The organism is Caulobacter sp. GW821-FHT10E02, from assembly GCF_059415225.1.
Genome location: NZ_JBWKMV010000004.1, coordinates 222,392 through 279,907, shown reverse-complemented (window position 1 = coordinate 279,907; position 57,516 = coordinate 222,392). Strand labels below are relative to the sequence as shown.

Annotated in this window: 49 protein-coding genes and 1 tRNA gene (2 of these 50 only partly in view); 26 read left to right on the top strand and 24 right to left on the bottom strand. The window is 68.5% G+C overall.

Annotated elements, in window-relative coordinates; translation table 11 throughout:
* The 6 genes from AC07NI_RS21085 to AC07NI_RS21060 all read right to left on the bottom strand — a co-directional run.
* Positions 1–1,600: the 5' portion of an outer membrane protein assembly factor BamB family protein gene (locus tag AC07NI_RS21085; protein WP_494622745.1), read on the bottom strand. It extends 869 nt beyond the left edge of the window; only the first 1,600 of its 2,469 coding nucleotides appear in the window; it begins with the start codon at positions 1,598–1,600; the stop codon falls past the left edge of the window.
* Complete coding sequence (locus AC07NI_RS21080; RefSeq protein WP_494622743.1) at positions 1,597–2,649, bottom strand: lactonase family protein; 1,053 nt, start codon at positions 2,647–2,649, stop codon at positions 1,597–1,599. The genes AC07NI_RS21085 and AC07NI_RS21080 overlap by 4 nt, the downstream gene beginning before the upstream one ends.
* 2 nt (positions 2,650–2,651) lie before the next feature.
* Positions 2,652–3,884, bottom strand: coding sequence for an MFS transporter (locus AC07NI_RS21075; protein ID WP_494622741.1), 1,233 nt, complete (start codon positions 3,882–3,884; stop codon positions 2,652–2,654).
* Positions 3,884–5,179, bottom strand: coding sequence for a mandelate racemase/muconate lactonizing enzyme family protein (locus AC07NI_RS21070; protein ID WP_494622739.1), 1,296 nt, complete (start codon positions 5,177–5,179; stop codon positions 3,884–3,886). The genes AC07NI_RS21075 and AC07NI_RS21070 overlap by 1 nt, the downstream gene beginning before the upstream one ends.
* 82 nt (positions 5,180–5,261) lie before the next feature.
* Complete coding sequence (locus AC07NI_RS21065; RefSeq protein ID WP_494622737.1) at positions 5,262–8,108, bottom strand: TonB-dependent receptor plug domain-containing protein; 2,847 nt, start codon at positions 8,106–8,108, stop codon at positions 5,262–5,264.
* Between the two features lie 47 nt (positions 8,109–8,155).
* Complete coding sequence (locus AC07NI_RS21060) at positions 8,156–8,878, bottom strand: ribonuclease activity regulator RraA (protein ID WP_494622735.1); 723 nt, start codon at positions 8,876–8,878, stop codon at positions 8,156–8,158.
* Positions 8,879–9,152: 274 nt separating this feature from the next.
* Here AC07NI_RS21060 and AC07NI_RS21055 point away from each other — a divergent pair, with 274 nt between their 5' ends.
* Positions 9,153–10,064, top strand: coding sequence for a LysR family transcriptional regulator (locus AC07NI_RS21055; protein ID WP_494622733.1), 912 nt, complete (start codon positions 9,153–9,155; stop codon positions 10,062–10,064).
* Between the two features lie 102 nt (positions 10,065–10,166).
* Here the strand turns inward: AC07NI_RS21055 and AC07NI_RS21050 are convergent, their stop codons facing one another.
* Positions 10,167–10,457 (bottom strand): c-type cytochrome, encoded by a 291-nt coding sequence (locus AC07NI_RS21050; RefSeq protein WP_494622731.1) that lies wholly within the window; start codon positions 10,455–10,457, stop codon positions 10,167–10,169.
* A 117-nt stretch (positions 10,458–10,574) separates the two neighbouring features.
* Positions 10,575–11,207 (bottom strand): DUF2306 domain-containing protein, encoded by a 633-nt coding sequence (locus AC07NI_RS21045; RefSeq protein ID WP_494622729.1) that lies wholly within the window; start codon positions 11,205–11,207, stop codon positions 10,575–10,577.
* Positions 11,208–11,282: 75 nt separating this feature from the next.
* Between AC07NI_RS21045 and AC07NI_RS21040 the strand changes: the two genes are divergently transcribed.
* Entirely contained in the window at positions 11,283–12,074 is a 792-nt protein-coding gene (locus AC07NI_RS21040; protein WP_494622727.1) for a LytTR family DNA-binding domain-containing protein, read from the top strand.
* 52 nt (positions 12,075–12,126) lie between these two features.
* On the opposite strand, the gene AC07NI_RS21035 is transcribed toward AC07NI_RS21040, so the two are convergent.
* Complete coding sequence (locus AC07NI_RS21035) at positions 12,127–13,140, bottom strand: LacI family DNA-binding transcriptional regulator (RefSeq protein WP_494622726.1); 1,014 nt, start codon at positions 13,138–13,140, stop codon at positions 12,127–12,129.
* Positions 13,141–13,276: 136 nt separating this feature from the next.
* Between AC07NI_RS21035 and AC07NI_RS21030 the strand changes: the two genes are divergently transcribed.
* The 14 genes from AC07NI_RS21030 (at position 13,277) to AC07NI_RS20965 (ending at position 33,913) form a co-directional block, all read left to right on the top strand.
* A complete protein-coding gene (locus AC07NI_RS21030; protein ID WP_494622724.1) occupies positions 13,277–14,725 on the top strand; it encodes an MFS transporter in 1,449 nt (482 codons plus the stop codon).
* Between the two features lie 452 nt (positions 14,726–15,177).
* Positions 15,178–18,558 carry a TonB-dependent receptor gene (locus tag AC07NI_RS21025; protein ID WP_494622722.1) on the top strand — a complete coding sequence of 1,127 codons (3,381 nt, stop codon included), beginning with the start codon at positions 15,178–15,180 and terminating at the stop codon, positions 18,556–18,558.
* A gap of 65 nt (positions 18,559–18,623) precedes the next feature.
* Entirely contained in the window at positions 18,624–20,168 is a 1,545-nt protein-coding gene (locus tag AC07NI_RS21020; protein ID WP_494622720.1) for a tryptophan halogenase family protein, read from the top strand.
* Complete coding sequence (locus AC07NI_RS21015; protein ID WP_494622718.1) at positions 20,165–21,640, top strand: tryptophan 7-halogenase; 1,476 nt, start codon at positions 20,165–20,167, stop codon at positions 21,638–21,640. Before AC07NI_RS21020 ends, AC07NI_RS21015 begins: the two co-directional genes overlap by 4 nt.
* On the top strand, positions 21,633–22,673 hold the full coding sequence (locus AC07NI_RS21010) for a cupin-like domain-containing protein (protein WP_494622716.1): 1,041 nt from the start codon (positions 21,633–21,635) through the stop codon (positions 22,671–22,673). Before AC07NI_RS21015 ends, AC07NI_RS21010 begins: the two co-directional genes overlap by 8 nt.
* Entirely contained in the window at positions 22,670–23,386 is a 717-nt protein-coding gene (locus AC07NI_RS21005; RefSeq protein ID WP_494622714.1) for a DUF6445 family protein, read from the top strand. Before AC07NI_RS21010 ends, AC07NI_RS21005 begins: the two co-directional genes overlap by 4 nt.
* A gap of 174 nt (positions 23,387–23,560) precedes the next feature.
* A complete protein-coding gene (locus AC07NI_RS21000; protein WP_494622712.1) occupies positions 23,561–25,579 on the top strand; it encodes a glycoside hydrolase family 97 protein in 2,019 nt (672 codons plus the stop codon).
* A 112-nt stretch (positions 25,580–25,691) separates the two neighbouring features.
* The gene (locus AC07NI_RS20995; RefSeq protein WP_494622710.1) at positions 25,692–26,483 is read left to right on the top strand and encodes an ABC transporter permease; all 792 of its coding nucleotides are present in this window, start codon (positions 25,692–25,694) and stop codon (positions 26,481–26,483) included.
* 9 nt (positions 26,484–26,492) lie between these two features.
* On the top strand, positions 26,493–27,245 hold the full coding sequence (locus tag AC07NI_RS20990; RefSeq protein ID WP_494622708.1) for an ABC transporter ATP-binding protein: 753 nt from the start codon (positions 26,493–26,495) through the stop codon (positions 27,243–27,245).
* Positions 27,242–28,156: a class I SAM-dependent methyltransferase gene (locus tag AC07NI_RS20985; RefSeq protein WP_494622706.1), complete on the top strand. Its 915-nt coding sequence runs from the start codon at positions 27,242–27,244 to the stop codon at positions 28,154–28,156. Before AC07NI_RS20990 ends, AC07NI_RS20985 begins: the two co-directional genes overlap by 4 nt.
* Positions 28,153–30,624, top strand: a complete 2,472-nt coding sequence (locus AC07NI_RS20980) for a glycoside hydrolase family 99-like domain-containing protein (RefSeq protein ID WP_494622704.1) — start codon at positions 28,153–28,155, stop codon at positions 30,622–30,624. Before AC07NI_RS20985 ends, AC07NI_RS20980 begins: the two co-directional genes overlap by 4 nt.
* Positions 30,621–31,643, top strand: coding sequence for a glycosyltransferase family 61 protein (locus tag AC07NI_RS20975; protein ID WP_494622702.1), 1,023 nt, complete (start codon positions 30,621–30,623; stop codon positions 31,641–31,643). The genes AC07NI_RS20980 and AC07NI_RS20975 overlap by 4 nt, the downstream gene beginning before the upstream one ends.
* A 9-nt stretch (positions 31,644–31,652) precedes the next feature.
* A complete protein-coding gene (locus AC07NI_RS20970; RefSeq protein WP_494622700.1) occupies positions 31,653–32,834 on the top strand; it encodes a glycosyltransferase family 61 protein in 1,182 nt (393 codons plus the stop codon).
* Positions 32,831–33,913 (top strand): esterase-like activity of phytase family protein, encoded by a 1,083-nt coding sequence (locus AC07NI_RS20965; protein WP_494622698.1) that lies wholly within the window; start codon positions 32,831–32,833, stop codon positions 33,911–33,913. Before AC07NI_RS20970 ends, AC07NI_RS20965 begins: the two co-directional genes overlap by 4 nt.
* Here the strand turns inward: AC07NI_RS20965 and AC07NI_RS20960 are convergent.
* Positions 33,903–34,736, bottom strand: coding sequence for an oxidoreductase (locus AC07NI_RS20960; RefSeq protein WP_494622696.1), 834 nt, complete (start codon positions 34,734–34,736; stop codon positions 33,903–33,905). The two genes, AC07NI_RS20965 and AC07NI_RS20960, sit on opposite strands and share 11 nt — an antisense overlap.
* Positions 34,737–34,856: 120 nt before the next feature.
* On the opposite strand from AC07NI_RS20960, the gene AC07NI_RS20955 reads away from it, so the two are divergent.
* The gene (locus AC07NI_RS20955) at positions 34,857–35,756 is read left to right on the top strand and encodes a LysR family transcriptional regulator (RefSeq protein ID WP_494622694.1); all 900 of its coding nucleotides are present in this window, start codon (positions 34,857–34,859) and stop codon (positions 35,754–35,756) included.
* Here the strand turns inward: AC07NI_RS20955 and AC07NI_RS20950 are convergent.
* From AC07NI_RS20950 to gspG, 7 genes are all read right to left on the bottom strand, one after another.
* A complete protein-coding gene (locus AC07NI_RS20950; RefSeq protein ID WP_494622692.1) occupies positions 35,753–36,112 on the bottom strand; it encodes a response regulator in 360 nt (119 codons plus the stop codon). The two genes, AC07NI_RS20955 and AC07NI_RS20950, sit on opposite strands and share 4 nt — an antisense overlap.
* Positions 36,109–37,203: a sensor histidine kinase gene (locus tag AC07NI_RS20945; protein ID WP_494622690.1), complete on the bottom strand. Its 1,095-nt coding sequence runs from the start codon at positions 37,201–37,203 to the stop codon at positions 36,109–36,111. Before AC07NI_RS20945 ends, AC07NI_RS20950 begins: the two co-directional genes overlap by 4 nt.
* A 400-nt stretch (positions 37,204–37,603) precedes the next feature.
* Positions 37,604–37,933, bottom strand: a complete 330-nt coding sequence (locus tag AC07NI_RS20940) for a hypothetical protein (RefSeq protein WP_494622688.1) — start codon at positions 37,931–37,933, stop codon at positions 37,604–37,606.
* Positions 37,934–38,063: 130 nt separating this feature from the next.
* A complete protein-coding gene (locus tag AC07NI_RS20935) occupies positions 38,064–38,792 on the bottom strand; it encodes a prepilin peptidase (protein ID WP_494622686.1) in 729 nt (242 codons plus the stop codon).
* Positions 38,792–39,547 carry a hypothetical protein gene (locus tag AC07NI_RS20930; protein WP_494622684.1) on the bottom strand — a complete coding sequence of 252 codons (756 nt, stop codon included), beginning with the start codon at positions 39,545–39,547 and terminating at the stop codon, positions 38,792–38,794. Before AC07NI_RS20930 ends, AC07NI_RS20935 begins: the two co-directional genes overlap by 1 nt.
* Complete coding sequence (gspD, locus tag AC07NI_RS20925) at positions 39,534–41,498, bottom strand: type II secretion system secretin GspD (RefSeq protein WP_494622682.1); 1,965 nt, start codon at positions 41,496–41,498, stop codon at positions 39,534–39,536. Before gspD ends, AC07NI_RS20930 begins: the two co-directional genes overlap by 14 nt.
* Positions 41,495–41,938 (bottom strand): type II secretion system major pseudopilin GspG, encoded by a 444-nt coding sequence (gene gspG / locus AC07NI_RS20920; protein WP_494622680.1) that lies wholly within the window; start codon positions 41,936–41,938, stop codon positions 41,495–41,497. The genes gspD and gspG overlap by 4 nt, the downstream gene beginning before the upstream one ends.
* A 150-nt stretch (positions 41,939–42,088) precedes the next feature.
* Here gspG and AC07NI_RS20915 point away from each other — a divergent pair, with 150 nt between their 5' ends.
* From AC07NI_RS20915 to AC07NI_RS20885, 7 genes are read left to right on the top strand one after another with little or no spacing between them, the layout of a single operon-like run.
* The gene (locus AC07NI_RS20915) at positions 42,089–43,696 is read left to right on the top strand and encodes a GspE/PulE family protein (RefSeq protein WP_494622678.1); all 1,608 of its coding nucleotides are present in this window, start codon (positions 42,089–42,091) and stop codon (positions 43,694–43,696) included.
* Positions 43,693–44,895 (top strand): type II secretion system F family protein, encoded by a 1,203-nt coding sequence (locus AC07NI_RS20910; RefSeq protein ID WP_494622676.1) that lies wholly within the window; start codon positions 43,693–43,695, stop codon positions 44,893–44,895. The genes AC07NI_RS20915 and AC07NI_RS20910 overlap by 4 nt, the downstream gene beginning before the upstream one ends.
* The gene (locus tag AC07NI_RS20905) at positions 44,892–45,272 is read left to right on the top strand and encodes a hypothetical protein (protein WP_494622674.1); all 381 of its coding nucleotides are present in this window, start codon (positions 44,892–44,894) and stop codon (positions 45,270–45,272) included. The genes AC07NI_RS20910 and AC07NI_RS20905 overlap by 4 nt, the downstream gene beginning before the upstream one ends.
* Positions 45,269–45,811, top strand: coding sequence for a prepilin-type N-terminal cleavage/methylation domain-containing protein (locus AC07NI_RS20900; RefSeq protein ID WP_494622672.1), 543 nt, complete (start codon positions 45,269–45,271; stop codon positions 45,809–45,811). Before AC07NI_RS20905 ends, AC07NI_RS20900 begins: the two co-directional genes overlap by 4 nt.
* Entirely contained in the window at positions 45,808–46,842 is a 1,035-nt protein-coding gene (locus tag AC07NI_RS20895) for a hypothetical protein (protein ID WP_494622670.1), read from the top strand. The genes AC07NI_RS20900 and AC07NI_RS20895 overlap by 4 nt, the downstream gene beginning before the upstream one ends.
* Positions 46,839–47,354: a hypothetical protein gene (locus tag AC07NI_RS20890; protein WP_494622668.1), complete on the top strand. Its 516-nt coding sequence runs from the start codon at positions 46,839–46,841 to the stop codon at positions 47,352–47,354. The genes AC07NI_RS20895 and AC07NI_RS20890 overlap by 4 nt, the downstream gene beginning before the upstream one ends.
* Positions 47,351–47,770 carry a hypothetical protein gene (locus AC07NI_RS20885; RefSeq protein WP_494622666.1) on the top strand — a complete coding sequence of 140 codons (420 nt, stop codon included), beginning with the start codon at positions 47,351–47,353 and terminating at the stop codon, positions 47,768–47,770. The genes AC07NI_RS20890 and AC07NI_RS20885 overlap by 4 nt, the downstream gene beginning before the upstream one ends.
* Here the strand turns inward: AC07NI_RS20885 and AC07NI_RS20880 are convergent.
* The gene (locus AC07NI_RS20880) at positions 47,767–48,264 is read right to left on the bottom strand and encodes a GNAT family N-acetyltransferase (protein WP_494622664.1); all 498 of its coding nucleotides are present in this window, start codon (positions 48,262–48,264) and stop codon (positions 47,767–47,769) included. The genes AC07NI_RS20885 and AC07NI_RS20880 overlap by 4 nt on opposite strands.
* 43 nt (positions 48,265–48,307) lie before the next feature.
* Between AC07NI_RS20880 and AC07NI_RS20875 the strand changes: the two genes are divergently transcribed.
* Positions 48,308–48,601 (top strand): DUF6916 family protein, encoded by a 294-nt coding sequence (locus tag AC07NI_RS20875; RefSeq protein ID WP_494622662.1) that lies wholly within the window; start codon positions 48,308–48,310, stop codon positions 48,599–48,601.
* A 49-nt stretch (positions 48,602–48,650) separates the two neighbouring features.
* Here AC07NI_RS20875 and AC07NI_RS20870 read toward each other — a convergent pair whose 3' ends face one another.
* The 4 genes from AC07NI_RS20870 to AC07NI_RS20855 all read right to left on the bottom strand — a co-directional run bounded on the left by AC07NI_RS20870 (position 48,651) and on the right by AC07NI_RS20855 (position 51,766).
* Positions 48,651–49,211 (bottom strand): phage tail protein, encoded by a 561-nt coding sequence (locus tag AC07NI_RS20870; protein WP_494622660.1) that lies wholly within the window; start codon positions 49,209–49,211, stop codon positions 48,651–48,653.
* A gap of 30 nt (positions 49,212–49,241) precedes the next feature.
* Positions 49,242–49,793 carry a phage tail protein gene (locus AC07NI_RS20865; RefSeq protein ID WP_494622658.1) on the bottom strand — a complete coding sequence of 184 codons (552 nt, stop codon included), beginning with the start codon at positions 49,791–49,793 and terminating at the stop codon, positions 49,242–49,244.
* Positions 49,794–49,816: 23 nt separating this feature from the next.
* Entirely contained in the window at positions 49,817–50,281 is a 465-nt protein-coding gene (locus tag AC07NI_RS20860; RefSeq protein WP_494622656.1) for a phage tail protein, read from the bottom strand.
* 216 nt (positions 50,282–50,497) lie between these two features.
* Entirely contained in the window at positions 50,498–51,766 is a 1,269-nt protein-coding gene (locus AC07NI_RS20855; protein ID WP_494623330.1) for a dicarboxylate/amino acid:cation symporter, read from the bottom strand.
* An 89-nt stretch (positions 51,767–51,855) separates the two neighbouring features.
* On the opposite strand from AC07NI_RS20855, the gene AC07NI_RS20850 reads away from it, so the two are divergent.
* Positions 51,856–51,932, top strand: a tRNA-Arg gene (locus AC07NI_RS20850).
* A gap of 340 nt (positions 51,933–52,272) precedes the next feature.
* On the opposite strand, the gene AC07NI_RS20845 is transcribed toward AC07NI_RS20850, so the two are convergent.
* Positions 52,273–52,878, bottom strand: coding sequence for a hypothetical protein (locus AC07NI_RS20845; protein ID WP_494622654.1), 606 nt, complete (start codon positions 52,876–52,878; stop codon positions 52,273–52,275).
* A 292-nt stretch (positions 52,879–53,170) separates the two neighbouring features.
* Positions 53,171–57,516, bottom strand: partial view of a DEAD/DEAH box helicase gene (locus tag AC07NI_RS20840; RefSeq protein ID WP_494622652.1) — the 3' portion only. The gene runs 1,801 nt beyond the window's last position; only the last 4,346 of its 6,147 coding nucleotides appear in the window; the start codon falls outside the window, past its right edge; it ends in the stop codon at positions 53,171–53,173.

Here is a 57,516-nt window from a genome sequence, read left to right as displayed (position 1 = left end):
CGTCCTTCATCACCGTCAGCAGGGTCGGGGGCGTGGCCAGGTCGTAGTCCCAGACGTCGTGATGCACGGTCTGGAAGTGCCACAGGTACTTGCCGGTGCGGGCGTCGACCGCGACCAAGGCGTTGCCGAACAGGTTGCTGCCCTTGTGGTCGCCGCCGTAGCGGTCGGAGCTGGGGGCGCTGAACAGCAGGTAGGCGACGCCCCGCTCGGCGTCGATCGTCGGCATGTTCCACATGTTGACGCCCGAGCGCTGCTTCCAGCTGTCGCCTTCCCAGGTGTCCTGGAACTTCTCGCCTTCGCGCGGCACCGAGTGGAAGGTCCAGACCAGCTTGCCGGTGACGACGTCCCAGGCGCGGGCGTCGCCGGCCGGACCTTTGCCGGGATATTCCTGCAGCTTGGAGCCCAGGATCGCCAGGTTCTCGAAGATGATCGGCGGCGCCGAGTAGCTGTAGAAGCCGCCGGCCACGCTGTTCATGATCTCGGGGGTCTTGGTGTCGACCACACCGTCCTTGCCGAAGTCGGGGCAGGGCTGGCCGGTGCGGGCGTCCAGCGCTACGATCCGCCCACGGAGCGTCGAGACGATGACGCGCGGGCCGTGGTCCTTGTCGCCGGGCCAGTAACCGACGCCACGCAGGGCCGGCTGGTCGCGATCGGCCAGTTCGTGGGCCCAGATCTCCTTGCCGGTCGCGGGATCCAGGGCCACGACGCGGTGGTAGGGCGTGCCCAGGTACATCCGCCCGTCGGCGACCAGCGGCGTGGCGGTCGAGAACGGCTTGAACCCCTCGCCTTGGGCGTTGGGCGCCGGGTCCATGTGGTAGGTCCAGGCCAGCTTCAGGCCCGCGACATTGGCCGGCGTGATCTGGGTCAGCGGCGAGTAGCGCGCCCCGCCGATGTCGCGGCCCCAGCTCGGCCAGTCGCCGCTCTCGGGGACCTTCAGGAACTCCTCCGGCTTCAGCGCGCGGTCAGTGAAGCGGGCCAGGGCGATCGCGCCCTTGAAGTAGTCGATCCGGTTCATTCGCGCCCCGGCCCGCACGTGGCCGGGACCGTGGGGCGTGAAGGCCAGCGGCCCCTCGCCCTGCAGCACGCCGTCGACATAGGCGCGGTAGGTCTGGCCGTCATAGGTCTGGGTGACGACCGACCAGCGGCCCAGCGGGTGCAGCTTGTCCATGAACAGCAGCGGCCGGTTGCCGCTGGCGCTGGTGGCGTAGGTGTCGAGCGCCCAGCCCTTGTCGGTCACCCGGACCTCGAACATCAGGCGCGGGGTGTGGTCGGGGCCGGTGACCGGGACGTCGAGGCCGGTCTTCGGATCGGTCTCGGCTATATGCAGCAGCCGTTGCGCGAAGGCGCCGCCGTCGGGGCGGATCACCACCTCGGCGGTGAAGGCCTTGGCCCCGACCAGCGGCCGGCCGTCGATCAGCACGCTGTCATGGGCGCCGTCGAAGGCCAGAGCCTTGCCGACCGGGCTGTCGACCAGCTTTGGCGCACCCTCGACCGTGACGGGGTGGTCGCCGATGCGCTTGAGGTTGTCGAAGCGCCAGGTCTGCTGCTCGGCATGGGCGGTCGAGGCCAGCAGGGTGAGCGCGAGGACCAGGCTCCTCATCGCTTCGGCGCCAGGAAGTAGAGGCCGCCGGGTGTGTCCAGCTTGGCTGAGAACGGCGTCAGGGTCAGGCTGCCGGTCTTCGCATCGACCTTGAACACGGTGATGCTGCCGTCGCCTTCGTTCGCCGAGAGCAGGAAGCGGCCGGTCGGGTCGAAGCGCAGGTTGCGGGGCGTCTTGCCGCCGGCCGGGACGTTGGCGGCCAGGGTCAGGCGGCCATCCTTGGCGATGTCGAACACGGCGATGGTGTCGTGGCCGCGGTTGCCGACATAGAGGTGGCGGCCGGTCTGATCGATGACGATCTCGGCGGTCTTGTTGGCGACCGTGACGCCGGCCGGCAGGGTCGGGGCGGTCTGGACTTCCTTGAGGTCCGAGCCGTGGACCTCGAAGACGCTGACCTCGCCGTCGGTCTCGTGATTGACGTAGAGGTGGCGGCCGTCCGGCGACAGTTGCAGGCGGCGCGGGCCGGCCCCGGCGTGGACGCTGACGAACGGCGTGGCGGCCGGGACGATCATCCCCTTCGCGGGATCGACCTCGTAGCTGTAGACGCGGTCCAGCCCCAGTTCGGCGACGAACATGTGCCGGCTGTCCTTCGTGAAGATGATGCCGTGAGCGTGGGGCGAGCCAACCCGCGCGACGTGTTGGTCGGCATAGATTGGGTCGGACAGCTTGCCGTCCGGCAGCACGCGATAGGCCACCAAGTTGCCGGTCGTGTAGTTGACCGTGGCGGCGATCTTGCCGGTGGGGTCGAGCACGACTTGGTTGGGCTTGTCGCCGTTCGACGGGACGCGCCCCAGCAGGGTCAGCTTGCCACCGGGCGCGATGCGGAAGGCGCTGATGCCGCCCGGCGTCTGCCAGTTCACGGCGTAGAGCGTCTTGCCGTTCGGGGCGATCCAGACGTGGGCCGGTTGCGGCGTCTCGGCAGCGAGGCCCAGGGGCGTCAGGGCGCCGGTCTGCTCGTCGAAGCGGAAGGCGTATACGCCCTTCGACGTGCCGTCCGTATAGCTGCCGGCGTAGAGCAGGCTGGCCGTCAGGGCGATGATCTTGAGCATGATCAGGTCTCCGTCACCGCGTACTTTTCACGGACCAGGACGAGGTAGCTGCCGACCCCCAGGGCGATGAAGACGACGATGGTCTTGATCGGGGCGTCGAAGCTCTTGGTGGTGTCGACCAGCCAGCCGGTGAGGATCGGGGCGACGATGCCGGCGGCGCTGGCGGCGAAGTTCTGGATGCCGACGATCCGTCCGATCGACGAGCCGGGGATCAGGGTCTGGGTCAGGGCCCAGTAGTTGGCGGTGGCCAAGCCGAGGCCGCTCAGCGACAGCACCGAGAAGGCCAGCGCCACGTTCAGCGAGGTCGCCTGGGCGCCGATCAGCACCGTGGTGGCCAGCAGGAAGCCGGCGATGGTGAAGGCCTTGCGGACCTTCACCGCGCCATGGCCGCGCCGGATCAGCATATCGGCCGCCCAGCCGCCCAGGATCGAGACCGTGGCCATGCCGGCGAAGCCGAAGGTGGTGAAGAGGCTGCTGGAGGCCAGGGACAGGTGGCGGGCCTCGTTGAAATAGGCCGGCATCCAGGTCAGGCAGAAATAGACGAAGTACATGTAGCAGAAGGTGCCGATCACCGTGCCCCACAGCACCGGGCTCTTCAGCAGACGGCTCATGGGCACGGTCGGCGCGGTGGTCTCTACGGCTTGGGCCGAGCCCGCGTCGGGCTTCACGAACAGCAGCCACGGGATCAGCCAGACCAGGGCGGCGACGCCCATGATCACGAACATCGCCTGCCAGCCGTGATGCTCGATCAGCCAGGCGGCGGCGACCGCGCCGATGGCCGGGCCGAACTTCGAGCCGGACATGAAGACGCCGATCGCCAGGCCTCGGCTGCGTTCCTCGAAGTTGAAGCGGATCCAGCGCATGCTGGCCGGGTGCATCACCGCCTCGCCGACGCCCAGCAGCATCCGGACGGCGAACAGGGCCGAGAAGCCGGTGGTCAGGGCGGTGGCGGCGGTCAGCAGGCTCCAGACCAGGAACCCGATCGCCATCGGCCGCTTGGAGCCGAAGCGGTCGACGATCCAGCCGGCCGGGATCTGCAACGCCGCGTACGACCAGAAGAAGGCCGAGTTGGTCAGGCCCCGGTCGGTGTTGCTGAGCTTGAAGAAGGCCTTGAAGTGCGGGTCGATCAGGGCGACCGACAGGTTCACGCGGTCGATGTAGGCGAACACCGCCGCCAGGGCCAAAAGCACGACGACGAGCCAACGGCCCGTGGTGGAATACGGTTTGCTGGTCATCAGCCCCACCACTTCTGGCCGGGCGCCAGGTGCGCCTCGACGATCTCGCGATTGAGCTCGACGCCGGTGCCCGGCTTGTCGCCGACCTTGACGTAGCCCTTGTCGATGTACGGCCCGTCCAGCTTGAGGACCTGGTCCATCCAGCCGCCCTCGCCGGTGACCGTCTCGCACATGACGAAGTCACGGATGGAGGCCGCCCACTGGCAGACCTGCCAGGTGTGCAACTGGCTGGCGGTGTTGTGGGTGGTCAGCGGGATCCCGTAGAGCGATGCGAGATCCGCGATGCGCTTGGTCTCCAGGAAGCCGCCGCTGTTGCGCAGGTCCGGATTGACCAGCTGGGTTCCCTGGTTGGCCAGGAAGGGCAGGAAGCCCTCGCGCCGCGCCAGGTTCTCGCCGGTCAGGATCGGCACCGGCGAGCGGGCGGCCAGGGTCTTCCAGGAGTCGCTGTAGTCGACGCCCAGCGGGTCCTCGAGCCACAGCGGTTTGACGGGGGCGACCACCTCGGCCAGCTGCAGGGCCGAGGGCAGATCCAGCTCCCAGTGGCAGTGGACCATCAGGTCATGGTCCCAGCCGATCGCCTCGCGCATGTTCTCGAAGGCCTGGCCGATCTGGCGCAGTTCCTGGGTGGTCAGGCGGCGGTTGCCGGGGTCCTTGGCCGCGTCGGGCAGGCCCTTGCCGGTCTCGCCGAACGCCAGGGTGCGGGGGATGTCGACCTTGTGGGCGGTGAAGCCGCTGGGATGGGCGGCGACCTTGGCGGCCCACTCGCGGCACGAGGCCTTGTCGAGCGGGTCGCGGGGCCGAGAATGGTCATAGACGCGCACCCGGTCGCGGAACCGTCCGCCCAGGAGCACGCAGGTGGGGGTCTCGAGCAGCTTGCCGGCCAGGTCCCACAGCGCCATCTCAAGGCCGCTGGACGCCCGCATCAGCTGGTGGGCCGAACCGTCCGTGCGCGAGCCGAACAGGCCCGAGGCGCCGTCGCCCATGAAGGTGTAGAGCTTGTCGATCTCCAGCGGGTCCTTGCCGATCAGAGCCGGCTTGATCGCCTCGATCTGCTCGGCCACGCCGACGCCGGGCGAGCCGTAGGCCTCGGCGACGCCGAAGGTGCCGTCCTTGGTCTCGATCTTCACATAGACATAGGTGCGGCCAGGGCCCTGCACCGTCATGGTCCGCACGTCGCGGATCACGGGGCGGACACGCTCGGCGGCGAGAGCCGGGGCGACGAGGCTGGCGGTTCCGGCCGTCGCGGCCAGGCGCAACAGGGTGCGGCGCGACCAGGGCTGGCGCTTGTCGAGCATCGGACTGCTCCTGTGAAATCGGGAACTTGAAAGCGCGAACGGCCGCCCGCGCGTGAAGCGCAGGCGGCCGCCGTAGTCGTCGCTAGAAGCGGGCGCGGACGCCCACCGTGTAGTAGCGGCCCATGATGTCCTGGCCGCCGGGGACCGGGAACGTCAGGCCGATCGAACCGGCCAGCGGCACGATCTCGGGCTTGGAGTTGGCCACGTTCTGGATCGTGACATAGGCGGTGGTGTTCTTGTCCGCGCCCAGCTTGTACTCGACATTGATGTCGGCCGAGTTGAAGGGGCGCACGTCCGGATCGACCCACACCTGACCGGGCGAGGTGATCTTGCTGAAGCCGCCCAGCCAGCGGTCCTGGACGCCGATCGCCAGGTCACCACGCTCGTAGCGCAGGATGCCGGTGATGCGGGCCTGCGGGGCCGAGACGGTGGTCAGCGGCGCGTTCGGGAAGGCTTGCGAGACGTTGGTCGGCTGGTAGTTGCCGAACAGGCGCGTCGTCCACGAGCCGCCCAGGGCCTGGAAGCGGTAGTTGACCTCGACGTCCCAGCCCTTGATCTCGGTGAAGGCCGTGTTGAGGCTTTGGTTGAAGACCTTGGTCGGGAAGTTGGCCGGCGTGTGGTCGCTGAACGGCAGCGGACGCTCGAACAGCGTGCAGTACTGCGAGCTGCCGCCCGAGTCCTCGCACAGGCGCTGGATGGTGTTGTTGCCGGCCGCGATCGCGCCGATCGCGTTGTCCATGCTGATCTTGTACCAGTCGACCGAGGCGTTGAAGCCCGGGAGGAAGCTGGGCGTGAACACCGCGCCGACCGTGTAGGTGCGGGCGACTTCAGGGACCAGGTCGGGGTTGCCCTTGGTCGAGATGAACACCGTGCTGCTGGTGCTGGTGTGCAGGTCGACGAAGCCGCTGACCGAGGCCTGCACCGGTTGGAACAGGTCGTTCAGCGTCGGCGCGCGGATGTCGCGCGACGTGGTCGCCCGGAACCGCAGGGTGTTGTTGACGCGATAGTCGAGGCCCGCCTTCCAGGTCTGGACGCTGCCCGAGGTGCTGTAGTCGGTGTAGCGGCCGGCCAGGTTCACATCCAGGCTGTTGACCAGCGGCAGGTCCTTCAGCAGCGGAATGGCCAGTTCGCCGGCGACTTCCCAGACGTTGTTCTTGGCCGTGACATTGGCCGAGACGGGCTGGGCCCACAGCGCCAGGGCCGGGTTGCAGATCCGCAGGCCGGTGCAGTCGACGGTGGCCGTCGGGCTGGCGTCGCTCCACACCGTGTACTTGTTCCAGCGCGCCTCGCCCGAGATGGCGAAGTTGATTGGGCCGGCCCAGTTGTGGAAGGCGGTGCCGGTGAAGCTGCCGGCCACGTCGTCCATGGTGTTGATGACGTTCTGGTGGGTGTTGTCGGTGAACCAGTCGAAGGCGTCCTGGCTGATCGCCGTCGGGCCGAAGGCGTTCAGCGGCACGCAGCCCTTGTAGGCCGCGGCGGTGGCGGCCTGGGTAGCGGCGTAGCACTGCACCGTCCCGCCGACCGTGACGGCGTCGAGGGCGGCGAACTGCTTCTGGTAGTTGGAGTTGTTGCGGCTCTCGACCATCAGGTCGTTGCGGCCGTGGGTGTAGGTCAGGTCCCAGCGGTAGTCGCCGAGGGTCCCGTTCAGGCCCGTGTTGAAGTTGGTGTATTCGTTGACGTTGCGCGTGCCGGTCAGGCCCTTGGGACCGGTGCTGATGATGTAGGTGCCCATCTGGAACGTGTTGGTCGCATCGGACAGGCCGTTGTCGCCCAGCGCCGTGCGCGTCGCCGCGTTCAGGAACGGGTTGTTCTTGTAGAAGGTGCTGGCCTGGCCGTTGCCGGGGGTCAGCTTGACCGGGAAGTGCCAGCCGCCCGAGTAGGCGTTGGCGTACGAGGCCTGGGCGTAGAACTGGACGTTGTCGGTCAGATCGAAGTCGAAGCGGCCGAACAGTTCGTCCTGGCGCATGGCCACCAGGGCGGTGGTGTAGCGGGCATAGGCGCCGTCGCCACCGACGTTCTGGTTGCCGGTGCCGGTCGTCTGGCCGGGCAGGAACGGACCCAGCACCCCGTTGCTGATGAACTGCTGGTTCAGCGCCGAGCACGAGTTGGTGCAGGCGGTGATCTTGCCGCCGAAGGCGCTGTCGCCGCGACGGACGTTCATCGAGGTGGTGAACGGCGCGGCGACCGTGCCGCTGCCGGTCAGGGTGTAGACGCCGCGGCCATAGGCGCGGTCGAAGTTGGAGACGTCGTCGGTTTCGCGACGCTGGTACGAACCCAGGACGTGACCCCGGCCGCCCAGCACGCTGGCGCCGCCGGCGATGCCGAACTTGTAGCTGTTGCCGTCGCCATAGGTGGAGATGCCGGCATTGGCCTCGATCTTCAGGCCGGTGAACTTCTTGTCGATGATGAAGTTGACCACGCCGGTGACGGCGTCCGAGCCGTAGACGGCCGAGGCGCCGCCGGTGACGACGTCGACGCGGCTGATCAGCATCTGCGGGATGGAGTCGACGTCGACCGTGCCGTTGGCGTTGGACGGCGTCAGGCGGTGGCCGTCCATCAGCACCAGGGTGCGCTGGGTGCCGAAGCCGCGCAGGGCCAGCACGTTCTGGGCCTGGTTGCCGGCGCCGTCGCCCGAGCGGGTCGGGATCGCCGAGCCCTGGAAGATCGGCAGCTTGTTGAGACCGTCCGGCAGGCTGCTGGGCGTGGTCTGCTGGATCTGTTCGGTCGAGACGACCGTGATCGGCGTCGGCGCGTTGGTGGCGATCGCGGTGATGCGCGAGCCGGTCACCGTAACGGCTTCGACGACCTGGGATTCATCGGGTTTGGCGGCTTCCTGTGCGGAGGCCTGTCCGTGGATCGCCAGAACAGCCGCCGAGACGCCAAGCAGTAATGCCGCGCGGTGCGCGGTGTGGTTCTTTTGAGTATGCATCAGTCACTCCCCTTTATTTATAGAGCTAGGATTCCCCTCCTGCTCGGTTATTGAGGCGACCTGGTCCTGCGCCAGTGGTCGAACTTTTCTTTGTTTTCTGGGTTAGTCATTGGGTACAGACCGATGATGGTCTGTCCCGCCTTGACCATGTCGACCACGAAGTCTTCGTAGAGGGTCATGGCCAGGGCCTCGTCGGCGAGATCCGCCGCGATTTCCGCTGGAACGACGATGACGCCGTCGGCGTCTCCGACGATCACGTCACCGGGGAACACCGGCGCGCCGCCGCAGCCGATCGGCGCATTGATGTCGATCGCCTGGTGCAGGGTGAGATTGGTCGGCGCCGAGGGGCGCTGGTGGAAGGCCGGCATTGCCATCTGCGCGATCTCGGCGCTGTCGCGGAAGCCGCCGTCGGTGACGACTCCGGCCGCGCCGCGCATCATCAGGCGCCGCACCAGGATGCCGCCGGCCGAGGCCGCGCGGGCGTCGCCGCGGCTGTCCATGACCAGCACGCAGCCGGGCGGACAGGCCTCGACAGCGGCGCGCTGCGGATGCTTGGGGTCCTCGAACACCTTGATGCCGTTGAGGTCCTCGCGGGCGGGGATGTAGCGCAGGGTGAAGGCGCGCCCGACCATGCTCTCAGTTATCGGGCCCAGCGGGCGCACGCCTTGAATGGCCTGGTTACGCAGGCCGCGCTTGTAGAGGGCGGTCGCCAGGGTCGGCGTGCTGACGCCCTTGAACTTGTCCAAAGTCGATTGATCGATCTCGATCACGCCGTCCCGCCCCCCAGCCTGGATGTTCTAGACCAATTGGCCTGACTTGATTGGCCAACTGGCCTGACCAGTGCGAGCGGAGCATCGTCGAGGACCTCATTTCGGTCCATTGCAAATTCATCATGGAGCCATACGGGTTTCGTATGTACCGCACGCTTGAAACGGCGTTGGGTTTACCAGATTTAACCGACAGGTCAGGCCAATCCCTTGTGGAGTCCGGCGAATTGTCCTTCAATTGTCCTGGTGGCGGGGACCACGGGGAGAACGACCAGCAATGCTGGAGCTGGGCCAGCTGGGATGCTTCGTCGCCGCCGCCGAGGAGATGCACTTCGGCCGCGCCGCCGCGCGCCTGAACACCACCCAGCCAACCCTCAGCCGCCAGATCCAGGCCCTGGAGCGGACGCTGCGGGTCGAGCTGTTCGAGCGCGCCAACCGCACCGTCAAGCTGACCCCGGCTGGCCGGGTGTTCCTGCCCGAGGCCAAGCGGATCCTGTTCCTGGCCGAGACCGCCACCAACCTGACCCGCCGCGCCTGGCAGGGCGAGGCGGGTGTGATCCGCCTGGGCTTCGTGGCCTCGGCCGGCTTCGTCGATCTGCCGATCATCCTGCGTCGGGCGGCCGAGGCGCTGCCCGACGTGCGCATCCATCTGAAGGAGATGACCTCCGCCGCCCAGCGTGACGCCCTGCTGGCCGACATCGTCGATGTGGCCGTGCTGCGGCCGCCCATTGACCACGGCAAGTTCGGGGTCCTGCCGCTGCGCACCGAGGCGTTCTTCGCAGCTCTGCACGTCGACGATCCGCGTGCGGAACTGGAGCAGCTGGAGCTACGCGACTTCGATCGCCAGCCCTTCATCATGTATTCGGTCGAGGGGGCCGGCTACAGCCACGCCATCCTGTCGGCGATGTTCGATCGAGCCGGGGTCTCGCCGACCATCACCTATCACCTGGACCAGAACCACACGATCCTGTCGCTGGTCTCGGCCGGCTTCGGCGCGGCCCTGGTGCCCGAGGGCGTGACGCGGCTGCGGCTCGACAACGTGGTCTTTCGCCCCGTGCGGCTCGAGCCCGAGCGGCCGCTGGAGATGTACATGCTGTGGCGGCGGCAGAACGACAATCCGGTGCTGCCGCGCTTCCTGGCGCTGTGCGAGGACTTGGGGCTGCCATCCCTTGAGAGACTTGGCGCCTGACACCAAAGAAAAGGCGCCGGACGAGCCGTCCGGCGCCGTAGTTTCTGGAAGGTTTGGGGGAACAGAAAAGCGGGCCTTCCAGAGAAACGGGAAAGGCTGGGATCAGCCCGGCTTGCCGTAGACCTTGGCGAGATAGGCCTGCACCTGCTTGGCGTCCTCGTCGGTCAGCTCGGCGCCGTTGCCGCGCATGCGCTCGATGATGCCGGCCCATTCCTTGGGCGTGTGGCGCGCTTCGGTGACCATGCCCAGGTCGTGGCACGACTGGCAGGCGCGGTTGACGATGGCCTTGCCGGGATCGGCGGCGGGCGGAGCGTCGGCGGGCGCGGCAATGGCGGCGCTGCTCGCCAGGAGCGCGCCGAGAACGAGCGCGGTCTTCAGAGATTTGCTGAGCATGGTCCCTAACGGTCTTCGAGTGTCGGCCTGCGCGTGGTGTTGCGTGAGGCTTGGCCTCCGCCCCATCCAAATTGGTCAGGCCACCATAGGGGCATCGTGGCGCAAATCCATTGCAATTCAATGATCGCCCGATACGCGCCGCGCATCATTCCGCAACAAACACTCGGCGATCAGCAGGTTGGGGACCCAGGCCAGGAACGAGATGGCGCGGTACCAGGGCAGGAACGGCAGGTCGAGGATCTGCACCGCCGGCAGGTAGAGCCGCAGGGTGACGGCCGCCAGGGTCAGGGCCCAGGAGCGGATCATCCAGCGGCGATGCTCTACGAAGCGCTGGTCCAGCGCCGCGCGCCAACCCAGCAGGTTCACGGCGATCCAGATCACCGCCAGGCTTCCGAAACCAGCTGTGGCAATAGGGCCGGCGAACGAGCCCGGCGCCAGGATCAGCCCCGCTCCGCCGCCGACCAGGCAGCCCAGCACATAGGCCCGCCCGACCCAACGGTGCGCGCCGATCCGGCGCAGTCCGGGCAGGAACTGGAATGAGCCGAGCAGCAAGGCGGTGACCGCGCCGGCGACGTGGACGAACAGCCAGGGCACGCCCAGCGGATTGCCCAGGGCCTCCTTCGGTGTCGTCGGCGGGTGCAGCAGGTAGCGGCTGGCGGCGTAGCCGGCGACGCCCAGGCAGAGAAGGGCGGCGATCGTCCAGAAGGCGCGGGCGGGCCAGCGCGGCGTGGGCAGGGTCGTGGTGGTCAAGGCTTGAGGTTCCCCATCTGGTTCGCCGAACCTCGTTGCGGCGATCGCCGGGGCTCGCTAGGCCTTGCTTCGTGAATGGCGCCGGGGCTGCGCGAACGGGATCGCGAGATGGGGCTGGGCCTGGACATGGGACGACGATGGGCGGTCGACCTGGCGGTGCTGATCGCTATCGGCCTGCTGATGGGCTTCCTCGGACCGTTCGGCTCCGAGCACATGCCGCTCGGGCGACGCTACGTCTACTGGATGGTCTGCATGGTCGGCAGCGGCGTGATCGGGGTCGCGCTGGACCAACTTCTGGCGCGGCGTGTGCCCGACACTTGGCCGCGCGTGGCCGTGGTCTCGATCGTGATGACGCCGCTGGCCTCGCTGCTGGTGATGACCGCCGCGGTGGTCATCTTCGGCGATCACTACAGCTGGAAGGGCTTCTGGCGGCTGCAGCGCCAGGTGCTGCCGATCGCCCTGGCCGTGATGGCGGTCCGCGCCCTGGTTTGGCGTCCCAGGCCCCCCAGGGTCGAGACCCGCACCGTCGTCGCCCCGCCCTTGCCCGAAGCGGAAGCGGCCTTCCGCAAGCGCCTCTCCGCCAAGCGCCGCACCGCCCGTCTGATCGCCGTCGAGGCCCACGACCACTACCTGAAGGTCCACACCGACGCCGGCGAGGAGCTGATCACCCTGCGCTTCGCCGACGCCCTGGCCGACTTGGAACGCGCTCACGGCTGGCGCGTCCACCGCTCCTGGTGGGTCGCGGCCGAGGCGGTCGAAGCCGTCCGCTGGCGTCGTGGCGCGGGCGAGGTCCGCCTCGCGGGCGGCCTGGAAGCGCCGGTCAGCCGGACCTACGCGCCAGTGCTGAAGGAAGCCGGCTGGTTCTGATTGTTTGGCGCGCGACGGGCGCCGAAACCGCGGACACTTTCGGCTGTCGCGCTTATGCCCCGCAGCTTTCCCGCACGATCAGGTCGGTCGGCAGGGTCTCCGGCCCGTGGTCGCCGTCCTGGTCGAGGATGCGGGAGACCAGCAGGCGGCCGGCCTTGGAGGTGTCCTGCTTGATGGTGCTGAGCGCCGGGGTCGAGAGGCGCGACAGCAGCATGTCGTCATAGCCGACCACCGAGACGTCTTCGGGCACCTTCATGCCGGCGCGTTGCAGGGCCCGGATGGCGCCGAGCGCGATCAGGTCGGACGAGGCGAAGATGGCGTCGAAGGTCGCGCCTCGGCGTAGCAGGCGGCTGACGGCGGCGTCGGCGGATTCCAGTTCGAAATCGACCGGCAGCACGAGGGAGGGCTCGGGCTCGAGGCCGCTTTCGCGCAGGGCGTCGAGATAACCCTCGCGGCGCTGGGTCGCCTCGGGGTGGGTTTCGCCGAGGAAGACGATCTTCTTGCGGCCCAGGCGCGCCAGGTGGAGCGTCGCGCGGCGGCCGCCTAAGAAGTTGTCCGAGCCGATCGAGCAATACTTCTGGCCGGGCAGCTGGGCGCCCCAGACCACGAAGCGGGCGTCGGTGGCGGCCAGCTGGTTAAAGGCCTCGTGCAGGTCGCCTTGGCCCAGGAAGATCGTGCCGTTGGCGCGGCTGGCGGTGACGGCCAGATAGAGGTCGTCATAGCTGGCCGGGGCAGTGTGGCTGACGGTGAAGTCGCAGCCGCGATCGCGGGCGGCCTCGCCGATATTGGCCAGCAGCTCCAGGAAGAACGGGTGCGACAGCGGTAGCGGGCGGCCGTGGGTGCGGGGCAGGACAATGGCGATCGCGCCCTCGGCTCCGATCGGCGCGGCCGGCATGTAGCGGCGGAACGAGTAGCCGCGCTCCTTGGCCAGGGCCCAGATCTTCTGCTTGGTCTTGGTGCTGATCGAATGGTGATCGTTCAGCGCCCGCGAGACGGTCGAGACCGACACGCCGGCGATCGTCGCCAGGTCTTCAAGCGTGATGTTGTTGCTGTTATCGTCCGCCATCGCGCTCTAACACATAAGAATAAGGCCGAAGGGCCGGGGGAACAGGAAGCCTTTGCCAGGAGAGCCGCAAGACCTCCGAAGCGCGGGCGCGACCGCGCCGCCGAAGGCCAATCTCAGCTTCCTTCAGATCTGGAACATGTGCTGTGGCCTGTTCGGCGTGCAGATCGTGTGGGGCCTGCAGAACGTCAACACCAGCCGGATCTTCCAGACCCTGGGCGCGGACGTCAACGAACTGGCCATCCTGTGGATCGCCGCGCCGATCACGGGCCTGTTGGTGCAGCCGATCATCGGTCATCTGAGCGATCGGACCTGGGGGCGCCTCGGCCGTCGCCGGCCCTATCTGCTGTACGGGTCGATCCTGACCACGGTGGCGCTGATCCTGACGCCCAACGCCCCGACCGTGCTGGCCGCGAGTCTCGCCCTGTGGCTGCTGACCGCCTCGATCAATGTCGCCATGGAGCCGTTCCGGGCCTTCGTCGCTGACTCGCTGCCGGACCAGCAACGGACCGCCGGCTTCGCCATGCAGGTGTTCTTCATCGGCGCGGGGGCGGTGTTCGCCTCGGCCCTGCCGTGGATCCTGACCCATTGGTTCGGGGTGTCGGGCCAGGCCGCGCCGGGCAGGCTGCCGCCCTCGGTGCACGCGGCCTTCTATGTCGGCGGCGCGGGCCTGATGATCGCGGTGCTGTGGACCGTGTTCACCACCAGCGAGACCCCGCCCGAGCGGCTGGCCGACGGCGCGCCGGTGATCGAGAGCCGCACGCCCTCGCCCGAGACCGTGCTGTGGATGCGCAACAGCGGTCTGTTGTGGATCGCCTCCGCCGCGATCGTCGGCCTGTGCGCCTTCCTGGGTCGCTGGGGGCGCGAGATCCACGTGCTGGCGCTGATGGCGGGCATCTTCGGCGCGGCCCAGCTGGCGACCAGCTGGCTGCGCGGCCAGGGCCGGACCTCGGTGGGTCTGTTCGAAGTGGTCGAGGACATCGTCCACATGCCGCAGGTGCTGAAACGCCTGGCCGTGGTGCAGTTCTTCACCTGGTTTGGGCTGTTCGCTCTGTGGATCTACGCCACCCCCGCCGTGACCGCCCGCCACTATGGCGCGGTCGACACCACCTCGGCGGCCTATAACGCCGGGGCCGATTGGGTGGGGGTGCTGTTCGCCGGCTATAACGGCGTCGCCGCCCTGGCGGCCTTCGCTCTGCCGCTGCTGGCGAGGCGTCTGGGACGTCCGGTCAGCCACGCGGTGTGCCTGGCGTTGGGGGCGCTGGGCTTCGCCGGCTTCGTGCTGATCGACGATCCGATGCTGCTGTGGATCCCGATCATCGGCATCGGCCTGGCCTGGGCGTCGATCATGTCCGCGCCCTACGCCATGCTCTCCAGCGCCGTGCCGCCGGGCAAGATGGGCGTCTATATGGGCATCCACAATCTGTTCCTGGTGATCCCGCAGCTGGTGGCCGCCACCGTGCTGGGCGCGGTGGTCAGCCGCCTGCTGGGCGGCCAGGCGATCCTGGCCCTGGCCCTGGCCGGCGGCGCCTTCGCCATCGCCGCCGTGCTGGCCTTGACCATCCAGGACCACGCCGAGCGCGGCTGATCCAGGCCTGCCTGATTTTGCGATGCGCCCCATCATGGAGTGTGACTATCCGCTCAGCGCAAAAATTGCGCAACCCTTTTGCGTAACGCGGGTCTCAACGCCTTGCTGGGCAAGGGGTTTGCGTGTCTTTGCGCGGCTTTTTGCGTAAATTTCCGTAACGCTGCTATTGCAACACGCGCAAATTGGCGCAAAAACAACGCAACACGAGAGCGCGGCGGTCCCCGGTGATTGCCCAGAATTGCGCAAAAATTGCGTAAATCTCTCGCGGGGGAAACGAAGGAGGGAACGGCGCCGCAAGGCGTCCGTCCGGTTGGCGAGCGCGCAGCTCGGGCCGGACCATCGACATCGCAAGACCAAAGAAAGCGCCCGGCCCGATCGGTGGGACCGGCGCGAGACGAACACAAACGACCCGCGATCAGGCGCGGGCAAACAAGACGTTAGGGAGCAGAGGGATGAGGAAGTTCGATTTCGGCCCCGGCCGGAAGACTGTCCTGCGGGGGACTGTTTCGCTGGTCACTCTAGTGGCCGTTGGGGCCGCTCTAGGCGCAGCCGGCACGGCCTACGCGCAGGAGACCGCCAAGAGCGATCCGAACGACACCGTCGACGAGGTCGTCGTGGTGGGCGTGCGCAAGTCGCTGGAAAGCGCGCAGCTGATCAAGAAGAACGCCGACACGGTGGTCGACTCGATCACCGCGACCGACATCGGGGCGTTCCCCGACAAGTCCGTGGCCGAGGCGCTGCAGCGCGTGCCCGGCATCACCGTTTCCCGCCTGCAGTCCAGCGACGACAGCTCGCACTTCTCGGCCGAGCCGGCCAGCGTGCTGATCCGCGGCCTGACCCAGGTGCGCACCGAGTTCAACGGCCGTGACAGCTTCTCGGCCGACGCCAATCGCGGCCTGAACTTCAACGACATCTCGCCGGAACTGATGGCCGGCGTCGACAGCTACAAGAACCAGACGGCCGAGATGATCGAGGGCGGCATCGCCGGCACGGTCAACCTGCGCACCCGTCTGCCGTTCGACAGCAAGAACCAGGTGATCTCGGTCACAGGTAAGGCCAACTACGGCGACAAGTCCGAGAAGACCACCTACGAATATTCCGGCATCATCACCAAGACCTGGGACACCAGCATCGGCCGCGTCGGCCTGATGGCCAACTACGCCAACTCGCACGTCCTGACCCAGACCGAGGGCGTGGTCATGCAGCGCCTGGGCACCTTCTGCTCGGCCGGCTACCAGGACGCGACGGGCAAGCCGATCGTCAAGTCGGACGGCACCATCGCCTGTACGGCCAACCCGTACGGCGGTTCCAGCTGGGTGTTCATCCCCGACCAGGTCAACTACTCGCAGGTCGTCTACGACCGTAAGCGCCACGGCACGGCCCTGGCCTTCCAGTACGAGAACAACGAAGGCAACGTCCGCTTCTCGGCCCAGTACAACGACAGCTACTACAAGAACGCCTGGCTTGAGCGCAGCGTGAACGTGGTGGGCTTTGGCCTGTGGGCCTCGCCGGCCTTCTCGCCACAGACCACGGCCTTCCTGGCTCCGGCGGCCGGCACTTCGGCCTTCACCTTCGGCCAGGACGGCATGCTGACCTCGGGCGTCCTGACCCAGCCGATGGGCGACTGGGGCGGCAGCACGGCCGACAACATCGCCCGGGGTTCGGCCGTCGCCGGTCTGCCGTTCGTCAACTATTGCGGCGCCGGCGCGCCCGCCTGCGCCAGCCAGCGCGAAGGCCTCTACATCGAGAACCAGGCCCGGAACTTCAACCACTCCGAAGGCACCAAGGACTTCTCGACCCACCTGGACTGGGACGTCTCCGACAAGCTGAAGACCAGCTTCGACACCCAGTACATCAAGGCCACGACCAACAACTACGACATCCTGGTCGCCAACCGCACGATGGCCGACGCCAAGTACGAGGTGAACAAGGACGGCACGCCGAAGATCACCCTGCTGCCGGGTTCGAACGTCAACTACGCCACGGGCGGCCTCGCCAACCCGCACAACTACTGGATCCCGTTCATCCAGGACCACTACGAGGACAACGACGCCAAGGAACTGGCCCTGCGCGCCGACGCCGAATACAGCTTCGGAGGCGGCGGCTGGCTGAACTCGCTGAAGGTGGGCGTGCGCTACGCCGACCGGAAGCAGAACGTCCGCTACTCGACCTACAACTGGTCGCCGGTGGCCGCGCCGTGGAACTGCAACGGCCCGGGCTTCAACGTCGACAACACCACCCCGACCCCTTACCCGGCCGCCTGCGGCCGCACCGACACCTTCCAGGGCTATGGCAAGGGCATCTGGACGACGACCGGTCTGGGCGACTTCTACAACGGCGACGTCTTCCCGAACGGCGACATGGTGTTCCTGAGCAAGGATACGCTGGCCGACCACGACGGGCTGATCAAGGCGCTGTCGGGCAAGACCACCAACTCGCCCATGCAGTGGACCCCGCTGTGCGAGCGCACCACCAACACCGAAGGCTGCTTCATCGCGCCCGAGATGCTGAAGGTACAGGAGAAGACCAAGGCCGCCTACGCGATGCTGCGGTTCGGCGGCGACGACAAGACGATCTTCGACGGCGTCACCGTCCAGGGGAACGTCGGTCTGCGCTACGTCCACACCGACGTGTCCAGCTCGGGCGGCGTCGCCTTCCCGGTCAACACCTGGTACACGACCGCGGCCGCCGTGCCGTGCTCGACGCCGCTGTCGGGCGGCAATGTCACCAACATCTCGTGCTGGCTGAAGCCCGAGCTGCTGGCCTTCTCGAACGGCGGCTCGGCGCTGAACGACTACGGCCAGACGCACGACAACTGGCTGCCCAGCTTCAACGTTCGCTTCGGCCTGACCGACAAGCAGTTCGTCCGCTTCGCCGCCTCGCGCGCCCTGTCGCGTCCGGACTTCGGCCTGCTGCGCAACTTCGTCGGCGTGCAGAGCCCGGCCATCAACACCGGTCCGGACTCGCCGTACATCATCTGGAACGACCCCAACGCCCCGCACACCGCGGCCAACGTGAAGGGCTATAACTTCCAGTTCAACGCCGACTCCGGCTACGCGGCGCTGAAGCCGATCACGGCCGACCAGTTCGACGTGACCTACGAGAACTACTTCACGCCAAGCAGCTCGTTCACGGCGGCGCTGTTCTACAAGAAGCTGAACGGCTCCATCGCCTACGGCGAGTTCCTGCGCTCCTTCACCAACAACGGCTCGACCCAGAACGTCCTGGTTCGCGGCCCGCGCAACGGTGACGGCGGCGGCGAGCTGAAGGGCTTCGAGGTCGCCTACCAGACCTTCTTCGACTTCCTGCCGGGGATCTGGAGCGGCCTGGGCTTCCAGGCCAACTGGACCCACACCAAGCAGTCGGGGATCAGCAACTCCAACCTCGCCAACCAGCCGGGCTACGCGGCCGGCGGCACCGTCGCCTTCGGCGGCGGCCTGCAGGTCAACGGCCAGGTCATGGACAGCCACCGCCTCGCCGGCATCTCGGACAACGCCTACAACATCGTGGGCCTGTACGAGAAAGGCCCGATCGCGATGCGCCTGGCCTACAACTGGCGTTCGAAGTTCCTGACCAACAACCTCGACTGCTGCATCGGCATGCCGATCTACCAGAAGGCCGCCGGCTTCCTGGACGGCTCGATCCGCTGGTCGGTCAACGACAAGGTCGAGGTGTCGCTGGAAGGCTCGAACCTGCTCAACACCACCTCGGTGTTCCAGCAGCAGGTGTTCGGCGACAGCGGCCTGACGCCCAACGCCAAGGCCGTCGTCAAGGACACGGGCTGGATCCGCAACGACCGCCGCGTCCAGTTCGGCGTCCGCTTCAAGTACTAGTCGCTACAGGGCTCGCGCCGCTACGGTCCGCCGTGGCGGCGCGGGTTCCAGCTTGAGGTCCGACCATGCGGACAGAGAACAGGTTCAGAGTCGTTATCGTCGGCGGAGGCACGGCGGGATGGATGTGCGCGGCCGGCATGGCCCGCCTTCTGGACGCCCGCGACTACGCCGTGACCCTGGTCGAGTCCGACGAGATCGGCACGGTGGGGGTCGGCGAGGCCACCCTGCCGCACATCAAGACCTTCAACGACATGCTGGGGCTCGACGAGGTCGAGTTCCTGCGCGAGACCCAAGGCACGTTCAAGCTCGGCATCGAGTTCCGCGACTGGGGCAAGCCGGGCGACCTCTACCACCACCCGTTCGGCACGTTCGGCGAGCCGTGGGCGGGGGTCGATTTCCAGCATCACTGGACGCGCGCCAGGCTGGCCGGGCTCGATCCGGCCCCGCTGCAGGCCTATTCGTACGCCGTGGTCGCGGCCCGCGCCAACGCCTTCGAATTCCCGAACGAGGATCAGAAATCGATCCGTTCGACCTATGCCTACGCCTACCATTTCGACGCCGGCCTCTATTCCGCCTACCTGCGCCGCTGGGCGACGGCGCGCGGGATCACCCGGATCGAGGGCCTGGTCCAGGACATCGCCCAGGACGGGGAGACCGGTCACGTCACCGGCCTGACCCTGAAGTCGGGCCAGCGCATCGAGGGCGACCTCTTCATCGACTGCACCGGCTTCCGCTCGCTGCTGCTGGGCGGGTTGATGAAGGCCGAGTGGGACGACTGGACCAAGTGGCTGCCGTGCGATCGCGCCATGGCCGTGCCGTGCGGCCGGGCCGGCGACTTCAGCCCCTACACTCGCTCCACCGCCCAGGAGGGCGGCTGGATCTGGCGGATCCCGCTGCAGCACCGCACCGGCAATGGCTATGTGTTCTCCAGCGCCTTCATGGACGAGGGGAAGGCCCGCGACACCCTGCTGGCCCAGCTGGACGCCCCGGCGCAGATGGAGCCGAAGCTGCTGCGCTTCGCCGCCGGCCGTCGCAAGGCTGGCTGGACCGGCAATGTCGTGGCCATGGGGCTCGCGAGCGGTTTCCTGGAGCCGCTGGAAAGCACCAGCATCTTCCTGATCCAGGCGGCGGTGGTCGACCTGATCAATCTGATGCCGACGAAGCGGACGGGCATGGACCCGCGCCTTGCCTCCGAGTTCAACCGCCTGTTCGAGATCCAGTACGACCGGGTCCGCGACTTTCTCATCCTGCACTACCGCCTGAATCAGCGGGTCGGGCAGCCGCTGTGGGATCACGTGCGGACCATGCCGATCCCGGCCAGCCTGGAGGAGAAGCTGGCCCTGTTCGAAGGCCGCGCCGGCCTGCCGGACTACAAGTACGGCCTGTTCTCGCGCGACAGCTGGCTGTCGGTGCTGGAAGGGCAGGGGATCGCGCCGCGCGCCTATGACCGCCTGGCCGAGGTTATGCCGCTGGACGTGCTGGCGTCGAAGCTGGCGGATCTGAAGACGCGGATCGACACGAACGTGGCGGCGATGAGCTCGCATGCGGACTTCATCGCGCGGTATGCGCCGGGCGCCGTCGAAGCCCCGCGAAAGGCGGTGGCCCAGTGAGCGCCGCGCCGAACTCCGTCGTCGTCGTGGGCCGCGACGCCCCGTTGTGGCTGTCCGCCGCCGTGCTGCGCGCGGCGCTGGAGCCGGCTGGCATGGCGGTCACGGCGGTGGAGCTGCCCAGCCGCCTCACACTGGCCAGCGTCCACGCGACCCTGCCGGCGCTGGAGGCGCTGCACAATCTCCTGGGCCTCGACGAGTCGGCGCTGCTGCGCGGCGTCGGCGGGACCTTCTCGCTGGGCGGCAACTTCGTCGATCTGACGGGCCAGGCCCCGGCCTTCTTCCACGCCCACGGGGCGCACGGCGCGCCGATCGATGGCCGCGACTTCTTCCCCTACTGGCTGAAGGCGAGAGCCTTGGGTCTGAACGCCGAGTTCGCCGACTTCTCGCTGACCGCCGCTGCCGCGCGCCACGGCCGGTTCGTGATGCCGGACGAGGAGACCGAGGTCTTCGGCCGCACGGACTACGGCTACCACCTGCCGGCCCTCGCCTATGCCGGCGTTTTGAAGAGCCTCGCCGTCCGGCGCGGCGTCGAGGCGCATCAGGCGTTGAGCGTCGCGGTCGAGCGCACGGAGGCTGGCGACGTCGCCGCCCTCGATCTCGGCGAAGGCCGTCGGATCACCGGCGACCTCTTCATCGACGTCGAAGGCGTGGTCGACAGCCCACGCGAGGCTTGGAGCTTCCCGGCCGACCGCGTGCTGACCGCCCTGGCTCCGGCCTTCCCGTCGATCCCGGCCTATGCCGAAACCCGCGCCTGGGCGCGCGGCTGGACGGCCCTGCATCCGGCCCAGAACGCCACTCATATCGTCCAGGTCTACGCATCCGATCTATGTACGGATGAAGAGGCGCTGCAGGCCGCCAGCGCCGCCTCCGGCCTGCCGATCCAGGACGCCTCCGTGCGCGCCGTCGCGCCCGGCCGCCGCCTGTCGGCCTGGGACCGCAATGTCGTCGTCCTCGGCGAGGCGGCCTGCGTGTTCGACCCGCTACACGGCGTCGACCTGCACGCGGTGCAGATGGGGCTGGTCCAGCTCTTGGCCCTGTTCCCGGTCTCGGGCGACTGGGCCTGGGAGCAGGCCGCCTACAACCGCGCCATGGCCGAGCAGTTCGAGCGGGTGCGCGACTTCCAGCAGCTGCACTACGCCCTGAACCGCTACGGCGCTTCGGACTTCTGGACCCGCGCCCGCCAGGCGCCGGTCTCCGCCGACTTGGCCCACATAATCGCCACGTTCCGAGCGCGGGGCGAGATCGCGCCGTTCGAGCACGACAGCTTCCCGGCCGATAGCTGGAGGGCGCTGTTCGTCGGCCACGGCGTCACGCCCGACAGCCACGCCCCGGGCATCGACGCGACCGCGCCAGAGCTGATGAAGCACGAGTTCCGCCGCATCCTGGGCTTCATCAAGGACCAGGTCGAACGCCAGCCGACCCACGACCTCTATCTGGAGAGCTTCTGCGGCCGGGAGCCCGTCCATGGATAGCGGCCTCTCCATCGATCCGACCCTGAGCCTGGAAGCCCTGCCGCGCGTGGCCGCCGTCGCCGCGCCCTCGCCGGAGGCCTTCGAGCGCATCGTCGCGGCTGAGGCGCCGGTGGTGATCAAGGGTCTGCTCGAGACCTGGCCCGCGCTCGCGGCCGGTCGTTCGCCCGCGACCATGAACGCCTACCTCAAGGCCATGGACAGCGGCTTGCCGGGTCCGGTCATGGAGGCGCCGGCCTCGACCAACGGCTGGTACGCCTACGGTCCAGACCTGCGCGAGTTCAGCTTCTCCAAGCGCAACGCCGGGATCAGCCAGACGCTGGACCGTATCGAAGCCCTGCTGGGCCAGAAGGACGCGCCGTTCGTGGCCATCCAGATGCTGCCGCTGGCTACGCACATGCCCGAGTTCGTGCGCCAGAACCCGATGCCACTGGTCTCGCCCAAGGTCATGCCGCGCCTCTGGGTCGGCGGGCCGCTACGGACCCAGACCCACAACGACCGCGACCATAACCTGGCCTGCGTGCTCGCCGGCCGCCGGCGTTTCGTGCTGTTCCCGCCCGAGCAGGTGTCGAACCTCTATGTCGGCCCGCTGGAGAACCCGCCGCCGCTGTCGCTGGTCGACCCGGAGGCGCCCGACCTCGCCCGCTTCCCGCGCTACCGCGACGCCTACGCCGTCGCGCGGGTGGCGTGGCTGGAGCCGGGCGACGCCCTCTTCATGCCCAAGCACTGGTGGCACCACGTCACCTCGCTCGAACCCTACAACGCCATGGTCAACTACTGGTGGGGCGACACGGCCGTCGGCCTGGAGCGGCCGGTCGACGTCTTCCAGATCGCCCTGCTGGCCCTGAAGGATCTGCCCGAGGGCGAGAAGGCCTACTGGCGCGAGATGTTCGCCACCTATGTCTTCGGCGATCGCGGCGAGGCGACGGCGCACATCCCCGAGGCCCTGCGTGGGGCGCTCGGCACACTCAGCCCCGCCCAGCGCAACGCCCTGAAGCAGCAGCTGAAGATGGCCGTGCTGAGGTCGCCGACATGACCGTCGCGACCGCCGTCAAACCCCTGCTGCTGGGGCCGAACATCAGCGTCCGCCTGCGCAAGATCGGCGCCGAGCAGCAGCCGCTGCTGATCGTCGACGACGTGTTGGCCGATCCGCACGCGATGATCGACGCCGCCCGCGCCGCCGACTTCTACCGCCCGCCGCACACCAACTATCCCGGCCTCAACGCCAACCTGCCCGAAGCCTACTACCGCACCGTGGTCACCGCCCTGCGTGGTCCGATCGAGGCGGCGTTCGGGGTGTCGGCCAGCGCGGTGCTGAAGTTCTTCGGCTTCTTCGCCCTGGCCACGACGCCGGCCTCGGCCGCGACGCCCGTGCAGACGCTCCCGCACCTGGACGGGCCGGACCCCCGCCGCCTGGCCATGGTCCACTACTTCAGCCAGGGCGAGTTCGGCGGCACCGGCTTCTTCCGCCACCAGGCCACCGGCTTCGAGTCGATCGACGCCAGCCGCATGGACGCCTACGCCGCCGCGCTCGAGGCCGAGATGACCCACGAGCGCCGCACGTTCGCCGGCGCCGGCACGCCCGGCTACGACCTGATCGACCAGGCCGAAGCCGTCTTCAACCGGCTGATCATCTATCGAGGCCATGTCCTCCACGCCGGCCTGCTTGGCCAGGGCGGCGGATCGGCCGATCCCGCCACGGGCCGGCTGACGGCCAACGGCTTCATCGAGGCGGTCGACACCGGATAGCGCCCGCCTCGCAACCCTCGTTCGATCTTCGTCCTGGCGCGGGCAATCCGGCGCGCGCTCCGAAGACCTTTTGCGTTCGATCGGCCCGAGTGTTGGGCCGGTTCAAGTCCTCCCCCTGCGCCTCCGGCTCCGATCCTGCGGAGCCGGGGCGCCCTTTTCGAAGAAAGACTGTCGATGAGCTTCCGAACCCTGGCCCTGCTGGCCGCCCTGGCCTCGCCGGCGATCGCTCAGGCCGCGGAACGCGAGTGCGCCCAGTCGCCGGGCAAGGTGATCGAGGTGTGCGTCTTCACCAAGGACGGTCAGGTCTTCTACGAGGTGAGCAAGGGCGGCAAGGTCGTGCTGGCGCCGGGGGCGATGGGCCTGACCTTCGCCGGCGAGGCGCAGGCGCGCTATTCGGGCGTCACCGCCGCCAAGCGCTCGGCCAGCGACACCAGCTGGGAGCAGCCCTGGGGCGAGCAGCGGCTCATCCGCGACAACCATTCCGAACTGACCGTCTCCCTGGCCGGCGACACGCCGCTGAACCGCAGCGTCGACGTCACCTTCCGCCTGTTCGACGACGGCCTGGGCTTCCGCTACGCCTACACCGCCATCCCGGCCGGCCAGGCCGTGGCGGTCACCGACGACCGCACCGAGTTCAAGCCGGTCGGGGCCTATGACGCCTGGTGGTACGAGGCGCTGGGCCAAGAGCGCGACGAGTACCTCTACAAGCAGACCGACGCGCGCCGCATCACCCTGGCCGAGACGCCTTTGACGATGCGCGAGAAGGGCGGGCTGCACCTGTCGATCCACGAGGCGGCCCTGGTCGACTTCCCGTCGATGCTGCTCGCGGGCAATGGCGCGGGGACCTACAAGGCCAAGCTGATGCCGTGGCAGGACGGGACCCTGGCCAAGAAGACCGGAGCCTTCACCACGCCCTGGCGCACCGTGCTGATCGGCGACAGCGCCGGCGCCCTGGCCGACAGCCGTATCGAGCTCAATCTCAACGAGCCCAGCAAGATCGCCGACACCTCGTGGATCAAGCCCGGCAAATATGTCGGCGTCTGGTGGGAGATGCACCTGAACCGCTCGACCTGGGGCAGCGGCCCGATCCACGGCGCCAACACCGCCAATGTCGAGCGCTACATGGACTTCGCCGCCAAGTACGGCTTCGACGGCGTGCTGGTCGAGGGCTGGAACAAGGGCTGGGACGGCGACTGGATCAGCAACGGCGAGAAGTTCAGCTTCACCCAGAGCTATCCGGACTTCGACATCAAGGCGATCACCGAGTACGGCCGCAAGAAGGGCGTCAAGCTGATCGGCCACAACGAGACGGCCGGGGCGGTGGTCAACTACGAGGCCCAGCTGGAAGACGCCATGAAGCTCTATGAGAGCGTCGGGGTCAGCCAGGTGAAGACCGGCTATGTCCGCCACAGCGGCACGATCCTCGACCAGGACGGCCAGCAGCAGTGGTTCGCCGGCCAGTACATGGTCCGCCACAACCTGCACGCCGCCCAGGTGGCGGCGACCCACAAGATCTCGATCGACGCCCACGAGCCGGTCAAGGACACCGGCCTGCGCCGTACCTGGCCCAACATGCTGAGCCGCGAGGGCGCGCGCGGGCAGGAGTTCAACGCCTGGGGCGATCCGACCAACCCGCCCGAGCACACGGTGATCATCCCGTTCACCCGCATGCTGGCCGGGCCGATGGACTTCACGCCGGGGATCATGGACGTGATCCACGGCAAGACCGAGCTGACCCGCCGCGGCCAGTCGACCATCGCCGTGCAACTGGCGCTGTATGTCGTGCTCTACAGCCCGATCCACATGGCCGCCGACCTGCCGGAGAATTACGAGGCCCGGCCGGACGCCTTCCAGTTCATCCGCGACGTGCCGACCGACTGGGAGACATCCAAGACCCTGCAGGGCGAGGTCGGCGACTACATCGTCGTGGCCCGCCAGCCGCGCGGCGGCAAGGACTGGTTCCTGGGCGCCCTGACCGACGAGGCGCCGCGCAAGCTGAGCCAGAAGCTGGACTTCCTGGCTCCCGGCAAACGCTATGAGGCCCAGATCTACAAGGACGGTCCCTGGGCCGACTACCGCACCAACCCCGGCGCCCTGACGGTGGAGAAGAAGGTGGTCACGGCCAAGGACAGCCTGGACTTCGACATGGCTGCCGGCGGCGGGACGGCGGTCCGGTTCAAGGCGCTCGACTAAAGTTTTTACGCAACACGACGTTCAGCGACCTTCCAAAGCAATTGTCGGCGCGCGCGGGGCTCTGTAAGCAAGCCCCTTGCTAACCGCCGAGAGGCGCTTTGGAAGGTTACGGATGCCGAGTCCCTTGATGGCGGCGCTGAAGGATGTGGGAGACGGCGTCCGTCTCGCGCCCCTGTGGTGGCGGCTCGGCCTGGACCAGACGGCCTCGCGCTTCCAGCGCTCGATCCTGGGTCCGTTCTGGATGGCCTGCAACCTGCTGGTCGTCGCCTTCGCCCTGGCCTTCCTGGTCAGCGCCCTGATGGGCGTGGATATGTCGAAGAGCTATCCGCAGGTGGTCGCGGGCCTGCTGGCCTGGTCGCTGGTCGGCACCACCATCGCCGAGGCCCAGGCGATCTTCCTCTACAACGCCGGCCTGATGCAGAGCCAACGCCTGCCGCTGAGCTTCTACGTCTTCCTGCACGCCCAAAAGGCGGCGACCAACTTCCTGTTCCAGGCGATCGCGTTCTGGGCGGTGATGCTGGTCATCGGCCGGTTTTCCGTGCCGCACTGGACGCTGATCCCGGCCGTCGCCCTGATGCTGCTGATCGTCTGCCTGCAAGGCTTCATCATCGCCATCCCGTCGACCCGCTTCCGCGACGTGGCCTATATGATGAGCTACGTGGTCCAGCTGTTGTTCTACGTGACGCCGGTGTTCTGGATGACCGCCAATGTCAGCGCCAAGCACCGCTGGGTGGTCGAGCTGAACCCGCTGGCCCACCAGGTGGAGCTGCTGCGCGCGCCGCTGACCGGCCACGCCCCCGCCGCTCTCGACTGGTACTGGACGCTGGGCACCACCGGTGTCCTCGCAATCGTCGCCCTCGCGCTGCTGGCCATGTTCCGCAAGCGCGTGGTCTTCTGGCTGTAGGAGAGGGCGATGACGCACCAGATCAAGCTGACGAACGTCGATCTCGACTATTTCGTCTACAGCCTGCGCTCGCAGTCGCTGCGCAGCGCGGTGTTCAACCTCGCGGTCGGCGGCAAGATGTACAAGGCCGCCGGCGACGTCGCCGCGGTCAAGGCGCTGCACGACATCAACCTGGAAATCGTCGAGGGCGACCGCATCGCGCTCGTGGGCCACAACGGCTCGGGCAAGACCACCCTGCTGAAGGTGATCGCCGGCATCTACAGCCCGACGCGCGGGGATCTCGTCATCGACGGCGACATCACCTCGATGATCGCCATCAACGCCGGCCTGGACATGGAGGCCACCGGCCTTCGCAACATCCACAAGCTGGGCCTGATGCGCCGGTTGTCGCGCAAGGTGATCGACAGCCGCATCGACGCCATCGCCGAGTTCTCGGGACTGGGCGATTTCCTGCATCTGCCGGTCCGCACCTATTCGGCCGGCATGCAGGCGCGCCTGATGTTCGCCGTCGCCACCGAGTTCGAGGCCGACATCCTGGTGCTGGACGAGTGGCTCAGCGCCGGTGACGCCGCCTTCGTGCAGAAGGCCGCCGACCGCATGCAGCGCATGGTCGAGGACGCCAAGATCGTCGTCCTGGCCACCCACGACCACGACCTTGTCCGCCGGGTCTGCAACCGCGTCTGCGAGCTGCAGGCCGGCAAGATCGTCTTCCTGGGCTCGACCGAGGACTGGCTCGTCCACCGCGAGGCCAGCGCCGCATGACCGCTCGTCTCCTGGCTCACGAGGACCTTGCCGGCCTGGCGCCCGAGGTCTGGCTGGCGCGCCTGAAGCGCTCGGTCGTCGAGCGCACCCAGAGCGATCTGCTGTACCCGAACTTCCCCTCGGCCGAGATCCAGCGCCAGTTCGTCGGCTCGGCCTATGAGGACGCGCTGGACGAGGCCGGCAAGTTCTACGCCTTCGCGCAGGAGGCCATGGCCGACCGCGCCTACAAGGCCTCGACGGGCCAAGGCTATCTGGACTTCGGCTGCGGCTGGGGCCGGATCGGCCGGTTCTTCCTGCGCGACTTCGACGGCAAGGACATGGTCGGGGTCGATATCGATCCGGACATGGTCGCCTTCTGCGCCGGGGCCGACCTGCCAGGCCGGTTCGAGACCATCGCCAATGGCCAGCCGCTGCCGTTCGCCGACGGCCAGTTCCGGCTGGTCACGGCCTATTCGGTGTTCACCCACCTGCCGCCGCACCTGTTCCGCGCCTGGCTGGCCGAGCTGCTGCGCGTGCTGGCCCCCGGCGGCCAGCTGGTGTTCACGGTCGAGCCGCCGCGCTTCCTGGACATGGTCGAGGCCATCGCGCCCGACGCTGACAACGCCTGGATGGCGGCCCTGTCGATCTACAAGGATCAACTGCCGCAACTGCGCGCCGACCTGGCCAACGAAGGCATCGCCTATCTGGCCTCGGGCGGCGGCGACTATCGCGGACCGGACGTCTATGGCGAGGCGGTGGTGACGCCCCGGTTCGTGGCCAAGGAAGCCGCGCCGCACGGCGGCGAGGTGGTGCGCTATATCGACGACCCGGCCCAGTTCTGGCAGGCGGCGGTGGTGATCCGCAAACGCGACCCGAACGCCAAGCAGGGCCTCTTCGCGCGCCTGAGCGCCTGGATGACGGGCAAGGCATGAGCGGTCTGCCGCCTAAAGTGATCTTGGGCGGTCTGAAGCCCGGCCGCGACGTCACGGTCCAGGGCCTCGACGCCCAGGGCCGGACGATCCTGGCGGCGGCCGGCGGCGACCCGCAGATGGTCTGGACCCCGACCCGCGAGCAACGCGCGGGCCTGCGTGCCGCCAAGGCCGTGCGGATCGATCTGAAGCTGGAAGCGACCGACGGCCAGCTGGTCGGCCCGGCGCTCTATGCCGACTGGGGCGACGGCTTTTCCGAGGATTCCTACACGCGCCTGAAGGCTGGTCCCGACGGCTGGTTCGCCTCGCTGCCGGCGCGCAGCTTCCAGCTGACCGCCGTGCGCTTCGACCCGTCCGAGGGCGAGTGCCGGTTCACGGTGTCCGACTTCAAGGTCACGCGCATCGGCGACCTGGGCAAGGACCCGCGCGGCCTGCGCGGCGCGGCGATCCAGGCGGTCAAGCCGTTGCTGGGCCCGCTTCGCAAGCCGGCCGGCGCGCTCTGGCGGCGCGGCCGGGCGGCGTTGCAAGGCTCGCGCGCGCCGCGCGTCGGCGGCGGCGACGCCGGTCCGGTGCAGGCGACGTTCACCCACGCGCTGCAGGTCTCGAAGAACCTCCGCAGCCCGCACTACGCGGCCCCGATCGCCGCGCCGATCGCCCTGCCGGCCGACGCGCCGAAGGTGGTGGCTTTCTACCTGCCGCAGTTCCATCCGTTCCCGGAGAACGACCTCTGGTGGGGCAAGGGCTTCACCGAGTGGACCAACGTCTCCAAGGCGCAGCCGCAGTTCCTGGGCCACTACCAGCCGCGCTTCCCGGCCGATCTGGGCTTCTACGATCTGCGCCAGCGCGACGCAGTCGCCCAGCAGATTGAACTCGCAAAGGGCGCGGGCGTCTCGGCCTTCTGCTTCCACTACTACTGGTTCGCCGGGAAGCGCCTGCTGGAACGGCCGATCGAGCTGGTGCTCGCCGACCCGACCCTGGACTTCCCGTTCGCCCTCTGCTGGGCCAACGAGAACTGGACCCGGCGCTGGGACGGCGACGAGAGCGACGTCCTGATGGGCCAGGACCACTCGCCCGAGGACGACCGCGCCGTGTTCGAGGACATGGCCCGCTACATCCGCGATCCGCGCTACCTGAAGGTCGGCGGCAAGCCGGTGCTGGTGCTGTATCGCCCCGAGATCCTGCCGGACTCCAAGGCCACGACCGACCGATGGCGCGCCCAGGCGCGGGCCATGGGCATCGGCGAGCTTTGCCTGCTGTGCACCACGGCGTTCGGCTTCCAGGACTACGCGTCGCACGGCTTCGACGGGATCATCGACTTCCCGCCGCACGCCATCGTCGAGGGCGAGATCACCCGGCAAGTGACGCCGCTGCACGCGGGCTTCACCGGCAAGGTCTATGACTATCCGGTCGTGGTGCAGTCCAAGCTGGACGAGCTGTCGGCCGTGCCCGACGCCTTCGTGCCGGGCGTCATGCCGGGCTGGGACAACCAGGCGCGCAAGCCTTGGGCCGGCCACGCCTTCCACAACGCCGACCCGGAAAGCTACCTGACCTGGCTGTCGGGCGCGCTGGCCCACGCCGAGGCCAAGCACCCGAAGGGCGAGGCGATGGTCTTCGTCAACGCCTGGAACGAGTGGGGCGAGGGCGCCTATCTGGAGCCCGACCGCTGGTTCGGCCACGGCTATCTGCACGCCACCCGCACGGCGCTCAGCGCCTACACGCCGCGCCTGACCGACGCCCATCCGCTGGTGGCGGCGGCGCAAGCCGGGTTCGTGAAGCGGGCCGAGGCGGTGACGCTGCTGCACCTCTTCTATCCGGAACTGATCGACTGGTTCGCCGAGCGTCTGGCCGCCACGGCCGACGTCCTGGACCTGATGATCACCGTGCCGGAGACCTGGGACGAGGCCGATCTCGCCCGCGTCCGTAAGGCTTTCCCGGCCGCGCACCTGGCCATTGCGCACAACCGTGGCCGCGACATCCGGCCATTCGTCGAGACCCTGCGCCGCGCCAAGGCCCTGGGCTATTCGGTGTTCTGCAAGCTGCACTCCAAGCGCTCGCCGCACCGGGCCAAGGGCGACCAGTGGCGGGCCGAGCTGGTCGACGGTCTGCTGGGCGGCGAGGCGGCGGCCCTGGCCCTGCGCGCCTTCAGCCAAGACCCGCAGCTGGGCCTGCTGGCCTCGTCCGAAGCGCGGATGCGGATCGGCGATCCGGACGTGATGGACAACAACCGCGTGGCCGTCGAACGCCTGACCGCCCGCATGGGCCTGAAGCCCCGGCCCGAGACGCCGTTCGCGGCCGGCTCGATGTTCTGGGGGCGGACGGAAGCCTTCGCGCCGCTCTCCGACCTCACCGACGCCGAGATCGGCTTCGAGCCCGAGCTGGGCCGCGTCGACGGCACCACGGCCCACGCCATCGAGCGGCTGACCGCCGCCATCGTTGCCCGCGCGGGCTATCGCGCGAGCTTCGAGTCGTGAGCCCGATCAAGCGCCTGGTCCGCCGGGTCGGCCGCAAGCTGAAGGCCCTGGTCCCCGAGCCGCCGCTGCCGACGGGTCTGGTCTTGACGATCGTCGAGGAAGACCTGGACCAGCCGGTCCGCAGCGTCTGGTGCGCGCCCGCGTTTGGCGTCGTCTTCGATGCGAAGGGGCGCGTGTTCGCGCAAACCGCGCGCTCGGCGCAACGGCTGACGCCGACCCTGGATCGCCTGCCCGGCGCCCGGCGCGAGGACGGCGAGACGCGGCTGGCCCTGCCTGAGAACACCCCGATCCTGCCTGCTGGCGCGGTGTTCATGGGGTGGGGTGCGGCGCACAACTACGCCCAGTTCCTGCTCGGCGCCCTGCCGGCGCTGATGACGGTCGAGGCCGAGGTGCTGGAGCGCTTCCCGCCGATCGCTCCGCCGCTGTCGCCCTGGCACACCGATCTCCTGACCCTGGCGGGCGCCCGGTCGCCCACGGTGATCGACGCCCCGCTGGTCGGCCTGAACGAAGCGATGATCCTGCCGTCGCCGACCCTCGGTCCAGGCCTCGATGTCGTCCGGACCCGGGTCCTGGCCGCCGTGCCGCCGGCCCAGGCCCGCCGCATCTATGTCAGCCGCCAGGGCTCGCTGAAGGCGACTCAGGAGACCGAGGCCTGGCTGGAAGAGGGCCTGGCCGCGCGCGGCTTCACGATCGTCCGGCCCGAGACGTCCTCGGTCCGCGAACTGGTCGCCCTGTTCCGGGGCGCGGAGGTCGTGGTCGCCACCTCGGGCACGATCCTGGCCAATGTGCTGTTCTGCGCGCCGGGCGCGAAGGTGATCGAGATCCAGCCCGCCGAGCCGGCCGAGCCCTGGACGCGGGATCTCACCGCCCAGGTCGGCGCCGCCTGGCACGGCTTCGTCTCCGGGACCGGGGTCATCCTGCCCGAGGTGCCGCTGGAGCCGCGTCTGCGCCCGGCCTCGGCCTATGGCTGGCGGCTGGACGTGACCGCCTTCCTGGCCTTCCTCGACGGGCTGATCTAGGACTCCAGGGTGGCCTCTTCGATCGATCTTTCCGGCGGCGAGCAGGTTCCCCTGGCCCAGGCCCTGCACGGCCCCGACCGGGCGGCGCGCACGCTGCTGATGAAGGGCGGCCAGCCCATTCCACCCCGGCCGATGCTGTGGCCCTGCGCCGGCGACATGCTGAACGGCCTGCACGAACTGGGTGACCTGGTCTCGCCCGATATCGACCTGCTGGTCGTCAAGCGCGTCGTGGCCGGTGGCACCGGCGCGCACCTGAAGCTGGACGGCCAGCTGGTCTATGCCGAGGGCGCGTACCCCTACTACATCAAGCATTGGTACGATCACGACATCACGCGGCCGGCCTGGGACTTCGATGCGCCCGTCCGCATCAGCCTGGACCGGGCCTTCGTGATCACCCACTTCAACTTCGTCTGGGGTCACTGGCTGACCGAGATGTATCCGAAGCTGTTCGTGATCCGGGCCCTGAACGCCGCCGGCATCACCGCGCCGCTGGTGCTGCCGCGCACCGCGCCGGGCTATGTGACCAAGATCATCCGGATGATGCTGCCGGGACAGGAGATCGTCACCTACGACCATCGCGACGAGGCGGTCGAGATCGGCACGGCCCTGCTGCCGCACATGCTGCACCACAACTACGCCTTCCACGACTTCCTGCGCTGGAGCCTGGAGCGCGAGGCCCTGGCCTGGTCGCGCGGAACCGGCGAGGACATGATCTTCGTCAGCCGGGGCGGGGTGCGCACCGATCAGTCGTTCCGCGAACTGGCCAACGAAGCCGAGATCGAGGGCATCGCCCAGGACCTGGGCCTGACCCTGCTGCGCCCCGAGACCAAGAGCTGGGCCGAGCAGGCGCGGATCTTCTCGCGGGCGCGGGTGGTGGCCGGCGAGTTCGGCTCGGGCCTGCACAACGCCCTGCTGTCGCCGGAAGGCTGCCAGGTGGTGTCGATGAACTGGCTGGTCGAGGTGCAGTCGCGGATCGCCAACTTCCGCCGCCACGACGTTGGCTACATCCTGCCGGCCGACGGCGAGGCGCGGCTCTACACGATCGCGCCGCAGGAAAACCAGCCGTTCACGATCGACCCCGACGAGTTCCGTCGCAAATTGGGTGTAGCGGTGGAGCGGGCGGAGGCCCGCAAGGCCATGGCTGGCTGGGACGATGGCCCGCCGCCCGGCGAACCGGAGTTCCTGCTGTGAAGGCCCTGATCCTCGCCGCCCTGCTGGTCACCGGTCCCGTCTCGGCCGCCGAGCGGGTGTCGTTGATCAAGGCCTGCGAGACGCCGAAGGAGATCGAGTTCCAGGGCGGCGGCTACGGCGGCATTTCGGGGATCGACTACGACCCTCGCGCCAAGCTCTGGGCCTTCATCAGCGACGACAAGTCCGAGCACGGGCCGTCGCACTTCTTCCTGGGCAAGCTGGACGTCCGACCGGGCAAGGCCTGCGGGCCGGAGCTGACGGCGATGGTTCCGCTGCGCCGCGAGGATGGCCAGACCTTCCCCGACCGCAAGGCCGGGACCGAGGCGGCGGATGGCGAGGCGATCCGCTTCGATCCGCAAAGCGCCGACCTCGTCTGGTCGACCGAAGGCGATTTCGATCACGGCTATCCGCCGGCCATTAGGCGCGTGAAGGCCGACGGGATGCCCGTCGGGCGCTACGTCGTGCCCGACGCCCTGACCTTCCACGACGGTGGCAAGACCGGCGCGCGCAAGAACGCCACGACAGAGGGGATCAGCTGGTCCGCTGACGGACGATCCCTGTGGGTGTCGATGGAATGGCCGCTGGTCCAGGACGGGCCGATCCCGTCGGTGGCCGAGGGCGGGCTGACGCGGCTGAGCCGCCTGGACCGTTCCGGCAAGCTGGCTGCGCAGTACGCCTACCGCATCGACCCGGTGCAGGTCGCCTCGCCGGTGGGTGTCGGCGACAACGGGATCAGCGAGATCCTGACCCTGGACGACCATCGCCTGCTGGTGCTGGAGCGCTCGGGGGTCAAGGAGGCCGACGGCCACTACAGCTATCACATCCGGCTCTACCTGGCCGATGTCGCCAGGGCCCAGGACGTGTCGAAGGTCGACAGCCTGCTGGCGACGCCGCTTCGCCCGATGGAGAAGCGCCTGCTGCTGAACTTCGACAGCCTGGGCGTCCGGATCGACAACCTGGAAGCCATGGCCTGGGGGCCCCGCCAAGCAGACGGGGTCCGCACGCTCGTCCTGGCGTCGGACGACAACTACGACGCCAAGCAGATCAACCAGATCCTGGTGCTGCGGTTCACGCCGTAGGGAAGTCCGTCGACTCCGCCACCACGCGCCAGTCCTTCAGCACCGCCAGGTGGGCGGCCGCCACGGCTTCGGTCGCCGCGGCCGTGTCGCTGCCCAGGGGCAGGCGGACGGGCGGGTTCGGCGCATCGACGAACTCGATCAGCACCTGGGCCAGGCGCTTGGGGTCACCCGGCTGGTTGTGGCTGACCACGGCCGCGTGGGCCCGCACGGCGCCGGCGGTCTCGTTGTAGTCGGCGATGCTGGCCGGGCTGATGCTCAGCGAGGTCACGTCCAGGAAGTCGGTGCGGAAATAGCCCGGCTCGACGGCCGTGGCGAAGATACCCAGCGGGGCCAGCTCGGCGGCCAGGGCCTCGGTCAGGCCCTCGACGGCGAACTTGGTCGAGCAGTAGACGCCGAAGCCCGGACCCGAGCGCAGGCCGCCGACCGACGACAGGTTCAGGATCCGGCCCGAACGCTGGCGGCGCATGTGCGGCAGCACCGCGCGGGTCACGGCCAGCAGGCCGAAGACGTTGGTGCGGTACAGGGCCTCGATCTCGGCGCCGGTGGCTTCCTCGACCGCGCCCAGCAGGCCGTAGCCGGCGTTGTTGACCAGGACATCGATGCGGCCGAAGCGCTCGACGGCGGCCTTGGCGGCGGCGTGGGCTTGCGCTTCGTCGGTGACGTCCAGGGCCACGGCCAGGAGGTTGGGATGCTCGCCCAGGCGGTCGGTGACGGTCTTGGGGTTGCGAGCGGTGGCCACGACGGCGTCGCCCGCGGCCAGGGCCTTTTCCGCGATCAGGGCGCCGAAGCCGCGCGAGGCGCCGGTGATGAACCAAGTGCGCATGATGATCTCCTATTCCGTTGGCCGGGCGGGAGCGCCTCGGCGACGGACGAACATCTAGACCCGCGCCTTAGATGAGATAATCTTCTCAATTATCGCCGACATGGTGAGTTGAGTTCATCAATGCGTCCCGTCGCCCCCGTCGCCCCCGCCGACCTGGCCAGCTTCCTGGCCATCGCCCGCCACAAGAGCTTCCGCCGCGCGGCCGACGAGCTGGGCTGCACGCCCTCAGCGCTGAGCCACGCCCTGCGCGGCATCGAGGAGCGGCTGGACCTGCGCCTGGTCAACCGCACCACCCGCAGTGTCGCCCTGACCGAAGCCGGTGAGCGCCTGTACGAGCGGGTGTCGCCGGCCTTCCGCGACATCGACGACGCCCTCGATGACCTCAACAACTTCCGGGGTCGGCCGATGGGGACGCTGCGCATCAACGCCGCGCGCGGGGCGGTCGAGATGATCCTGCTGCCGGCCGTCACGCGCTTCATGGCCCAGCAGCCGGGCGTGACCGTCGAGATCATCGCCGACTCCGCTCTGGTCGACATGGTGGCCGAGGGCTGCGACGCGGGCATTCGCTTCGGCGAGACCATCGCCCAGGACATGGTCGCCGTGCCGATCGGCGGACGCCAGCGCACGGCCATCGTCGCCTCGCCGGCCTTCTGGGAAACGCATGCAAAGCCGACGCGGCCGGAGCAGCTGCGCGAGCTGCCCTGCATCCGCTTTCGCTTCGCCAGCGGCCGGTTCTATGCCTGGGAGTTCGAGCGTGGCGGGGTCGAGTTGAACATCGAGGTCGACGGTCCGCTGGCGATCAACGACCAGCAGCTGACCATCCAGGCGGCGCTGGACGGGCTGGGCGTGACCTTCGCCTTCGAGGACCAGGTCGCCGACCTGATCGCCCAGGGCCGGCTGGTGCGTGTGCTGGAGGACTGGTGCCCCTATTACGGGGGCTTCTATCTCTACTATCCCAGCCGACGCCGGGCGCCGGCCCCGCTGCGGGCCTTCATCGACTTCCTGAAGGACGGCGCCTAGTCGTCGGTGCGGAACTTGTCCACGGCCAGGCGCAGGGCGCCGGCGTTGATCGGCTTGGCCAGGACCTCGATGCTCTCGAAGCCCTTGCGTGGCAGGTCGCCATAGCCCGTGGCGAACACGAACGGCACGCCCTGCTCGCGCAGCTGTTCAGCGACCGGGAAGACCATCTCGCCGCCGATATTGACGTCCAGCACCGCGCCGTCGGGCGCGGGCTCGCCGCTGCCCAGGAAGGCCAGGGCGTCGCCCACCGCGCCGAACGAGCCGGCGATCTCGCAACCCAGGTCGTCGAGCATGTCCTCGACCATCATGGCCACCAGCGCCTCGTCCTCGACGATCATCACCTTGGCGGGCTTCATGCGGCGAGACTCATACGTTCGGAAAGCGGTGCGCGGAGGGTGTAGACGAAGCCCGCGGGCGCGAAGTCCAGGGTGGCGGCGCCGCCCAGGTCGCGGGCCAGGCCGCGCTTGATCAGCTGCGAGCCGAAGCCGCGGTGTTCGGGCTGGCTGTTGACCGGCGGGCCGCCGACCTCGCGCCAGGTCAGGGTCAGCATCGGCGGCGAGGCGGCCTCGTCCACCGTCCAGCGGATGACGACCTTGCCCTCGGGCGTGGACAGCGCGCCGTGCTTGGCCGCGTTCACCGCCAGTTCGTGCAGGGTCATGTGGACCGAGACCGAGGTCTCGGCGCTGAAGGTGATGGCCGGGCCGATGATGTCGAAGCGGTCGACCAGGTCGACGCTGAACGGGGCCAGGGCCTTGTCGAGGATCTCGTGCAGCTGGGCGCGGCCCCAGGCGCGACGGGTCAGCAGCTCGTGGGCCTGGGACAGGGCCAGGATGCGCTCCTCGAACACCTCGGCGAAGGCCTCGGGCGAAGGGGAGGCGCGCAGCGTCTGGCGCGAGATCGACTGGACGATGGCCAGGGTGTTCTTCACCCGGTGGTCCAGCTCCTGCAGCAGGAAGGTGCCGTGGTGGCGGGCGTCGACCAGGCTGTCGTGCAGGCGACCGCTTTCCAAGGCCGAGGCCGTGGCGCGGGCGATGACCTGCAGCTTCTTGACGACTTCGGGCGAGGGGGTCTGTTCCTCGGCCCAGTAGGCGCCGATCGCGGCGACCGGGTCCTCCATCCGCACCGGCGTCATCACCAGGCTTTTGACGAAGGTCGGGCGGTAGGCGTCGTGCGGGATGCGGTCATCCAGATAGATGTCGGGGATCACCACCGTCTGGCGGTTCAGCATCGCCCAGCCGGAGATGCAGGCGGTGAGCGGGAAGCGCTTGCCCTTCCACAGGGGGCCGATCGCATCCTCGTCGAAGTACCAGCACTGCTCGTTGTCGCGCAGGACGAAGGCCACGCCGTCGGCGCCCGAAACCCGGCGAGCCGCCTTGCGGACGACGTCGGCCACCTCGGCGATCGTGCGCGTCGCCGACAGCGCCTCGATCGTTTCGATCAGCGTCATCAGGCCCGCGTCGGGCGCCGCCACTTCGTCTCGGAGCGCTAAATCCAGCATGTCTCCAGCGTTGCACGTTGATTGTGGTTGAAACCCTAACACGCAGACGGCGCCGGACAAGCTGAGCCGCCGGTATACATTTCGAGGAACCGTGCATTGGCCCCTATTGGCGCGGACCATGCCATGCGTCGGATATCCGACAAAGGGTGCGCCAGCACGTTAAGAACGTTGATAGGTCAAGGCTCTAGCCGGAGCCCGCGCGTTCGGCGGCGCGGGAAATCGCCGAGAAATGGGCATTACACGGCGCGTTTTCCCGCCCATGTCGCGCGTCAAACGGTCGCGGATGACCACGACCGTGACGGATAGGGATGAGTGTCGGATACCGGGCGTTCAGCGGGCCCGGAGAGGCTCAGACGAGGCGCGCGTCCAGCAGCACGGCGCCGGTCGCCAGGCCCGTCGAGATGTCGGCGAAACGGCCGGTCCGCAGCACGCCCTCGACCCAGACCGGGCCGGCGGCGTGGAACGCAGAGGCATCCTTGGGCAGGACGCGGATGCTGTCGCCGCGCCAGTCTTCCGGACGCGTGGCCGTCACCGGCTGGGCGTTTCGGTCGGCGGTCAGGGTGAAGAAGTGGCGTTGGTCCTGGCCGGCCGGCTGGAGCCAGCCCTGGAGACGGACCTTGCGGCCGCTCATCTGCTGCAGGGCCGGGGCGGCGATCGCACAATTAGGCGTTGCGGACAAAGCTGCGCCAGAAAAGGCGGCGGCCCCGGCGGTACCGATAAATGCGCGACGATCCATGCCTTAGCCCCTTCTAAGATAACAATGATCTATCAGGCAAAGATTACTTACGCTAGGCGGGGCGAAGACAAGGCTAAGTTCCCCTCAAGGGAATCAGGGCTAATAGACCTGCTAGATTCAACCAGAAGCCGAAAGCGACAGGTCCTCGCCTTCGCTGAATCGTCATGATCAGAAGCGGCGCCAGAGCGGCAACCGCAAGGCTCAGCGGGGCTAGCCGCCATCCGGCCAGCAGGGCGACGATCGCCGCCAGCGCCACATCGCCGCCGCCCATGCCCGTACTCATTTCCGGGTCGTCGCGCCGGGGACCCATCCGGCGCAGCAGCAGCATGAAGGCCGCCACGGTCGCCGCGCCCAGCAGGTCGCCGGGCAGCTTCGGCCATCGTGTCCAGGCGCAGAGCCCCACCGCTAGCACCGCCGCCAGCCAGAGGGCCGGGATCGGCAGGCGGTAGCGCCGCAGGTCCACCAGAGCGAGATAGAGCAGGCAGTAGCCCAGGGCGGCGACCAAGGCCGCCTGCCAGGGCTGGGGCCAGGCCGCGGCGATCACGCCTACGCCCAGGCCCCCGGCTTCGCCCAGCGGGAAGGTGCGCGGGATCTTGCCATCGCAGCAGCCGCGCCGGCCGCGCTTGAGCAGGTAGGACAGCACCGGGACCTGGTCGCGGGCCCGCAGCGGTGTGCCGCAGCGGTCGCAGCGCGACCGGCCCCACAGTCGCGGCGCACGCGGCCAGGCGACGGCGAAGGTGGCGACATAGAGCCCGATGAACGGGCCGATCAGCACCCAGAACAGCCGGGCGGTAAGCTCCATCAGGACGTCGCCGGCTGGCAGGCCGGGCGCGCGTCGGCCAGGGTCAGGCGGCGCCAGTCGTGGTCGCCGAACACCCGCTGCGGGGCGCCGAAATAGCGCACGCGTCGCCACAGGACCTGGTTGCGCCCGAAGCCGTCGCGGGCGGCGACGCGGAGCTCGATTACCTGGTTCGGGACCAGCGGTTGGCGCGGGACGACCAGCGGCGCGGGCTTTTCGAGCTCCAGGCGCGTCGCCTCGCGGCCGATCGTGGCCAGCATCCGCAGGCAGTCCTCCTCGGCCGCGTCGGCCTGCATCCGGGAGACCAGTTCGCTCAGGCGCTGGACCGAGAACACCGGCGCATCCGGTGACGGCGGCGCGGGCGGGGGCATGACGGCGGCGAGGTCTTCGCCCAGCCGCGTAGCGGCCGGCTGGGCCTGGGCGGCGGCCAGCACGGCGGCGGTGTCGGCGTTGATGTCCAGCCTGTAGGCGGTGTCGAACTGGTCGACGGCGATGGTCTGGCCCTCCCAGTCGACGTCCTCGCGCCAGGTCGGCGCTTGAGGGACGCCGTCGCGGCGCAGGGTCAGCAGGGCCATCTCGGAGGCCGACTCCAGGGCGATGGTGGTGTCGACATTGTCCAGGGCCCGGCGCGCGGCGCGGTCCTGGGTCACGGCCAGGCCGACGATCCCGGCCGCCAGGCTCATCAGCGAGAACGTCAGGATGGTGGTCAGGGCCAGGGTGAAGCCCTTTGCCCCCTTCTGTCGCCTAGCGCCCGGCACGCCCGAACCCCAGCGCCTTGATCCGCGCCGCGATCTCGTCGGTGATGCGGTCGGCTTCCGAGCGGGTCTCGACCAGCTGGGGCTTGAGGAACACCACCAGCTCGGTCTGTCGGTCGTTGCGCGTGGTCTGGCCAAACAGCCCGCCGATGATCGGCGCGCGGCTCAGCACCGGCAGGCCCGTGGCCCCGCGCGTGCGACTGGACCGCAGCAGGCCGCCCAGCGCCACCACCTGGCCGTCATCGACCTGGATGTGGGTGTTGAACCGGCGCTGCTGGATGGTCGGAGAGTCGATGCCCGAGGTGATGGTGTCGGTGACGTCGCTGACTTCCTGGGCGATGTCGATGAAGATCCGCCCGCCTTCGCCGACCCGCGCCGTCACGGTCAGGACGACGCCGGTGTCGCGATAGGCGACGCTGTTGACGATGCGGGCGTTGCTGGTGTCGGTGGCCTGGCTGGACTGGGTGATGATCGGCACCTGGTCGCCGACCTGCAACGTCGCGGTCTCGTTGGCGGTGACCAGGATGCGCGGGGTCGAGATCAGCTCGACGTCGGTCACGGTCGACAAGGCGTTCAGCACCGCGCGGAAGTCGCCGTTCATATAGCGCAGCGCCAGGCCCGGGAAGCCGGGCGCGCCGGCGGCGCTGTCGCTGGCCGACAGCCCGCCCGTCAGCTTGCCGCTGTCGAGGAAGGCCTGGACGCCGTACTTCAGCTGGTTGTTCAGCGTGACCTCGGCGACCGTGGCTTCGATCATGATCTGCTGGGCCGGCACGTCCAGTTGGCGGACGATCTCCAGCACGCTCTGGTACTCGGCGTCGTCGGCGAACATCAGGATCGAGTTCGAGCGCTCGTCGGCGGTGATCGCGCCGTCGGCCCGGGGCCGGTTGGGGCCGACCACGGCGCCCGGCGTCGGGGCGCGGGCGAAGAGCTCGCTCAGGGTCTTGGCGAAGTCGGCCGAGGCCAGGTTGGTCAGGCGCACGACCCGCAGGCGGCGGTCCGACGGTTCGGCCGGCTGGTCCAGGCGCTGGACCCATTGCAGGGTCTGGTCCAGCAGTTCCGGCGACTTGGCGGTGATGATCAGGGCGTTCAGGCGATCGACGACGATCATCTCGACCTGGCTGCCGACGGGACCCGCCGCGCCGCCCATCACCTTCTGGACGTCGTCGGCCACGGCCTTCGCGGCCGCCCGGCGCATCGGATAGAACTGGACGCTGCGGCCGGCCAGCCAGTCGACGTCGAAGATCGCCGCCGCCCGCGCCAGGCTGCCGACCATGGACGGCGAGCCGGAGATGTAGACCTGCTGGCGCGCGGGATCGGCGCGCAGGCGGGCGCCGCCCTCGGCCAGGGGCTCCAGCAGCTTGGCCAGCTCGGCGGCCCCCAGGTGGCGGGCCTGATAGACGGCCAGGCCGCCGGTCAGATAGGCCACCGGCGAGCCGTCGCCCGGCGAGATCGACGAGAAGGTCGGCGCGGCGCTGGCCGGCACGACGGCGATACCACCACCCGCTCCGCCGGCCAGGGCCGCGCCGCTGGCGCGCAGGGCCTGGTCGAACTGGGTCAGGATCTCGGCCTCGGTCAGCTCGCCGATAAGCCGGATCGAGACCGCGCCCTGGACGCCGGGATCGACGCGGAACGAGCGGCCCAGGGCCTCGCCCAGCACCGCGTCGGCGGCGGCGGCAATCGGGGCGCCCTCCAGGGCGATATTGATCTTCAGGCGCGGCGCGACGATGGCGTTGGGCGGCAGCGGTCGGGTGGTCGGCGGCTGGGTCGCATCCATGCGCCAGCCCTCGCGCGGCGCCTCGGGCGCGGCCTCGGGGCGTGGATTGGCCGGATGCGGCGGGACGGAGGCGGGCAGGGCGACCTGGCCATGCGGCACGCGCGGCGCGGCGCAACCCGACAGCACGCTGGCCAACAGGCTCAACGCCAGGCCGGCGCGCGAAAGGGCCCTCGCGCTCATTGGACGGTGATGTCTCGATCGCCGCCGACGCCGCCCGGACGGCCGTCGGCGCCCAGGGTCTGGAGCGTGAAGGTCGAGCCGTCGACGGTGTAGAGGAACGGCCGCGACCACGGGTCGACGATCTGTTCGGGCTTGCGCAGATAGGGGCCGGTCCAGTTGTCGGCGCCGGGCGGGGCGGTGATCAGCGCCTTGAGGCCTTCCTCGGCCGTGGGCGGGTGGCCGATGTCGCCGGCATAGAGCTCGACGGCGGCGGCGACGGACTGCATCTGCAGCTTGGCGGCGCGCGACTGGGTCTTGCCCAGCTGGCCGATGGTCTGCGGCACGACGACAGCCGCGATTAAACCGATGATGGCGACAACCACCAACATTTCGGTGAGCGTGTACCCCGATAGAGCTTTTCGGCCTCGCGCGGTCTTACGCCGCTGATAACAATGCGCCAAGTTCTAGCCTTCCACCCCAAAATCGATCGATATATGCCCCAAACCGATCCTTCTGATCTATCAGATGCTTCCAAATCGGGGACGGAGTCCATCGAGCTTCGACCGACACTTGCGGCGCAGGCCGCTATTGCGGCCGGACAACTGGCCGACATGCTGGACCTGCCGGCCTCGCGCCGCGAGCGTCTGGTGCAGAGCGTGGGCCTGACCGGGCAGCCCGCCGCCGTGGTCGCCAACCAGCTGGGCCTGGCGCCTGAGACCGCCATCGCCGACGCCTCGGCCGGCCTGCACGCCACTCCGGTCTGGGCCGAGCCGCTGCCCTCCCGCCAGGACCTGGCCGGCGGCCACGGCCTGAACCCGCGCTTCCTGCTGGCCCACCACGCCGCCGTGCTGCGCGCCGATCCGGAGGGGCTGGTGGTCGGTTTGGTCGACGCCGGGGTCGAGGCCGCGCGGCGCGGCATCCGCTACGCCGCCGACCGTCCGGTGACCTTCGCCACCCTTCCGTTCTCGGCCTGGCGCAATCTCAGCGCCCGCGCCCTGCACGACGGGCCGGAGGTCGAGACCGAAACCGCCGCCAATCCCGATCCGGCCGCGCGCGACGCGCCGGTGGTGACCTATCTGGACAGTCTGCTGGAGCGCGCCGTCGCCGAGCGGGCCTCGGACATCCACCTGGAGCAGAAGATCGATCGCTGCATCGTCCGCTTCCGGATCGATGGCGACCTGCGCGACGCCGACATCCTACCGGCCGCCTTCGGTCTGGGCGTGGTGGCGCGGGTCAAGGTGCTGGCCGATCTCGACGTCGCCACCGTGCGCTCGCCCCAGGACGGTCGGGCCATGGCCCCGGTGCGCGGCGAGACCATCGACATGCGGATCTCGACCACCCCGACCGTGCATGGCGAGTCGGTGGTCATCCGCCTGCTGGCCCGGCAAGGCGTCGACTTCACCCTGGACAGCCTGGGCTTCGATCCTGACTTCGTCGCCGCCCTGGGCCGCCAGCTGCGCAAGCCGCACGGCCTGATCCTGGTCACCGGCCCGACCGGCAGCGGCAAGACCACGACGCTCTACGCCGCCTTGCGCCGGCTGGGCACGCGCCAGCGCAAGGTGCTGACCGTCGAGGACCCGATCGAATACGTGTTCGACGGCATCAACCAGACCCAGGTCAACGAGGCGGCCGGGGTGTCGTTCGCCTCGGCCCTGCGCGCCTTCCTGCGCCACGATCCGGACGTCATCCTGGTGGGCGAGATCCGCGACTCCGAGACCGCGCGGCTGGCCGTGCAGGCGGCCCTGACCGGCCACCTGGTGCTGGCCACCCTGCACACCAACGACGCCGCCACCGCCCCGGCTCGCCTGATGGACATGGGCGTGGAGGGTTATCTGCTGTCCAGCGTGCTGGTCGGGGTGTCGGCCCAGCGGTTGATCCCGCGCCTGTGTCCGGCCTGCTCGACCGTTCGTCCGACCACGGAGGAGGAGCGAGCCCTGTTCTCCCGTCATGGCGCCGCCGCGCCGGAGGCGGGCCTGCGCGAGCCGCGCGGCTGCCGCGAGTGCGACGAGACCGGTCGGATCGGCCGCGCGCCGATCGGCGAGACCTTCGACAATGACACCACGATCGAGCGGCTGATCGCCACCGGCGCGCCGACCGCCGACATCCGCGCTCATCTGGCCGCCAGCCCCGGCTTCGCGGTCATGGCCCGGCGGGTGCTGGACCGGGTCGGACGGGGCGAGCTTTGCCTCGACGACGCCTACCGTACGGTGGGCCTGTGACGACCTTCGCCTACCGGGGCCTCGACGGTCAGGGACGGCCCGTGCGCGGCCGCAGGGCGGCGCGCGACGAGACCCACCTGCGCGACCTGTTGCTGGGCGAGCAGATCACGCCCCTGGCCATCACGCGGGGCGGCGATTGGGGCGAGGGCGGTTCGGGCGGGCTGAAGCTGGACGACGCTTCGGCGGCGGGTCTGGCCACCGACCTGGCGCGCTTCATGCGCAGCGGCCTCTCCCTGGGCCAGGCCCTGCAGCTGATCGAAACCGGCGGCGACCAGCCCCGTCAGGCGCGGCTGGCGAGGCGGCTGCACGAGGACCTGCTGCGCGGCCTGTCGCTGTCGGCGGCGCTGGAAGCCGCGCCGGGGCGCACCGGACGGTTCCTCCAGGCCCTGGCGCGGGCGGGTGAAACGACCGGCCGGTTGCACGAGATCCTGGCCGGCGGGGCGGTGGCGCTGCGGGCCCAGGCCGGGCTGAAGCGGCGGCTGCTGACCCTGGTGCTCTATCCGCTGTTCGTGCTGTTCATGGCCATGGCGGCGATGATGATCTTCGCCGTCGTCGTGCTGCCGGCCCTGGAACCAGCCTTCAACAGCGTGGGCGACCTGCCGGCCTCGACCCGCGCGGTGTTGACGGGCGGAGCGGTCCTGCGGGCCAGCGCGCCCTATGTCGGTCTTCTCCTGGCCGTGGTCGCTCTGGCCATCGCCGGCCTGGCCCCGGTGCGGCGCGCGGTGCTGGAGGTGGGCGAGCGCCTGCTGCTCAGCCGCCTGGGCGGCGGCATCCTGGCCGACGCCCTGTTCGCCAGCTTGGCCCAACGGCTGTCGATCGCCCTGCTGGCAGGGGTGCCGACCATCTCGGCCTATCGGGTGTCGGTGATGGCCATCGGCGTCAACGCCGTGCGTCGGCCGCTGGAGGCGCAGGACCCGCGCCTGGCCGAGGGCGCGCGGCTGTCGGACGCCCTGGCCGCCTCGCCGCACGCGCCGGCCCTGCTGCTGAACCTGACCCGCGTCGGCGAGCAGGCCCAGGACCTGCCGCGCGTGCTGGGCGAGGCCGCCACGACCCTGTCCGAGCGCGCCCACGAGCGCACCGAACGGCTGCTGTCGCTGCTGACCCCGGCCATCGTGCTGCTGATCGGCCTGCTGGTCGGCGGGGTGGTGCTGGTGATCTTCCAGGGCCTGCTGTCGATCAGCGCCGGGGTCGAGCCGTGAAAGGGCGAGGCGCGCGAGGCTTCATCCTTGCCGAGGCCATCGTCTCGACGGCGATCGCCGGCCTGGCCGCCACCTTGGCCATCGTCGTGCTGATCACCGTCTCGGGCCAGCTGGAGAAGGCGTCCGCCGAGCGCGGCGCGGCGCGCCTGACGCAGGCGGTCTACGAGGAGGCGCGGCTGGCCTCGGCGGCGCAGCTGAACGGTGTCGCGACGGGCCAGGTCGGCAAGTATTCCTGGCTGCGCAAGGGCGCGGGGCCGGTGGAGCGCGACCTGCCCGACAGCCCGATCGACGTCCGCATCGACGTGCGCTGGACCGTGCGCGGCAAGCCCTACAAGCACAGCGTGCGCGCGGTGATCGCGCCGGCGAGCGCCCGATGAAGCGGCGGGGCGCCAGGGGCTTCGCGCTCTCGGAGACCCTCGTGGCCCTGGCCATCGGGGCGCTGATCCTGAGCCTGCTGCTGGCCTTGCACGTCAACTATGTCGGCTTCACCGGGGGGCTGACGGCCGGCATCCTCGACGCCCGCAACGCCGGGCGGCTGAACACGCAGCTGAACGCCGATCCTTGCGCAGAGCCCGGCGCGACGTTCGTCGAGGACGACAACGGCGTGGCGGTGGCGACGGGCGACAGCACTCGCCGCGTCCTGACCCTGGAGCGGGACCAGTCGCGCCAGGGCCACGTCCGGCTGGTCTCGGCCGCTCTGGGTTCCCTTGATCTGCGGGACTCGGTAAGCCTGAGGCTGGTCGGAGCGACGGACGCCGACGGCCAGGCTCGCCCGGGGCGCTCGGCGGTGATCGTCGAGACCCCCCGCGAGATCGTCGCAACGGGGGCGATGCGCTGTGACCTGCCGGAAATCTGCGCCAGCGCGGCCGGCGGTTCGTGCCGCGCCGCCAAGGCCCCGGTAGCGGCGTCGCCATGAAGTCCCGCGCCCGCTTCAAGGCCTTCGCGCCGCCGATCCTGGACCTGACGCCGCCGGCGTCTGCGCGACCTGTCGCGCCGGCGTCGGCGGACCTGTTCGTGCAGGCGGTCGATCTGCCCGTCGCGGCCCTGAAGGACGCTCGCGCCGCCGTCGCCCTGCAACTCGACCGCCTGTCGCCGCTGCCGCCCGGTGAAGGCGTCGCGGCCGTGGCCCTGATCGGCCCGGCCGAGGCCAATCTGACCGGCTACGCCGTGGCCGTCGCGCCGCTGGCGATCTTCACGCCCACGCCGGGCGGGCGGCCGCTGAAGCGGGTCTGGCTGGATGGGACGCTGGAGGGCGAAACCTATCGTTTCCGCTTCGACCATCCCGAGACCGCCGGCGAGCGTGTCGAGGGTGTCCGGGGCCATCTGCAGGTGGTCGCGATCAGCGCCCTGTGCCTGATCCTGATCCTGGGCGGGGCCAGCATCGGCCTGGACCAGCGTCTGGCCGACGATCAGGATCGACTGGAGCGGACCCACGCCGGCGTCGCCGCCGCGCGCCGGCAAGCCCAGGCGCAATCGGCGGCGGCGCGGCGCTGGGCGCAGCTGGGCGAGACCAACCAGGCCGGCCGGGTCGGCTGCGTCTTCGACCGCCTGGCCGCGGGCGGGACCTATCTGTCCGGACTATCGATCACGCCCGGCCTGATCACCGCGGACTACAGCACCGCGCCGACGCCGGAGCGCCTCACGGCCCTGGCGGCTCTGGGACTGGCGCCAAGCGCGCCGACGCCCGGACCGGTCGCGGCGCTTCCCGTCACGCCGCCGCCGGCCGCGCCGGCCTATGGCGTGCCCGGAGCGTTCCAGCCCGCGCCCGGCTATCCGAGGCGCGGTCCGCCGCCGCCGCGCAGCGCGCCGGGGCAGGGCGGGTTCTATCCGGGTGTCGTGTACGGACCGACCTCCGGCGCGGGCGGTGGGTTCGTCGATCCCACTAGTCCTCCGCCGCCGATCGCCGAGACCGCCACCCTGACCCTGGCGCGGTGGGCCTGCCCATGAGCGAGCGCCTGACGACCCCGGCCCTGGCCGCCCTGACCCTGGTCGCCGTCCTGGCCCTGGCCGGCCTGACCGCGCGGGTCGGGCTGCAACTGCGCGAGAAGACCGATCTGGCCACGGAGCAAGCCGCCCAGGCCGACCAGCGGGCTCGCTACCAGCACGTCGCCGCCCGGTCGCTGGGCGGGCGCGCCGTGGTCCTGGACAAGGTCACGGCGGGTCCCGCGCTGGAGCGGACGATCGAGGCCGATCTGCGCGCCGCCGGCCTGCCCGACATGACCGCCACGGCCCTGGAGTTCACCGCCCTGAAGTCCGGCCTGTCCCTGGCGCGGATCAAGGTCTCGGGCCTGGCGACCGCCGACGGCGTCGCGCGCTGGAGCCGCGCCGTGGCGGCCAAGGACGACACCCTGGTCCTGGACGGCCTGACCATGAAGACGCCCCCGACGATCGGCCCGCGCGCCGAGACCGTCGCGGAGCTGACCGTGCTGGTCCGCTTGCGCTCGGAGCGCAGACCATGACCCAGAAGAACTTCGCCCTGGGCGCGCTGCTGGTTTCGGCCGTGATCGGGGCTGCTCTGGCCTATGGCTTGGCGCGGCCGGACGAAGTGTCGTCGGCCTCCAGCGGCGGCCTGTCTGTGGGGACCCAGGCGCGGCCTGGCGCGACCGAGATTTCAACCTCGTCCACCGCCCGCCGCTTGGCCTTCGCCCCGCCCGGCGCGCTGGAAGCCCAGGCGCTGGTCGAGGCCACGCCGCCGACCCTCGTGGGCCTGGTGCGCGGCCAGCGGACGGTGGCGATCCTTACCCTGCAAGGCCAGTCGGCGCGGCTGACGGTCGGCGAGAGCCTGCACGGCTGGAGGGTGTTGGCGATCAGCGACCACGGCGTGGTCGTGCGCCGGTCGGGCAAGCCGGTGCGGCTGGAGCTCTACGGCCGCTAGGCGGGCGTCCAGCGCATGTCCTGATAGACCTCGTCGGCCGCGGTCATCTCGAAACCGAGGCGCGCATAGAGGTTGGCCGCCGGGTTGTCGCGGGCGACCTGCAGGGTCATCGCCAGCCCCGCCGCGCGAGCCTCGTCCTGCAACTGACCGATCAGGACCGAGCCCAGGCCCTGGCCGCGCCAGTCCGGCGCCAGGGCGATGTCGACCAGGTGCAGGTGCGTGTCGCCAAGGTCGCTGACCAGGCGGCCGATCGCCGTCCCATCCGCCTCGACGATCTCGCGCCGGGCGTCGGGATACTGGGCCTGGTGGCCGGTGCTCTGGGCGTGGAACTGCTGGCGCATCATCGTTTCCAGCATGGGCTCGGGCAGGCCCAACACCGCGAACGCGGGCGCGCGGACGGAGGAGAACAGCGCCTGCAGGAAAGGTTGATCCGAAGCGTTTTCCGCACGGCGAACGAGCATGGCGTCTTGGCCTTCGCGGTCTTTGGAGGTCATAGTCGGAGCCTCAAGAGCAAAGCCCGTAAAGAGCGCCCATTCGATGTCTGACGTTATCGCCGCCCTCACCGCCGACCAGTTCTCGCCTCATGTCGGCGCGCTGTTTCAGATGGGCGACACCGAGCTGTCCCTGACCCTGGTGGACGTCGAGACGCGTGAAGCGCCTCCGGGCGAACGCGCGCCGTTCACCCTGCTGTTCCGGGGGCCCAAGGCCCCCTGGGCGCCGGAGAACCTCTGGTCGGTGAAGGGGCCGGACGGCGTGGTGCACGACATCTATATCGCGCCGATCCACACCCCCAGTCCCGACTGCCAGGACTATCAGGCCGTCTTCAATTGAGATCGTCCGCGCTCTTCTCCTTGGAAGAAGAGCGCGGGTCCGGGCGCGGTTAGTTGCGCGACGGGTAGATGCCGGCGAGCGAGATGCAGACCGTCAGCGCCAGGTAGGGCTGCCGGTTTTCGTGCGGTTGCGTGCCCCCTTGGGCCACCAGGGTCTGGGGCGCCATGGGCGCCAGGGACGAACTGGTCGCCTTGTAGGGAAGGAAGGTCGGCGCCGCGCCCGAGGTCGCCGTGCCCACGGCGTTGCCGAGGATCATGGCGTTCGTCGGGGTCGAGACGTTGGCCGTGGCGGCCGCCGTCGTGCTGGCGTTCATGAAGTGGATATGCTGCGGCATCTCGGTGCTGATCAGCGTATGGGAATACTGGCCCAACACTTCGCCCATGACCACGCTCTGACCCGAGATGCCGCTCCCTTGGTGGAGGGGCGTGCGGGTGCGCAGGTCCGGAAGGGCGAAGTTGGTGGTGCCGTTACCGCCGTACGTCGTGCCCAGCAGCGAGAACAGGGCCTGGTTCTGCTGGATGGACAGTAGCTGTCCGTTACAGAACGCCCAGTTCTTGGGCGGGAAGTTGAAGCTCATGATGCGAAGTTCGCCCATGTATTGCATGGCCATGGCGAGGCGCTCCGAAAGATTGAAGGGCGCTTAGTTGCGCGCCGGGAAGGCGCCTTGCAGCGCGATGCAATAGCTCACCGTCAGCGAAGGCATGACATTGTTGTGGGCGATGCTGCCGCCGGCGATGCTCACCGTTTGCGGCGACATCTGCACGTTGGCCACGCCGGCGGTGTACATCAGGCCTTGGCTGTTCTTCTGGAAGTTGCCGGTATAGGCCTTGGCCAGCTGGTTGCTGGCCGGCGACAGCGCCGTGCCCGTGCCGCTGACGACGGAGAGGGCGTGCGAGTGGGTGGGGATTTCGGTCTGCAGCAGGGTCACGCCCGCCGAACCGCCGGTCTGGCCCAGGTCATAGATGCTGAGCCCGGGGCCGGGCTGGTTGCGGCCGACGTGGAGCGACGCCGAGCCTTGCAGGTTCGGCAGGGCGAAGTTCGAGGTGCCGTTGCCGCCATAGGTCGTGCCCAGCAGCGAGAAGAGGGCGGTGTTCTGCGAGATCGGCAGGATCTGGCCGTTGCAGAGCGCCCAGCCGGCCGGCGCGAACGGGAAGGCGAAGATGCGGATTTCCGCGAGAAACTGATCGGACATGAAGGGGTTCCTCGAGCTGGCGGTCAGTTCTGCGACGGGAAGATGCCGTACAGCGCGATGATGAAATTCACCGCCAGATAGGGCTGCATGTTCTCGTGCGGCTGGTTGCCGCCGACCTGCGTCGTGCTGTTGGCGGAGGCGACGGTCTGGGCGCCGCCGGCGGTCGCGTATTCGGGGATGGTGCTTCCGGTCTGCCCCGCCGCGAGCACCGTGCCGGTGGTGGGTGTGCCGGTGTCGCCCGGGAGCGTGGTGGCCAGCACGGTGTGGGTGTGCTGCGGGATCTGATTGAGCGTCAGGGTGACGGTTTCCACGCCGGCCTTTTCGCCGAGGGTGTAGGTCGTCCCCGCGGACGTACCCCAGTGGGTCACGACGCGCCCGCGCAGGTCAGGGATGCCGAACGTGTTGACGCCGTCCCCGCCGTAGGTCGTGCCGACCAGCTGGTACAAGGTCTCGTTCTCGGCGATCGCTACGAGCTGGCCATCGCACATCGCCCATCCTGCTGGCGCAAAGTTCCCGCCAAACATGCGAATTTCACCGACATACGGCTGGGTCAAGACGTTCCTCCCCCACTTTCTAGTGAACTATTCTGTGGTCGGTTCTTGCCGTCACGATACGATCTGCGCGGCCTAAGTACAGAGAAATTGACGCGTTCGATGAACATTGTTTCTTGAGATCGCCGACACTGACACAGCCCCCAGGATGTGTCAGGTTGTCGCAGTCTCAGAGCCGACCGTGTCACCCCTCAGCACACGCGTCAATCGTTCTCGATCAAGTGCTCCCTCCCAGCGTGCAACGACCAGGGTGGCCACGCCGTTGCCGACCAGATTGGTCAGGGCGCGGCATTCGCTCATGAAGCGATCGACCCCGACCAGCACGGCCAGGGCCGCGATCGGGATGTCGGGCACGACCGCCAGGGTCGCGGCCAGGGTGATGAAACCCGCGCCCGTCACGCCCGAAGCGCCCTTCGAGGTCAGCATGGCCACGCCCAGCAAGGCCAGCTCCTGACCCAGCGTGATATGGGTGTTGGTCGCCTGGGCCAGGAACAGGGTGGCCAGGGTCATGTAGATGTTGGTGCCGTCGAGATTGAAGCTGTAGCCGGTCGGGATCACCAGCCCGACCACCGAGCGGCGGGCCCCGGCGTTCTCCAGCTTCATCATCATCTGCGGCAGCACGCTCTCCGACGAGCTGGTGCCCAGCACGATCAGCAGCTCCTCGCGGATGTAGGCCAGGAACCGCAGGATCGAGAAGCCGCACGCCCAGGCGATGGTCCCCAGCACCACCAGCACGAACAGCAGCGAGGTCAGGTAGAAGGTCGCCACCAGCGCGCCCAGCTGCATCAGCGCCCCGATGCCGTACTTGCCGATCGTGAAGCCCATGGCCCCGAACGCGCCGATCGGCGCCAGGCGCACCACCACCTGGATGATGCCGAAGAACAGCTTGGAGGCGTCCTCCAGCACGTTGGCGACCTTGTCGCCGAAGTCGCCCAGCCGCGTGCAGGCAAAACCGGTCAGGATGGCGATCAGCAGCACCTGCAGCAGGTTGCCCTCGGAGAAGGCCCCGAAGAAGGTGTCGGGGATCAGGTGCAGCAGGTAGGCGACCAGGCCCTCGCCGTGCTTGGCCTTCTCCAGGTAGCCGGCGGCGATGGTCGGATCCAGGGTCTTGGGATCGATGTTGAAGCCGGCGCCGGGTTTCAAAGTGCGCCCGACCAGCAGGCCCAGGATCAGGGCGAAGGTCGAGACGACCTCGAAATAGAGCAGGGCCTTCACGCCAACCCGGCCGAACGCCTTGATGTCGCCCATCCGGGCGATGCCGCCGGCCACGGTGCAGAAGATTACCGGCGCGATGACCAGCTTGATCAGCTTGATGAAGCCGTCGCCCAGCGGTTTGACCGCCACCCCGATCTTCGGCCACAGCGCGCCCACCAGTATGCCCAGCGCGATGGCGATCAGGACCTGGACATAGATCGATTTCAGATGCCGCACCGCGTTCGCCCCCCGGAGCCTTTTCGACGGGGTTCGCACGCCCGCGATCTTGCGCTATTGACCCTGCGCCTCATGCGCGAGGCCCAGTAGCTCAGCAGGATAGAGCAGCGCTTTCCTAAAGCGAAGGTCGGGGGTTCGAGTCCCTCCTGGGCCGCCAGAGGCTTTGTCGTTGCAACTTAACGCCGCCCCAATTGCAACTTAACACTGACGATGGTGCGACGCAGTCGCAATAAGGTGCTGAGCCGGCTTCCGTTCGGCGCTGCAGCAGAGCCCCGCCTTGATGACGCCGTGCCCTTGCAGGCTCGGCCCGCAGCGTTGATGAGGTCGATCACGCGTCCGGCGTTCTCCACCAAACTTTTCGCGCCCCACTCACCGATCGATTCATCCGTCCAGGCGTGAAAGTCTCGAACGGCCTGGGTCATGCCCCTATGCAGGGCGTTGATGACGTCGCGCCGGTCCCTCTTGGCGTGCCAGGAGAGAAGCAGGCCCGGCTTTGATCAGCTTGGTAGCTTCTGATCGTCGGCACGGGTGCGGTTCCACAGATCAACGAGGCGGTTGCGATATTTGGCAATCACCTTGCATGCGCTAGCCTCGCCCCGATACCCGTGCGGCGTCAGAACCTGTGGGGGGTCATCGAGGCTCACCGAAATATCGCCCCCCGGAAGTACGACCACTACGTGGGGGCGACCGCGATGCTTGCTCTCATCGGAATAGATCAGGACGCGATATTCCTTGACCCACTTCACGTGGCGCTCGTCGAGACGTTGGAAAGCACCTTCAGGCTCTCGGGCCAGCGCCGCCTCCAAATCTCCAGCGATGTCGGCCACGAGATCGTCGGGCATGTCGATCAAATCCTCAGGCTCAACGATGCCGAACCGGTCTTTGGCTGACCGAAGGATGGCCGAAATCTGATCAGTTGTGGCCCCAGCCCTAGCTAGAGCTTCTGGAGCCCCAACGTATCCCACGTACCAGAGCGTGGCGCCGATCTCGCTCTCAAACCCTTCTGGCGCAGCCGGAGGCGCCGCGATGTGGCCATCCTGAAATGCCCTGAAACGCTTGGCGCTATACTCGTTCAGCAACGCTTCCACTTCGTCATCTGTCATTCCGCCCTCCTTGCGCCTCGGATCATGGTGCGATCGGAGAGCGTTGTCTGGCGCGCTCGATCGCTTTGACCGGCCGTCGAGCGACATCGAATACATCGGCGAACCAGACTTGATCCGCGTCAATCGATCGGATCGTCGCCTCAAGCGGGCCCAACGAAACTGAAGAAGCGTCTAAGCGCCAGAAGGGATGAACCAAGGCTGAGCGGCAATCTCGCGGAGCGTTTCAAGGAGCAATTGCCTACGAGTGTCTTGGTGGTGGCACCGTTCAATATCGAGCGCTGCCCTTGAGGCATTATTTAGACGCGCCGACTGGGTCGAGCCTTACCGCGACAAATGTCCCGTGAGGATTATTTACGATTTCGAACGCCCGCCTAATTTGTTCGATCTGGCCGTTGGGCGTGTCGCCGAAGTCGAAGGACGTTTCGTTGGCGGTGCGCCACGATCCCACACCTTGATCGAAGAATATGGTCCCGCTCGCGGCGTTCGTCCGGAAGTCCAGCCGCCGCCGATGCGGAATGGTATGGGACGTCTCCAGCGACGCCAGCGGTGAAACGGCCCCCAAAGTTGTTCTAAGGATCAGGTCGCGATCGGCTATCGAACGCCAATCCTTATCGATCTTTACACCGCCCTTTGAATCGCCACCGGGCCGTGCGGCCAGCGTCCTCACCTCAATGCGCGTCGCTGGCCCGGCGAAGCCTGCCAGGAGCTCCCCGAGCAAGCGTACGGTCAAAGGGCTCAGCAAGTAGCGGTCCGTATATGTGAGCTTAAGCGAGGGCTCGTCAAAGGCGCGAGCGAGATCTGGGTTGGCGGCGCGGATCAACTCCCGGAACCGCGCGCCGAAGCCGGCGACCGGCCCATCGAGTTCGCCGCTGATCTCGAAGACGGCCTCGCGTATCTGTTCTCGCAGGAGGCCTTCTGGATCGATGACTGAGCGCACAACGTGGGCTGACGCCGCTTTTCCCCTGACGATTGGAGCCACCGAAACGGCGGCCCAAGTCGGACCGATCTGCGCCGCTTCGGTGCGAGCCGAGGCCCAAGACGTAGCGTTGTCGCCGACGGAGATCGTGGCAAGGAGGGGAGTTGCCGTCGAGGGCTCCCTATTGTCGACGAGGTTGAGCCTGGCGTGTTTTGCCCAGAGCACGACCCGTCGTCTGGTGACGGGATCCGCCGTGGCGAGCGCGGCGCCATCCACGGCCGCCGCCAGTTTTCTCCCCCGCCCACCCCAGAGATCGAGAACCCGTGTCATCGGCCAATCGTCGAGGTCCCAATCATCGGAGCGCCCGGACAGGAAGATGGTCAGCGCGGCGGCGGGATTGGCTTGGAGGCGACTGGCCAGCGCGACGGCCAGGGGCGCGCTTTCGAACTCCGAGGAAGCACCGAAGAGGCGGTGCTCATGCGGGAGAACCAGGCGTGCGAGAACATCGGTGAGCAAGTCGAAGGCCGCCTTCCGGTCTGTATCCTCCGCACTGTGTTGGCTGTCGGCGCCAAGCACGCAAAGCGGGCAGACCGTCACGGCTTCGCAATCGCCGCATCTGCCTGGACCAATGCAATCGAGAAGTGCCCGAGCCTCCGTCAAGATCGGGATCGGGTTCTCGGCGAGGGTTGAGGAGAATCCGGCGCCACCACTGGCGCGATCGAATATAACCGCGCTCCAGCTACGCCGAGTTCCGAGGGGATCGGCAGCGGGAGGCGCCGCGAAACCCATCTCGTCAGCATCGACACCGAGTCTGCGGGCGACCGCCTCGCGCAGCGCCAGAGCGATAGCGAGCGCCGTCGCGGCCGACGAGCACTCGTAGAGCTGCACCTCGCAGACATCCGTCCGGATCTCGTGGCCGAGACGAAGCCGGCGCTGCACGGCAAAAGGATTGATCTCCGGCGTCCCGGTACACAGACCACCTACTTCGTTGCGTGGCCATCCGCGCAAGGGCCTATGGTTCGGCAGCGCTTGTCCCCCGTCCGCTTCGGTTTCAGCCTCAGCCCGACCGCAATGGAGGCAGATCCCGAAGCCATGTCCGTTGGGCCCGGGGTTGAACCAGAATACCAAGCCCGTCGGGCTGGCCCGGAAGCGTCCGATGTCGGGGTTTGGTAAAGCTCGCCAGGCGCCCCCGCGCGCCGAGACCCATGGATCGACCGGCGAGCCGGCTCCCAGATCCGATGGATCGTCGTGAACCTTGAAGTCGTTGGCGACAGCGAACCCGCCCGGGCTCAGGAAGCGTATCGACCTAGGTTCGGTCCATCCGCATTCGGGACAAAGGCTTCGCGCGGCAGCCGTCGGACTCGACCAGAGCGCCCCGCAACGTCCGCATGAGCTCACCACGCGCAGGTTCTGCACCTCTCGCACCCCCTCCTCGGATATCGGGCGCTTCCAGTTCAGGGTGACGCCAGCCGATTCCCGCACGACACCGTCCACAACAATGCTGCGTCCCGGCGCATACTCGAAGATCGCGACGTCGCGTGAACGCGACGGGTAACCCCGGCTCGAAAGGCGATTTTCGTCCTCCGCCTTACGCTTGCGTTTCTCGCCCTGGGTCTCGGTCGCGAACTGGACCACATCAGTCGGAAACCCGTACGATGGCAGGAAGCCTCGTCCAGCCAGCTCGCTCAGGAGATATCCACGCTCCAGCCGTTCACGCTGAAGGTCGCGCGCTCTAGCAACTACTAGACGGCCATCTGTCGGCGCCGTCGTGGCGGCGGCGCGCCCCTGGAGCGCCTCCCACTCCGCAGCCAGCTCCGCGCCGACCACCTCCATTTGATCCCGCACGCTGGCCCATAAGTCCATGTCGGGTCGGGCGGTCGTCCCTCCAAGCAGGGGCGTCCCTGCCAACAATACGCCCAAGCCTCGCAAGACGTCGTCGTCGCCGGAGCTTCGATCCAGCCATTGCAGGAACTCGTTCGCGGGAGTCATTCCTCCCCCCGCAGCCTCGGAATCTCGCCCTAATCCGAAGAAGGCGCCGTTGGTGAGCTTGTGGAGCTCTGCACCACGGGTGCCCAGGAAGCGGGCGAGGAGATAGGCGTTGGCCTGCCGTCGCGCGATCGTCGGGCTTTCCAGACTCACCCTCGGGGCGCGCACCTCGCGATTCAAGAAAAGTTCTGGCTCCGCGAAGGCGGCGCGATCCAGCGGGCGGTCCTTACAGAGTGTCAGACCCACCGAGATGGGCTGTCTCTGGCGCCCGGCACGGCCCACGCGCTGCCGATAGTTGGCGATGGCTGGCGGAGCGTTGGTATTCAGGACCGCCTCTATCGACCCGATGTCGACACCCATTTCCATGGTCGTCGAGCAACCCAGGACGTTGATCTGTCCACGTTTGAATTCGTCCTCGTACCGCCGCAGGAGAAATCCCGGCTGCTGCGCTGAATGCTCTGCCGCCCTCAGCCAGGGCGTTAGTCGTGCGGCCCGCTCTTGCTGGTCGCCCCAGACGCCGAGACGCTTCAGTTCAGCAACTTCGACGTCGGTCGCAAGCCATTGGTCGACCGTCTCCTTTTCGACGACGGCGCCGGTGGCGTCGCGTCGCCACGAGTACGGAAATCGCGGCATGTTCACCGGCGTCGCCGGCACATGCAGCCCACCACGATCATAGGGGCTGAGTCCCCTGAACGTCGTATCCACAATCCTGCGAGTAACGGGACAGACGAAGGCCTTCTCGACGGGAGCCAGCTCGAATCCGTCCAGTTTGAAACGAACGCCGTTGGGGCTGCCTACCGTAAAGCGTTGCAGTCGCGTCCAGGCGGCTCCGAAGAGTTCGTCGAGCCGGTCTCGCGCCCCGGCGTCGTCCAGGGACAAGCCCAAGGACTGCGCCACCAGGCGCACGACGCGTGTCGGTCGCGTGCGCCGCGCGGAGGGCCAGAAACGTACGTAGCGGCTGGAGATAGAATCCGGCCGTCGCAGCGTCGCTTCCACCGGCACTTGCCGTCTGTCGATCCATGGCATCCAGCCCTCGTGGTCGAACTGAAGGGCGACGTTCGTTCGAATGAAATGCGTGAGCAGCAGCCTCACGACATCGGCCCAGTCGGACTCGCTCAGCCCGAGGGCGGTCGCGGCGCCGGGCAGCGGCAGGGCGGACGGCCCGTCCACGGTCGGGACGACAAAACGCGCGAGACCCAGCGTCTCGGCACTGTTCGCGCGCACCGGTCGGCGCATGATCTCGCGATAGAGAAGAAATTCGGCGAGCCGAGAAGAATCCTGAAAACGCTCGTCGCGCTCCCTCCAGATCTCCCGCAAATGATCTTTCAGCGTCGGGTCGCCCGCGAGCCGCTCGACTATATGCGGCCAGGCTATGGGGCCTCCACCCGCCGAAAGCGCGGCTTTCTCTTCATTGGCTTGTCGTAGCATCTCCGCGAAAGTCGGGTCGGATGCGAGGGAGGAAAGCTTTTCGATCCGCTTGTTCAGCGTTGCGAGCGCGGTCGGATCGACAGGCTTTCGCTCCTGAAGGGTGTGATAGAGGAAGCCGCGTACGAAGGCCCGTTCCGACGCGATCTGAATATTGGCGGCATGCCGAGCCGTACCCTGACGCGCGTCCGTGAAGGTGATCAGCTGGCGCCCTTGGAACGGCGCCCCCGGCTCGATGTCGGTGCGGGGAGAAAGGTGCGTCAACAGCCCCGGTGCGATCTGCGACATCAGGTACGGCGCGCCGGCGACGA

Bases quoted from the DNA above. Each gene is read 5' to 3' on its own strand.
- AC07NI_RS21080 (WP_494622743.1), bottom strand. From the start codon at position 2,649: ATGCTCAAGATCATCGCCCTGACGGCCAGCCTGCTCTACGCCGGCAGC.
- AC07NI_RS21075 (WP_494622741.1), bottom strand. From the start codon at position 3,884: ATGACCAGCAAACCGTATTCCACCACGGGCCGTTGGCTCGTCGTCGTG.
- AC07NI_RS21070 (WP_494622739.1), bottom strand. From the start codon at position 5,179: ATGCTCGACAAGCGCCAGCCCTGGTCGCGCCGCACCCTGTTGCGCCTG.
- AC07NI_RS21065 (WP_494622737.1), bottom strand. From the start codon at position 8,108: ATGCATACTCAAAAGAACCACACCGCGCACCGCGCGGCATTACTGCTT.
- AC07NI_RS21055 (WP_494622733.1), top strand. From the start codon at position 9,153: ATGCTGGAGCTGGGCCAGCTGGGATGCTTCGTCGCCGCCGCCGAGGAG.
- AC07NI_RS21050 (WP_494622731.1), bottom strand. From the start codon at position 10,457: ATGCTCAGCAAATCTCTGAAGACCGCGCTCGTTCTCGGCGCGCTCCTG.
- AC07NI_RS21040 (WP_494622727.1), top strand. From the start codon at position 11,283: ATGGCGCCGGGGCTGCGCGAACGGGATCGCGAGATGGGGCTGGGCCTG.
- AC07NI_RS21035 (WP_494622726.1), bottom strand. From the start codon at position 13,140: ATGGCGGACGATAACAGCAACAACATCACGCTTGAAGACCTGGCGACG.
- AC07NI_RS21030 (WP_494622724.1), top strand. From the start codon at position 13,277: ATGTGCTGTGGCCTGTTCGGCGTGCAGATCGTGTGGGGCCTGCAGAAC.
- AC07NI_RS21025 (WP_494622722.1), top strand. From the start codon at position 15,178: ATGAGGAAGTTCGATTTCGGCCCCGGCCGGAAGACTGTCCTGCGGGGG.
- AC07NI_RS21020 (WP_494622720.1), top strand. From the start codon at position 18,624: ATGCGGACAGAGAACAGGTTCAGAGTCGTTATCGTCGGCGGAGGCACG.
- AC07NI_RS21010 (WP_494622716.1), top strand. From the start codon at position 21,633: ATGGATAGCGGCCTCTCCATCGATCCGACCCTGAGCCTGGAAGCCCTG.
- AC07NI_RS21005 (WP_494622714.1), top strand. From the start codon at position 22,670: ATGACCGTCGCGACCGCCGTCAAACCCCTGCTGCTGGGGCCGAACATC.
- AC07NI_RS21000 (WP_494622712.1), top strand. From the start codon at position 23,561: ATGAGCTTCCGAACCCTGGCCCTGCTGGCCGCCCTGGCCTCGCCGGCG.
- AC07NI_RS20995 (WP_494622710.1), top strand. From the start codon at position 25,692: ATGCCGAGTCCCTTGATGGCGGCGCTGAAGGATGTGGGAGACGGCGTC.
- AC07NI_RS20990 (WP_494622708.1), top strand. From the start codon at position 26,493: ATGACGCACCAGATCAAGCTGACGAACGTCGATCTCGACTATTTCGTC.
- AC07NI_RS20985 (WP_494622706.1), top strand. From the start codon at position 27,242: ATGACCGCTCGTCTCCTGGCTCACGAGGACCTTGCCGGCCTGGCGCCC.
- AC07NI_RS20980 (WP_494622704.1), top strand. From the start codon at position 28,153: ATGAGCGGTCTGCCGCCTAAAGTGATCTTGGGCGGTCTGAAGCCCGGC.
- AC07NI_RS20960 (WP_494622696.1), bottom strand. From the start codon at position 34,736: ATGCGCACTTGGTTCATCACCGGCGCCTCGCGCGGCTTCGGCGCCCTG.
- AC07NI_RS20955 (WP_494622694.1), top strand. From the start codon at position 34,857: ATGCGTCCCGTCGCCCCCGTCGCCCCCGCCGACCTGGCCAGCTTCCTG.
- AC07NI_RS20950 (WP_494622692.1), bottom strand. From the start codon at position 36,112: ATGAAGCCCGCCAAGGTGATGATCGTCGAGGACGAGGCGCTGGTGGCC.
- AC07NI_RS20945 (WP_494622690.1), bottom strand. From the start codon at position 37,203: ATGACGCTGATCGAAACGATCGAGGCGCTGTCGGCGACGCGCACGATC.
- AC07NI_RS20935 (WP_494622686.1), bottom strand. From the start codon at position 38,792: ATGGAGCTTACCGCCCGGCTGTTCTGGGTGCTGATCGGCCCGTTCATC.
- gspD (WP_494622682.1), bottom strand. From the start codon at position 41,498: ATGAGCGCGAGGGCCCTTTCGCGCGCCGGCCTGGCGTTGAGCCTGTTG.
- AC07NI_RS20915 (WP_494622678.1), top strand. From the start codon at position 42,089: ATGCTGGACCTGCCGGCCTCGCGCCGCGAGCGTCTGGTGCAGAGCGTG.
- AC07NI_RS20900 (WP_494622672.1), top strand. From the start codon at position 45,269: ATGAAGCGGCGGGGCGCCAGGGGCTTCGCGCTCTCGGAGACCCTCGTG.
- AC07NI_RS20895 (WP_494622670.1), top strand. From the start codon at position 45,808: ATGAAGTCCCGCGCCCGCTTCAAGGCCTTCGCGCCGCCGATCCTGGAC.
- AC07NI_RS20890 (WP_494622668.1), top strand. From the start codon at position 46,839: ATGAGCGAGCGCCTGACGACCCCGGCCCTGGCCGCCCTGACCCTGGTC.
- AC07NI_RS20885 (WP_494622666.1), top strand. From the start codon at position 47,351: ATGACCCAGAAGAACTTCGCCCTGGGCGCGCTGCTGGTTTCGGCCGTG.
- AC07NI_RS20880 (WP_494622664.1), bottom strand. From the start codon at position 48,264: ATGACCTCCAAAGACCGCGAAGGCCAAGACGCCATGCTCGTTCGCCGT.
- AC07NI_RS20875 (WP_494622662.1), top strand. From the start codon at position 48,308: ATGTCTGACGTTATCGCCGCCCTCACCGCCGACCAGTTCTCGCCTCAT.
- AC07NI_RS20870 (WP_494622660.1), bottom strand. From the start codon at position 49,211: ATGGCCATGCAATACATGGGCGAACTTCGCATCATGAGCTTCAACTTC.
- AC07NI_RS20865 (WP_494622658.1), bottom strand. From the start codon at position 49,793: ATGTCCGATCAGTTTCTCGCGGAAATCCGCATCTTCGCCTTCCCGTTC.
- AC07NI_RS20860 (WP_494622656.1), bottom strand. From the start codon at position 50,281: ATGTGCGATGGCCAGCTCGTAGCGATCGCCGAGAACGAGACCTTGTAC.
- AC07NI_RS20845 (WP_494622654.1), bottom strand. From the start codon at position 52,878: ATGACAGATGACGAAGTGGAAGCGTTGCTGAACGAGTATAGCGCCAAG.